Source organism: Spongiibacter pelagi, from assembly GCF_014705705.1.
GTDB lineage: Bacteria > Pseudomonadota > Gammaproteobacteria > Pseudomonadales > Spongiibacteraceae > Spongiibacter > Spongiibacter pelagi.
The window spans coordinates 460,198-517,469 of the sequence record NZ_JACXLD010000001.1; the positions used below are offsets into that span (position 1 = coordinate 460,198).

The 57,272-nt window shown below is 52.0% G+C and carries 55 protein-coding genes (2 of these 55 only partly in view); 36 read left to right on the top strand and 19 right to left on the bottom strand.

What is annotated here, in order from left to right; all coding sequences use genetic code 11:
* The 3 genes from IB286_RS02155 to IB286_RS02165 form a co-directional block, all read left to right on the top strand.
* Positions 1–1,163, top strand: partial view of a cytochrome P450 gene (locus tag IB286_RS02155; protein WP_190762010.1) — the 3' portion only. The gene continues 199 nt to the left of window position 1, outside the view; the window shows 1,163 of its 1,362 coding nt (coding positions 200–1,362); its start codon lies off the left edge, out of view; it ends in the stop codon at positions 1,161–1,163.
* A 166-nt stretch (positions 1,164–1,329) separates the two neighbouring features.
* Positions 1,330–2,352, top strand: coding sequence for an LLM class F420-dependent oxidoreductase (locus tag IB286_RS02160; protein WP_190762011.1), 1,023 nt, complete (start codon positions 1,330–1,332; stop codon positions 2,350–2,352).
* A gap of 197 nt (positions 2,353–2,549) precedes the next feature.
* Entirely contained in the window at positions 2,550–2,957 is a 408-nt protein-coding gene (locus tag IB286_RS02165) for a hypothetical protein (protein ID WP_190762012.1), read from the top strand.
* Positions 2,958–2,975: 18 nt separating this feature from the next.
* On the opposite strand, the gene IB286_RS02170 is transcribed toward IB286_RS02165, so the two are convergent.
* Together IB286_RS02170 and IB286_RS02175 are read right to left on the bottom strand one after the other, a co-directional pair.
* A complete protein-coding gene (locus IB286_RS02170; RefSeq protein ID WP_190762013.1) occupies positions 2,976–3,818 on the bottom strand; it encodes a 23S rRNA (adenine(2030)-N(6))-methyltransferase RlmJ in 843 nt (280 codons plus the stop codon).
* Between the two features lie 13 nt (positions 3,819–3,831).
* Complete coding sequence (locus IB286_RS02175) at positions 3,832–4,824, bottom strand: class 1 fructose-bisphosphatase (protein ID WP_190762014.1); 993 nt, start codon at positions 4,822–4,824, stop codon at positions 3,832–3,834.
* Between the two features lie 155 nt (positions 4,825–4,979).
* On the opposite strand from IB286_RS02175, the gene IB286_RS02180 reads away from it, so the two are divergent.
* The gene (locus IB286_RS02180; RefSeq protein WP_317889678.1) at positions 4,980–5,762 is read left to right on the top strand and encodes a dienelactone hydrolase family protein; all 783 of its coding nucleotides are present in this window, start codon (positions 4,980–4,982) and stop codon (positions 5,760–5,762) included.
* Between the two features lie 25 nt (positions 5,763–5,787).
* Positions 5,788–7,158: an ABC1 kinase family protein gene (locus tag IB286_RS02185; protein ID WP_190762015.1), complete on the top strand. Its 1,371-nt coding sequence runs from the start codon at positions 5,788–5,790 to the stop codon at positions 7,156–7,158.
* Here the strand turns inward: IB286_RS02185 and IB286_RS02190 are convergent.
* The 3 genes from IB286_RS02190 to IB286_RS02200 form a co-directional block, all read right to left on the bottom strand.
* Entirely contained in the window at positions 7,155–7,727 is a 573-nt protein-coding gene (locus IB286_RS02190; RefSeq protein WP_190762016.1) for a YceI family protein, read from the bottom strand. The genes IB286_RS02185 and IB286_RS02190 overlap by 4 nt on opposite strands.
* Before the next feature lie 84 nt (positions 7,728–7,811).
* Entirely contained in the window at positions 7,812–8,360 is a 549-nt protein-coding gene (locus IB286_RS02195; RefSeq protein ID WP_190762017.1) for a cytochrome b, read from the bottom strand.
* A 110-nt stretch (positions 8,361–8,470) separates the two neighbouring features.
* Entirely contained in the window at positions 8,471–9,343 is an 873-nt protein-coding gene (locus IB286_RS02200; RefSeq protein ID WP_190762018.1) for an LLM class flavin-dependent oxidoreductase, read from the bottom strand.
* Between the two features lie 109 nt (positions 9,344–9,452).
* Between IB286_RS02200 and IB286_RS02205 the strand changes: the two genes are divergently transcribed.
* Positions 9,453–10,421 carry a zinc transporter ZntB gene (locus tag IB286_RS02205; protein ID WP_190762019.1) on the top strand — a complete coding sequence of 323 codons (969 nt, stop codon included), beginning with the start codon at positions 9,453–9,455 and terminating at the stop codon, positions 10,419–10,421.
* Between the two features lie 60 nt (positions 10,422–10,481).
* Here IB286_RS02205 and metF read toward each other — a convergent pair whose 3' ends face one another.
* The 4 genes from metF to IB286_RS02225 are packed head-to-tail and all read right to left on the bottom strand — an operon-like array spanning position 10,482 to position 15,005.
* Positions 10,482–11,318: a methylenetetrahydrofolate reductase [NAD(P)H] gene (gene metF / locus IB286_RS02210; RefSeq protein WP_190762020.1), complete on the bottom strand. Its 837-nt coding sequence runs from the start codon at positions 11,316–11,318 to the stop codon at positions 10,482–10,484.
* A gap of 24 nt (positions 11,319–11,342) precedes the next feature.
* Positions 11,343–12,734, bottom strand: coding sequence for an adenosylhomocysteinase (gene ahcY, locus IB286_RS02215; protein WP_190762021.1), 1,392 nt, complete (start codon positions 12,732–12,734; stop codon positions 11,343–11,345).
* A gap of 28 nt (positions 12,735–12,762) precedes the next feature.
* A complete protein-coding gene (gene metK / locus IB286_RS02220; RefSeq protein WP_190762022.1) occupies positions 12,763–13,971 on the bottom strand; it encodes a methionine adenosyltransferase in 1,209 nt (402 codons plus the stop codon).
* 50 nt (positions 13,972–14,021) lie between these two features.
* A complete protein-coding gene (locus tag IB286_RS02225; protein ID WP_190762023.1) occupies positions 14,022–15,005 on the bottom strand; it encodes an ArsR/SmtB family transcription factor in 984 nt (327 codons plus the stop codon).
* Between the two features lie 196 nt (positions 15,006–15,201).
* On the opposite strand from IB286_RS02225, the gene tkt reads away from it, so the two are divergent.
* The 7 genes from tkt to IB286_RS02260 all read left to right on the top strand — a co-directional run bounded on the left by tkt (position 15,202) and on the right by IB286_RS02260 (position 22,491).
* Complete coding sequence (tkt, locus tag IB286_RS02230) at positions 15,202–17,199, top strand: transketolase (protein WP_190762024.1); 1,998 nt, start codon at positions 15,202–15,204, stop codon at positions 17,197–17,199.
* 18 nt (positions 17,200–17,217) lie between these two features.
* A complete protein-coding gene (locus tag IB286_RS02235; RefSeq protein WP_190762025.1) occupies positions 17,218–18,225 on the top strand; it encodes a type I glyceraldehyde-3-phosphate dehydrogenase in 1,008 nt (335 codons plus the stop codon).
* 44 nt (positions 18,226–18,269) lie between these two features.
* Positions 18,270–19,436, top strand: coding sequence for a phosphoglycerate kinase (locus IB286_RS02240; RefSeq protein ID WP_190762026.1), 1,167 nt, complete (start codon positions 18,270–18,272; stop codon positions 19,434–19,436).
* A gap of 47 nt (positions 19,437–19,483) precedes the next feature.
* Positions 19,484–20,548, top strand: a complete 1,065-nt coding sequence (gene fba, locus IB286_RS02245) for a class II fructose-bisphosphate aldolase (RefSeq protein WP_190762027.1) — start codon at positions 19,484–19,486, stop codon at positions 20,546–20,548.
* A gap of 64 nt (positions 20,549–20,612) precedes the next feature.
* The gene (locus IB286_RS02250) at positions 20,613–21,560 is read left to right on the top strand and encodes an alpha/beta hydrolase (protein ID WP_190762028.1); all 948 of its coding nucleotides are present in this window, start codon (positions 20,613–20,615) and stop codon (positions 21,558–21,560) included.
* A gap of 108 nt (positions 21,561–21,668) precedes the next feature.
* Positions 21,669–22,007 (top strand): P-II family nitrogen regulator, encoded by a 339-nt coding sequence (glnK, locus tag IB286_RS02255; protein ID WP_190762029.1) that lies wholly within the window; start codon positions 21,669–21,671, stop codon positions 22,005–22,007.
* A 277-nt stretch (positions 22,008–22,284) separates the two neighbouring features.
* Positions 22,285–22,491: a hypothetical protein gene (locus tag IB286_RS02260; RefSeq protein WP_190762030.1), complete on the top strand. Its 207-nt coding sequence runs from the start codon at positions 22,285–22,287 to the stop codon at positions 22,489–22,491.
* A gap of 27 nt (positions 22,492–22,518) precedes the next feature.
* Here the strand turns inward: IB286_RS02260 and IB286_RS02265 are convergent, their stop codons facing one another.
* A complete protein-coding gene (locus tag IB286_RS02265; RefSeq protein ID WP_190762031.1) occupies positions 22,519–23,217 on the bottom strand; it encodes an HAD family hydrolase in 699 nt (232 codons plus the stop codon).
* A 10-nt stretch (positions 23,218–23,227) separates the two neighbouring features.
* Positions 23,228–24,124 carry a tyrosine recombinase XerC gene (gene xerC / locus IB286_RS02270; protein WP_190762032.1) on the bottom strand — a complete coding sequence of 299 codons (897 nt, stop codon included), beginning with the start codon at positions 24,122–24,124 and terminating at the stop codon, positions 23,228–23,230.
* Between the two features lie 167 nt (positions 24,125–24,291).
* Here xerC and IB286_RS02275 point away from each other — a divergent pair, with 167 nt between their 5' ends.
* Complete coding sequence (locus IB286_RS02275; RefSeq protein ID WP_190762033.1) at positions 24,292–25,473, top strand: alpha/beta hydrolase family protein; 1,182 nt, start codon at positions 24,292–24,294, stop codon at positions 25,471–25,473.
* Between the two features lie 47 nt (positions 25,474–25,520).
* Here the strand turns inward: IB286_RS02275 and IB286_RS02280 are convergent, their stop codons facing one another.
* The 3 genes from IB286_RS02280 to argH all read right to left on the bottom strand — a co-directional run bounded on the left by IB286_RS02280 (position 25,521) and on the right by argH (position 31,344).
* Entirely contained in the window at positions 25,521–28,628 is a 3,108-nt protein-coding gene (locus IB286_RS02280; protein ID WP_190762034.1) for an efflux RND transporter permease subunit, read from the bottom strand.
* Between the two features lie 3 nt (positions 28,629–28,631).
* Positions 28,632–29,684 carry an efflux RND transporter periplasmic adaptor subunit gene (locus IB286_RS02285; RefSeq protein ID WP_190762035.1) on the bottom strand — a complete coding sequence of 351 codons (1,053 nt, stop codon included), beginning with the start codon at positions 29,682–29,684 and terminating at the stop codon, positions 28,632–28,634.
* A gap of 262 nt (positions 29,685–29,946) precedes the next feature.
* Positions 29,947–31,344, bottom strand: a complete 1,398-nt coding sequence (gene argH / locus IB286_RS02290; RefSeq protein WP_190762036.1) for an argininosuccinate lyase — start codon at positions 31,342–31,344, stop codon at positions 29,947–29,949.
* Positions 31,345–31,527: 183 nt separating this feature from the next.
* Here argH and IB286_RS02295 point away from each other — a divergent pair, with 183 nt between their 5' ends.
* The 7 genes from IB286_RS02295 (at position 31,528) to IB286_RS02325 (ending at position 39,443) form a co-directional block, all read left to right on the top strand.
* Entirely contained in the window at positions 31,528–33,168 is a 1,641-nt protein-coding gene (locus IB286_RS02295; RefSeq protein ID WP_190762037.1) for a hypothetical protein, read from the top strand.
* A 102-nt stretch (positions 33,169–33,270) separates the two neighbouring features.
* Positions 33,271–34,230 (top strand): hydroxymethylbilane synthase, encoded by a 960-nt coding sequence (gene hemC, locus IB286_RS02300; RefSeq protein ID WP_190762038.1) that lies wholly within the window; start codon positions 33,271–33,273, stop codon positions 34,228–34,230.
* Positions 34,208–34,999, top strand: a complete 792-nt coding sequence (locus tag IB286_RS02305) for a uroporphyrinogen-III synthase (protein WP_190762039.1) — start codon at positions 34,208–34,210, stop codon at positions 34,997–34,999. The genes hemC and IB286_RS02305 overlap by 23 nt, the downstream gene beginning before the upstream one ends.
* 45 nt (positions 35,000–35,044) lie before the next feature.
* Positions 35,045–36,250: a uroporphyrinogen-III C-methyltransferase gene (locus IB286_RS02310; RefSeq protein ID WP_190762040.1), complete on the top strand. Its 1,206-nt coding sequence runs from the start codon at positions 35,045–35,047 to the stop codon at positions 36,248–36,250.
* Entirely contained in the window at positions 36,247–37,452 is a 1,206-nt protein-coding gene (locus tag IB286_RS02315; protein WP_190762041.1) for a heme biosynthesis HemY N-terminal domain-containing protein, read from the top strand. Before IB286_RS02310 ends, IB286_RS02315 begins: the two co-directional genes overlap by 4 nt.
* Before the next feature lie 59 nt (positions 37,453–37,511).
* The gene (locus tag IB286_RS02320) at positions 37,512–38,858 is read left to right on the top strand and encodes a UDP-glucose dehydrogenase family protein (RefSeq protein ID WP_190762042.1); all 1,347 of its coding nucleotides are present in this window, start codon (positions 37,512–37,514) and stop codon (positions 38,856–38,858) included.
* A gap of 198 nt (positions 38,859–39,056) precedes the next feature.
* Positions 39,057–39,443, top strand: a complete 387-nt coding sequence (locus IB286_RS02325) for a hypothetical protein (RefSeq protein ID WP_190762043.1) — start codon at positions 39,057–39,059, stop codon at positions 39,441–39,443.
* Positions 39,444–39,517: 74 nt separating this feature from the next.
* Here IB286_RS02325 and rsmD read toward each other — a convergent pair whose 3' ends face one another.
* Complete coding sequence (gene rsmD, locus IB286_RS02330) at positions 39,518–40,141, bottom strand: 16S rRNA (guanine(966)-N(2))-methyltransferase RsmD (RefSeq protein ID WP_190762044.1); 624 nt, start codon at positions 40,139–40,141, stop codon at positions 39,518–39,520.
* Positions 40,142–40,235: 94 nt separating this feature from the next.
* Between rsmD and ftsY the strand changes: the two genes are divergently transcribed.
* The 11 genes from ftsY to IB286_RS02385 all read left to right on the top strand — a co-directional run bounded on the left by ftsY (position 40,236) and on the right by IB286_RS02385 (position 50,348).
* Positions 40,236–41,345: a signal recognition particle-docking protein FtsY gene (ftsY, locus tag IB286_RS02335; protein WP_190762045.1), complete on the top strand. Its 1,110-nt coding sequence runs from the start codon at positions 40,236–40,238 to the stop codon at positions 41,343–41,345.
* 3 nt (positions 41,346–41,348) lie between these two features.
* Positions 41,349–42,029: a cell division ATP-binding protein FtsE gene (gene ftsE, locus IB286_RS02340; RefSeq protein ID WP_190762046.1), complete on the top strand. Its 681-nt coding sequence runs from the start codon at positions 41,349–41,351 to the stop codon at positions 42,027–42,029.
* A gap of 15 nt (positions 42,030–42,044) precedes the next feature.
* Positions 42,045–43,082, top strand: a complete 1,038-nt coding sequence (ftsX, locus tag IB286_RS02345) for a permease-like cell division protein FtsX (protein ID WP_190762047.1) — start codon at positions 42,045–42,047, stop codon at positions 43,080–43,082.
* Between the two features lie 134 nt (positions 43,083–43,216).
* A complete protein-coding gene (gene rpoH, locus IB286_RS02350) occupies positions 43,217–44,068 on the top strand; it encodes an RNA polymerase sigma factor RpoH (RefSeq protein ID WP_190762048.1) in 852 nt (283 codons plus the stop codon).
* 124 nt (positions 44,069–44,192) lie between these two features.
* The gene (locus tag IB286_RS02355) at positions 44,193–44,567 is read left to right on the top strand and encodes a DUF423 domain-containing protein (protein WP_190762049.1); all 375 of its coding nucleotides are present in this window, start codon (positions 44,193–44,195) and stop codon (positions 44,565–44,567) included.
* A gap of 15 nt (positions 44,568–44,582) precedes the next feature.
* Positions 44,583–45,287 (top strand): tRNA (guanosine(46)-N7)-methyltransferase TrmB, encoded by a 705-nt coding sequence (gene trmB / locus IB286_RS02360; protein WP_190762050.1) that lies wholly within the window; start codon positions 44,583–44,585, stop codon positions 45,285–45,287.
* Between the two features lie 131 nt (positions 45,288–45,418).
* Positions 45,419–45,679, top strand: coding sequence for a hypothetical protein (locus tag IB286_RS02365; protein WP_190762051.1), 261 nt, complete (start codon positions 45,419–45,421; stop codon positions 45,677–45,679).
* Between the two features lie 168 nt (positions 45,680–45,847).
* Positions 45,848–46,450 (top strand): hypothetical protein, encoded by a 603-nt coding sequence (locus IB286_RS02370; protein WP_190762052.1) that lies wholly within the window; start codon positions 45,848–45,850, stop codon positions 46,448–46,450.
* A gap of 288 nt (positions 46,451–46,738) precedes the next feature.
* The gene (locus IB286_RS02375; RefSeq protein WP_190762053.1) at positions 46,739–47,407 is read left to right on the top strand and encodes a YjbF family lipoprotein; all 669 of its coding nucleotides are present in this window, start codon (positions 46,739–46,741) and stop codon (positions 47,405–47,407) included.
* Positions 47,408–47,409: 2 nt separating this feature from the next.
* Positions 47,410–48,195 (top strand): capsule biosynthesis GfcC family protein, encoded by a 786-nt coding sequence (locus IB286_RS02380; protein ID WP_190762055.1) that lies wholly within the window; start codon positions 47,410–47,412, stop codon positions 48,193–48,195.
* Positions 48,192–50,348 carry a YjbH domain-containing protein gene (locus IB286_RS02385; RefSeq protein ID WP_190762057.1) on the top strand — a complete coding sequence of 719 codons (2,157 nt, stop codon included), beginning with the start codon at positions 48,192–48,194 and terminating at the stop codon, positions 50,346–50,348. The genes IB286_RS02380 and IB286_RS02385 overlap by 4 nt, the downstream gene beginning before the upstream one ends.
* 41 nt (positions 50,349–50,389) lie before the next feature.
* On the opposite strand, the gene purK is transcribed toward IB286_RS02385, so the two are convergent.
* The 3 genes from purK to IB286_RS02400 form a co-directional block, all read right to left on the bottom strand.
* A complete protein-coding gene (gene purK / locus IB286_RS02390) occupies positions 50,390–51,466 on the bottom strand; it encodes a 5-(carboxyamino)imidazole ribonucleotide synthase (RefSeq protein ID WP_190762060.1) in 1,077 nt (358 codons plus the stop codon).
* Positions 51,466–51,957 carry a 5-(carboxyamino)imidazole ribonucleotide mutase gene (purE, locus tag IB286_RS02395; RefSeq protein ID WP_190762062.1) on the bottom strand — a complete coding sequence of 164 codons (492 nt, stop codon included), beginning with the start codon at positions 51,955–51,957 and terminating at the stop codon, positions 51,466–51,468. Before purE ends, purK begins: the two co-directional genes overlap by 1 nt.
* Before the next feature lie 85 nt (positions 51,958–52,042).
* Positions 52,043–53,230, bottom strand: coding sequence for a class I SAM-dependent rRNA methyltransferase (locus IB286_RS02400; RefSeq protein ID WP_190762064.1), 1,188 nt, complete (start codon positions 53,228–53,230; stop codon positions 52,043–52,045).
* Between the two features lie 75 nt (positions 53,231–53,305).
* Between IB286_RS02400 and IB286_RS02405 the strand changes: the two genes are divergently transcribed.
* On the top strand, positions 53,306–53,776 hold the full coding sequence (locus IB286_RS02405) for a YaiI/YqxD family protein (RefSeq protein WP_190762066.1): 471 nt from the start codon (positions 53,306–53,308) through the stop codon (positions 53,774–53,776).
* Here IB286_RS02405 and IB286_RS02410 read toward each other — a convergent pair.
* Positions 53,773–54,909, bottom strand: coding sequence for a MarR family winged helix-turn-helix transcriptional regulator (locus IB286_RS02410; protein ID WP_190762068.1), 1,137 nt, complete (start codon positions 54,907–54,909; stop codon positions 53,773–53,775). The two genes, IB286_RS02405 and IB286_RS02410, sit on opposite strands and share 4 nt — an antisense overlap.
* Positions 54,910–55,060: 151 nt before the next feature.
* Between IB286_RS02410 and IB286_RS02415 the strand changes: the two genes are divergently transcribed.
* The 3 genes from IB286_RS02415 to IB286_RS02425 form a co-directional block, all read left to right on the top strand.
* Positions 55,061–56,263: a cytochrome P450 gene (locus tag IB286_RS02415; protein WP_190762069.1), complete on the top strand. Its 1,203-nt coding sequence runs from the start codon at positions 55,061–55,063 to the stop codon at positions 56,261–56,263.
* 12 nt (positions 56,264–56,275) lie between these two features.
* On the top strand, positions 56,276–57,160 hold the full coding sequence (locus IB286_RS02420; RefSeq protein ID WP_190762070.1) for an NAD(P)-dependent oxidoreductase: 885 nt from the start codon (positions 56,276–56,278) through the stop codon (positions 57,158–57,160).
* Positions 57,161–57,221: 61 nt separating this feature from the next.
* A protein-coding gene (locus tag IB286_RS02425; protein WP_190762071.1) for an aldehyde dehydrogenase family protein crosses the window boundary here: on the top strand, positions 57,222–57,272 show its beginning. It continues 1,419 nt past the right edge of the window; only the first 51 of its 1,470 coding nucleotides appear in the window; it begins with the start codon at positions 57,222–57,224; its stop codon lies off the right edge, out of view.

Genomic DNA, 57,272 nt, shown 5'->3' on the forward strand with positions numbered 1-57,272 from the left:
TGATTGGCCCCGACCTGTTCCAGCAGGTTTATCTCGATAAAGACAAAAACTTTTCTGCGGAAATGGGCTATCGCGGCTCACTGGGTCGTTACTACCGTGGCGCGTTGTTGTTGCGCGATCACGAAGAGCACAAATTCCAGCGCCGGATGATGCAGTCGGCGTTTAAAAACGATGCCATGAAGGGCTATATCGACACCATGGGGCCGATGATTGGCGAGGCGGTGGAGTCTTGGGGCGATACGCCAAATATGAAATTTTTCCCGGCTATCAAGCAAAACTTGCTGGATGTGGCAGGTAAGATTTTTGTCGGCCTCGACCCCGATAATGCCGAAGCCGATAAAATGAATCAGGCCTTTACCGATGTTGCCAACGGCATGATGGGCATTATCACCGCCGAAATTCCCGGCACCAAACACTACAAGGCTAAGAAACAAGAACGCTATCTGAAAGGCTTTTATCGCAGCCTGATCGAAGAGCGCCGCAAAGGTGATGGCAAAGATACCTTCACCTATTTTGTAAAAGAAAAAACCGAAGACGGCGAATACTTCTCGGATGAAGATATCGAATCAGCAATGAGCTTTTTGCTGTTCGCTGCGCACGACACCACTACCAGTGCGCTTAGCCATCTGATGTATTACCTCGGTCAGGATCTGGAAACCCAGCAGCGCCTGCGCGATGAAGTGATGGCGATCGACAAGGAATTTTTGGAATACGAAGACCTCGACAAAATGCCGCTGGCGGAAATCGCAGTGAAAGAAGCGCTGCGACTGCACCCCTCGGTTATGATGATGCAGCGCCGCACCATTAATGAGTGCGAGTTGGGCGGTTACCGCATTCCCGCAGATACGATTCTGTTTATGACGCCGATGCATACCCAGCGTATGGCGGAATACTGGGATAATCCTGAAAAGTTCGACATTGATCGCTGGCTGGAGCCGCGCATGGAGCATAAGCGCCATAGCTTTAGCTTTGTTGGTTTTGGTGGCGGTGCCCACAAATGCATCGGTATGCACTTCGCGTTGATGCAGGTGAAAAATTTCCTGCATCAATTCCTGCGCCGCTATGAGGTGAAGCTGGCCGATCACGCCAAGCCAGATATGCAGACCGTGCCGCTGCCCAAGCCTTCTGACGATTTGCCAATTGTGCTGCGAAAAATTGCCTGATTAAAGCAGGCGCCCAATCTCACGAAGCCGGGTTTATCCCGGCTTTTTTGTGCGAGTAATAAGTGGTTTATAAATGCCAGTGTGCTGAGCAGTTATGCCATAGGTTGTTTTGCGCGGGCTTTCTATACTCGAATCATTCTTACCCAATTTATTTGAGAGAAACGCAATGAAGCTGGGATTACATCTGGGCTATTGGCAAAAACAGCCTACTGACCGTTTTATCGAGCTGGCAAAAACCGCAGAAGCGCTGGGCTACGATTCGGTGTTCACCGCCGAGGCTTACGGCTCGGATTGTTTTACGCCTCTTGCAGCTATTGCTACCCACACCAGCAAGATTCGCTTGTGTACAGGGGTGATGCAAATTTCTGCTCGCACACCGGTTTGCGCGGCAATGTCGGCGTTAACCTTGGACCATCTTTCCAATGGCCGTCTCTGTTTGGGAGTGGGCGTATCAGGCCCGCAGGTAGTTGAAGGCTGGTATGGTCAGCAGTTCAAACGCCCGCTGGAGCGTACCCGAGAATGGCTGGATATTTTTCAAATGACCTTGGCGCGTGAACAGGGCGTGGAATACCAAGGCAACCAATATCGCCTGCCTTATGATGGCCCCAATAGTTTGCATTTAGGTAAGCCGTTAAAGAGCATTACCCATCCGCTTCGCAAAAAAATTCCGGTATTTCTCGGTGCGGAAGGCCCTAAAAATATCGCCTTGGCGGCGGAGCGGTTTGATGGCTGGATGCCGATTTTTGTCTCGCCTTACCGCATGGATATTTTCAAAGACAGCTTGGCGAATAAGCCGGAGGGCTTTGAAATTAATGCCATGGTTAACACTGTTGTCTCCGATAATCTGGAGGAGGCGATGTTTCCCGGCAAGATGACCATGGCGCTGTATCTCGGTGGCATGGGCGCCAAAGACGATAACTTCCATAAGAACCTGATGGATCGCATGGGCTTTGGCGACGAGGCTCAGAAAGTGCAGGATCTTTGGTACGCCAATAAGCATGAGGAAGCCATTAAGGCGGTGCCAGATGCCTTGGTGGATGAAATTTCTCTGCTTGGCTCACGCGATCGCATCCGTGAGCGCCTGCAGGATTGGAAGAAATCCGAGGTCACCACGCTGATGATTGGGCATCGAGATAATTTTGATCTTTCGGTAGAAACCCTCGAAGTGGTTGCCGAAGCGCTGCTATAAGTCTTTGCTCAATTCTGGTGCGGCAATAATCGCTCGCACCAGAACGGGGCCGGTTTTGTCGAGCTGGCCTCTCTCTTTCCCCTCTCTGGCTATAGATAGCTGGCGCAGTTATTGCTCTGTTTCTTTGGCGCTTGCCACAGGACGTTCTTGCGCAACGAAATTTTTCCTATCTGTGTTGTCGACGTCCGAGGGCTTTAATGACGTACTCTCCGGAAATGGTCATGCTGATCCAGCAGTTGCGTTCGCGAATTCGCGCTGAGTTCGGCGTAAAAATCCGCCTCGTTGATCCCGAATTGCTCTCGACCTTGGGTGAAATGGGCAAGAAAAGTCGCGATCAATACACCCGCAAAACGGTTGCAGAATTGTTATCGATGGCGGGCAGTGATTTCTCACTGGAGAGCAAGGCGGAGCCGCAGAAAAAGAAAGAAAAGGATCATGCGGCGATTACCGAAATGACTTATCGCGGCCAGAAGGTTTATCGCGATGCCAATGCTACTCGCGAGCCGGTGGCCCAATCAGAATCACTCACCCTTGATCCCGCGGAGGAGGGGGCGGCCCCCAAAAAGACCAAGCAGATGTACCGCGGGCAAGTGGTGTATAAATAGCGGTGTCGCCAGTTCAACTCAAGGCTGGCGATATTCCAATAGTGATTTGCCAACCGGTTTTCCAAGCAGGCTTTCTAATTGTTTTAATGCTGGCGGCAATTGCTTGCTCAGTTTCCACGGCGGATTAATCACAAACATACCGCTGCCATACATGCCGTGCTGTCCCTCGGGCGACATAACTTCCAGCTCGGCGCGCAAATAATATTCCGGCGATAGTGCCATCAGCCCTTTTACCAGTGCCTTGTGATCTGCTTTTGGCAGCAAGGGATACCAGACCGCGAATATGCCGTGGGGGAAGCGATCAAGCGCATCGCTAACGGCATCTACCACGGTTTGGTAATCGCTTTTGTCTTCGTAGGGCGGGTCGATCAAAATCAGTCCGCGCTGGGATTTGGGCGGCTGAATGGCGCGCAGGCCGGCAAAGCCATCGGCATGGGCCAGCTTGGCATCTCGATAACTTAATTTGTAAAGCGCATCGGCGTCGGCAGAATGTAGTTCAAAAAACGCCGCGCGATCAGTTTTGCGCTTCATTTGTAGCGCAATCAGAGGCGAGCCGGGGTAGCAGTGGGTCAGGCTTTTACCGAAGCGAACGCAGCAGTCATCAACCGTATTCAGATACAGCCGCAACTCCGCGCAGAGGTTTTTGCTGGCGTGGCGCAGGCTGTCTATGCCGCCGATAAATTCAGCATTTTTCTGGGCAAAATCATTGTCCAGATCATACAGGCCGGCACCGGCATGGGTGTCGACATAAAGAAAGGGCTCTTCATGTCTTAGCAAGTGATCAAGGCTGAGCACTTGCACCAGATGTTTGAGCACGTCGGCGTGATTGCCCGCGTGAAAACCATGACGATAACTCAGCATTTAGTCACACCTTTTAGGCGTTGCCGTGATATTCCACACAGCGTAGCACTTCATTTTTCGCGCCGAGAATCACCGGCACCCGCTGGTGAATATGCTCGGGTTGAATGTCGAGAATCTTGCCGGCGGCGGTCCATACTTCACCGCCCGCTTGTTCCACCAAGAAGCCCATGGGGTTGGCTTCATACATCAAACGCAGTTTACCCGCTTGATCGGGTTTGCGTGAATCCCACGGATAGGTGAACAAGCCGCCGCGACACAAAATGCGGTGTACATCGGCAACCATGGCGGCCACCCAGCGCATATTAAAGTCTTTGCCTCTTGGGCCTTCGGCGCCTTCGAGCAGCTCGGCAATATAGCGTTGCATGGCCGGATGCCAGAAGCGCTGGTTGGACATATTAATGGCGAATTCTTTGGCGTCTTCAGGAATAGTTACGGCGTTATTGGTCAGCAGGTAATCGCCATTGCTGGGGTCTAGGGTAAACATCACTACGCCATTACCAACACTTAGGGCCAGCATGGTCGACGGGCCGTAAAGCACATAACCGGCGGCAACTTGCTGGCGGCCGGGCTGTAAAAAATCCTGTTCGGTAGCGGCGTGTTCACCACGGCTTTCAAGGATCGAAAAGATGGTGCCAACCATGCTGTTAATGTCGATATTTGAGGAGCCGTCGAGGGGGTCAAAGGTGACTAGATATTGGCCATCGGTTTGGCAGGCGACAATTTCTGGCTCCTCTTCGGAGGCCAAGCCGCGAACGCTTGGATTTTTGCCCAGACTGTCTTTGATTAGATCGTTGGCAATCACATCGAGTTTTTTCTGGTCTTCACCCTGAACATTTTCCGCTCCCGCGGCACCCAATACACCGGCAAGCGCGCCTTTGGTGAGGGCGTGATGAATACTGTGGCAGGCCTCGGTGAGACTAAATAGGACAGATTGCAGTTGTTCGCTGGCTTGCTGTTGCTGCAGATAGTCTTTGAGGGAAAGGGTGGTGCCGACAGCTTGGCTCATTGTGGAATTCCATTGGTCAAATTCAGTCGGTAATTATGCCATTGCCAGCCGGGATTCGACAGGGGCAATCCCGTTGCTGAGCGCTTTGAGTGATTGAAGCGCGGCGAAGGCTGGGTTAGCTTAGGCCGATCAAAAAACACTAGACGGGGATTATCGTGAAACGCTTATTGGCTTTGTGTGTAGGTTTAATTATGGGGGCATCAGTGCAAGCAGAGGTTTTAGAGCAAACACTAAGCCTGCCGGACAATTTAGGTACGGCGGTTCTCTACCGGGCAGCGGCAAGCGATGAACTCAAGCCCGCCGTGATTGTGGTGCATGAGTGGTGGGGGCTGAATGATTACGCCAAATCCCGTGCGCGAATGCTGGCTGAAGCGGGTTATACCGCACTGGCGCTGAATATGTATGACGAGGGCGAAGTGTCTGATCACCCTGAAAACGCCAAACTGTTTATGCAAAAAGCACTGGCAAACCCTAAGCAAATGAATGCGCGAGTTGATACCGCGATGCTGGTTCTGCGTCAGCAACGTGGCGTAAACAATAATGCGATTTATGCTATTGGGTACTGTTTTGGTGGCGCAGTAGTACTGCAGCAGGCGCGTCGCGGTGTGAATTTGGCGGGCGTGGCCAGTTTTCACGGCAGCCTCGGTACCGAGACTCCCGCTCAGAAAGGCGTGATCAAAGCCAAGGTGCTGGTCGCCAATGGCGCGGCTGATCCCTTTGTGCCCGCCGAGCAAGTGACAGGTCTGGTGCAGGAGATGGCAGCGGCCGAGGTGGATTTACAGTTAATGAATTTTGCCAATGTAACCCACGGCTTTAGCAATCCGGGCGCGACCGCCAAAGGCCAGAAATACAATATGCCACTGGCTTATGATGCGGCGGCGGATAAGGCGAGCTGGCAAGCACTGCTAGATATGTTGGGGCGTGAGCAGGCCAATTAAGCGGTATGAGTAAAAAATAAGCGGCATGAGTAAAAAAGACGAGGGCCTGTCGAGGCTGAAAACCGGCGGGTTCTCGCGGCGTTTGGAGTTATCAAAACTCGGATTGAAATTCGGCAGCCGCGCCATAGGCCAAAAGCTGCGCGAACAATTCAGTGATAATGACGAGGCTCATCAGCAGCGCCGTCAGCAAAACATCGACTGGCTGATTGCCGAGCTTGGCAAGCTAAAAGGCAGCGTGGTGAAGATCGGCCAGGTGATGGCCACCTATGGTGACTTTGTGTTGCCGCCAGAGGTGGCTGATGCGCTTCATCGGCTTGAAGACGATACGCCGCCTATGGCGTGGTCGGTGATTCAAAAACAATTGCACTGCGAGTTAGGCGCTGAGCGTTTAGCAGAATTGGATATTGATCCGACTCCGCTGGCGGCGGCCTCATTGGGGCAGGTGCATCGCGCCACCTTGAAAAAAACCGGCGCAGAACTGTGCATTAAAGTGCAGTATCCGGGAGTGGATACCACCATTGATGCTGATTTTGGCGCGGTGCTGACCCTGCTTAAACTCTCTCGCTTATTGGAATCAACCCGCAATATAGATGCGTGGTTTGAGGATGTGCGTGAGCTGCTCCACAAAGAAGTGGATTACGAGCAAGAGCGGCGCGATATGGATTTTGTCGCGCAAAAATTGGCGGCGGATTCCCGCTATATTGTTCCTCAAAGTTATCCTGAATATTGCACTCGCCGAATTCTCACTATGAGTTATGAGGCGAGCGAGGCGGTAGCCAGTGATGCGGTACAAGCGCTTTCGCAATCGCGGCGCAATGCGCTAGGTCGCAGCATACTTGGGGTGTTTTTAAATGAGGTGTTTTGCTGGAAGCGCCTGCAAACCGACCCCAACTTTGGCAACTTTCGGGTAAGAGTTGACCCCCAAGGTGAGCAGGATCAATTGCTATTGCTGGATTTTGGCGCCATGCGAATGCTGTCTGAGCCTTTCGCCACAGAATTCGGCGAGATGTTACTGGCAGCTTATCGCAAAGATCGCATAGTGTTTCTTGAGCGCGCGATCAGCTTGGAATTTATGAAATCGCACTTTCCCGATAGTGTGCTGCAAAATTTTGCCGATATTGGAATGGATATCGCGGAGCCGTTGCGCGGTGTGGATGACTCGGTGCCGAGCAGCGCCACAAATTCAGATGGGGTCTATCATTGGCGCCAAAGTAATTTACCCAAGCGCATTGCCAAACAGGCAATGGCGGCGTCGCTCAGTTTGTACTTTGCGCTGCCGCCCAAGGACTTTCTCTATGTCATGCGAAAACTTCTGGGTGTGTATGCCTTGATCGCCCAGCTCGACGCCCAGTTTGACGGCGAGCCGGTGCTCAAGGCGGTGTGTCAGTTGGATTAGTTGCGAATCCCTTCAATATCCAAGGTCATCTCAACCACTTCTGAGGCGGGGCCGAGGTTCATTGGAATGCCGAAATCCTTCAGCTTGAATTCAGTGGTGCCGGTAAACCCTGCGCGATAACCACCCCAGTAATCTTTGCCTTCGCCGACTTTATCGACATCAATGACCAGCTCTTTGGTAACGCCGCGCAGAGTCAGATCACCGGTCAGGGTCATGCTGCCATCGGCGGCGACGGTGACTTTCTTGCTGGTAAATGTCGCCGTTGGGAATTTCTCAACAAACAGGAAATCTTCCCGGCGCAGGTGCTTATCGCGCTCGGCGTGGTTGCTGTCTACGCTGCGGGTGTCGATATTAACCTGAACCTTTGAGGCTTCAGGCTTGCTGGGGTCGTAAGAAAAGCTGCCATCAAAGGTGTTAAAGCGACCGTATAGCCAGCTATAACCCAAGTGCTTAATTTTGAATTGGATAAAGGCGTGGGCATCTTTTGTGTCGATGGTGTAATCGGCGGCGTGCAGCGGGCTATTTAGGCCCAGCATTGCCAACAACAGAGTGGGAAGAACGCGTTTCATGGGTATCGCTCCTAGTGAGTTAACAGAGTTGTAAAACAGAGTGTTAAAACAGGGTGTTAAAACAGGGTACTGATTTGCTGGGCTTTATTCGCCGCCCAGCATTTTCTTCAGCGTATTATCGCGGTCGAGAAAGTGGTGTTTTAGTGCGGCCAGTGCGTGCAGCCCTGCTACAGCCACAATTGCCCAAGCCAAAATTTCATGAATTTCGCCGGCGATATCTTCTTGCTCAGGCAACCCAGAAATAAGCGCGGGCACCTCGAACCAATTAAATACAGAAATACTGCGGCCATCGGCGGTGGAGATCAGGTAGCCGGCAATCATCGTTGTGAGCATCAGGCCGTAAAGTAGCCAATGAACGAGATGGGAGCTGCTTTTTTCCCAAGGTTTCAGGCTGGGAGCATCGGCGGGGCGCGCATTAGCCAGTCGCCAAAAGAAGCGAAACACCAGCAGCGCCAGCAAAATCAGGCCGATGCTTTTATGAATAAATGGGCCTTGCTTGTACCACGGGTCGTAGTAGCTGAGGCCGCTCATCCACAGGCCGAGGCCGAATAGGCCAATAATGCCCAGCGCCATAAGCCAGTGAATGGCGATGCTGATTGCACCGTAACGGCGAGTTGAATTTTGCAGTTGCATGGCGGCATCCATCTAAAAGTTAAGCCTAGTATAGATAGGATGCGTTGATTAAAAAGCGCAATTTGCACACTTAATTGATCAGAAAAACTGATCTATTTTTGGAGTTGTTATTATCCAAGCAAGGCTGCCAAGCGCTCAACCTCGGCAATCTCGGCGGTGGCGGGCACTAATTGAATTTCATCGCAGCCGACCTCGGTCATGGCGGCAATGCCGTCGCGAATGGCATCGGCATCGTGCATGCTCATGCCCTTGGCGATTTTGCTAGCCTCGCCATCGCCAAACACTTTTAGGTAATCAAAAACATACTGGTAGAGATGTTCCTGTGCGTTATTCGCAAGGGAGTACCAAAATCCGCCCATAAAATAGGGCGTGCTACTGCGCCCGGCGTCTAGCCATGCCTGATTGGCGTTATCTTTGAAATAGCGTGTTAAATCGGCGTTGCCATCCATCGCAAAGCTATACAGGCCGTCGGCCCATTTGGCGACGCGGGCAATACTTTTGGGGCCCATTGATCCAGCGAGAATAGGTGGCCCGCCAGCTTGTACTGGCATGGGGCCGAGTACGCCAATGCCGTCAAAATCTTCGCCCTGCCAGACCCGTTTCATAATCGCGATTTGATCATCCATTTTTTGAAAGCGGCCCTTCATGCTTGCGCCCAAGGCTCGGTAGTCTTGTTCTCTACCGCCAACGCCTACACAGAGAGTAACCCGGCCGTCTGAGAGAATATCCAGTGTGGCGACTTCCTTGGCGGCTTGCATGGCACTGTGCATGGGCAGTACATAGAGCGAAGGAATAATACGAACGCGTTCGGTACAGGCGGCAGCAAAGGCCAGAATATTGCGCATTTCCAGCGTGTTGCCGGTTACGCGTTCACCGCAGGACAGGCTGTGAAAAGGGCCTTGGTCGATGGCGCGACACCAATCTTGAAAGGTTTTGCGGTTGAGCCCCGCTTTCATATAGGGCAAGCAGATTCCGATTTTCATTTTATTGTACGGTTTTGTTTGATTTGAGTGGGTCGCTGATTTATACCGGGAAACAAAGGAAATAGCCTCACCAGATTGGGTGAGGGCAATTTATAGGGCGAATATGGGTATGAAAGATTTTGTGGTTTACAGCTATTTATTAGATGGCAATGGCGGGGCGGCGACCTTGGATGAGGCGGGTTTGAAAAGCTGGACTCCCGAACAAGGTGTGCTTTGGCTGCACCTTAATTACGACAAACCCGACGTTGCGGAATTCCTCGAGCAGGAATGTGGTTTGGATGAAATTACTGTGGCGGCACTGACCGCTGGCGAAACTCGTCCTCGCGCAACTGCTCATGCGGGCGGTGTGTTGATGGCGCTGCGTGGCGTGAATATGAATCCGAATGCCGACCCGGAAGATATGGTGTCGATCCGTTTGTTCGCAACGCCTCAGCGTATTATTAGCACCCGTAAACGCCGCCTGCTTTCGGTTGATGATCTGGTCAATGGCTTGCAACAAAATGCAGGGCCGGCCAGCTCGGCGGAATTTATTTCGCTGCTTTGCGATCGACTGGTGCGGCGCATGTCGGGCTTGGTTATGGATTTGGAGGAGCATCTCGACACCTTGGAAGAGTCGTTGATGAATCTGCCACGCAACAAGTTGCGCAGTGAATTGAGCGATGTGCGTCGCCAATGTATTTCCCTGCGCCGTTATTTGGCGCCCCAGCGCGAGGCCTTGAGTTGGTTTGTGTCTGAGCGCCTAGCTTGGTTTGGCGATATAGAGCGGGCGCAGGTGAGGGAGACGGGCGATCAGTTAGCGCAGAAGATTGAAACGCTGGACAGCATTCGTGATCGTGCGGGCGTGGCGCAAGAAGAATTGGTTAACCAGATTTCGGAAGAGTCCAATAATCGCATGTATTTATTGTCGATTGTGTCAGCGATATTTTTGCCCTTGGGTTTTGCCACTGGCGTATTGGGCGTGAATGTTGGCGGAATTCCCGGTGCCGATAATGCCGATGCTTTCGCTATCTTTGTGCTGGGCATGGCGGTGATTGCCGGGGCGATGTTGGCGTGGTTTCGCTATAAGAAGTGGGTTTGATTTCTTAGAACAAAATCCCCGGCACTGGGCCGGGGATGGCAGCGATTTTGGTTTGCTAGATCAAGCGGAAAAACTCGATTGCAGTCTTTGTAGCAAGGTTTTAACGGGCTCGACCTGGTTCATCGTATAAAAATGAATGCCGGGCGCGCCGCCTTCCATCAATACGTGGCAAAGTTCGTTCACCACCTCTAAACCAAATTTGGCAATGCTGTCGGTGTCGTCGCCATAGGCTTCAAGTTTCTGTGCCAGCCAGCGCGGAATGTCGGCTCCGCAATTGCGTGAGAAGCGCGCCAAATTTGTATAGTTAGTGATGGGCATAATGCCGGGATAAATCGGTTTGTCGATGCCGATTTTTTCGCAGGCATCCAGAAAGTAAAAATAGCTATCTGGATTAAAGAAATACTGGGTGATGGCGCTATTGGCGCCGGCATCCAATTTTTCCTTTAGAAAGCGCACATCGGCATCGTAGCTGGGCGCATCTGGGTGAATCTCCGGATAAGCCGCGACTTCGATTTCGAAATGATCGCCGGTGTGCTTGCGAATAAACTCTACCAACTCGCGGGCATAAACCAAACGAGTGGCACCCATGCCGGAAGGCAGGTCGCCGCGCAGGGCAACAATGCGATCTACGCCGTTGGCTTTGTAGTCCTCAATTAATTCCAGCACCGTGGCTTCATCATCGCCACCAAAGGACAGGTGAGGGGCGACAGACAGGCCAGCCTGTTTGGTTTCCAGCACAATGCCACGGGTGTTATTGCGGGTTGAGCCGCCAGCGCCGTAAGTCACCGAGAAAAATTCCGGTGACAATTCGGCCAGTTCGGCTCGGGTTTGAGAGAGCTTTTCCCGGCCGGCATCGGTCTTGGGCGGGAAAAACTCAAAGCTGTAACGCTTGCTCATACTAATGCCTTTTAAAATCGCGCCTTAATATTTGTAGCTTTCTGGCTTGTAAGGGCCTTCGACTTTCACGCCAATGTATTTGGCCTGATCCGCAGACAGCTTAGTGATTACGCCACCAAAGCCGGCAACCATGTGCGCCGCAACTTCTTCGTCCAATTTCTTGGGCAGAACTTCTACGGTAATCGCATTGGCTTTGAAATCGTCATCGAGATCAGCAAAGCGGCGCTCGTAAAGATACATCTGAGCCAGTACTTGGTTGGCAAACGAGCCATCCATAATGCGGCTGGGATGGCCGGTAGCATTGCCGAGGTTGACCAGTCGGCCTTCTGACAGCAGGATCAAGTGGTCGTTTTCGGCCTTGTTGCGGTAGACCAAATGCACTTGGGGTTTTACTTCTTCCCACTGCCAGTTTTTGCGCATAAAGGCGGTGTCGATTTCATTGTCGAAGTGACCGATATTGCAGACCACACAGCCGTTTTTCAGGGCTTTCAACATATTGGCGTCGCACACGTTAACGTTGCCGGTGGTAGTAACCAACAGGTCGGTGTTGCCCAGCAGAGTGGTGTTAATACCGTCTTCGCTGCCGGTGTTAATGCCATCGTTGTACGGTGAAACTACTTCAAAACCGTCCATGCAGGCTTGCATGGCACAGATGGGATCAATTTCGGTGACCTTAACAATCATACCTTCCTGACGCAGCGACTGAGCGGAGCCTTTGCCCACATCGCCGTAGCCAATCACCAGTGCTTTTTTGCCAGACAGCAGGTGGTCGGTGCCGCGTTTAATCGCATCGTTCAGGCTGTGGCGGCAGCCGTATTTGTTGTCGTTTTTAGACTTGGTCACCGAGTCGTTTACGTTGATGGCGGGTACCTTCAGCTCGCCATTGGCCAGCATTTCTTGCAGGCGATGAACGCCCGTGGTGGTTTCTTCAGTAATGCCGTGCACGTTTTCCAAAACCTGTGGGTATTTGTCGTGCAGGATGGCAGTCAGATCGCCGCCATCGTCCAGCACCATATTGGCATCCCAAGGTTGACCGTCTTTCAGAATGGTCTGCTCGATACACCACTCGTACTCTTCTTCGGTTTCACCCTTCCACGCAAACACGGGAACACCGGCAGCGGCAACGGCGGCAGCAGCGTGATCCTGAGTTGAGAAAATATTGCAGGATGACCAGCGTACTTCTGCGCCCAATGCCACCAGCGTTTCAATAAGAACGCCAGTTTGAATGGTCATGTGAATGCAGCCCAGAATCTTGGCGCCGGCCAAGGGCTTTTCGGCGCTGTATTTTTCACGCAAAGCCATCAGGGCAGGCATTTCACCTTCGGCAATGCTCAGTTCTTTACGGCCCCAAGCGGCGAGGTTGATGTCCGCTACTTTAAAGTCGTTGGCGATGTTGTTTGCTGTCGCGGTGCTCATAATCTTATCTCCGTCGTTTTGCCGTGATTTACAGTGCGGCTTTCAGTGCTTCGGCTTTGTCAGTTTTTTCCCAGCTAAATGCGGTTGCAGTTTCGCTGCGCTCTTGGCCACCTTCTTTGAAGGTGTAAGTGTGTTCGAAAGGATCGCGACCAAAGTGACCGTAGGCTGCGGTAGGTTGGTAAACCGGGTGAGCCAGATCCAGCATTTTGGTAATGCCGTAGGGGCGCAGGTCGAAAACTTCGCGCACAGCGGCAATCAGTTTGTCGTCGCTCACTTTGCCGGTGCCAAATGTGTTGATCGAAATCGAGGTGGGCTCAGCCACGCCAATGGCGTAGCTCACTTGAATCTCGCAGCGGTCAGCTAGGCCGGCAGCAACAATGTTTTTCGCAACATAACGGCCAGCGTATGCCGCACTGCGGTCTACTTTAGATGGGTCTTTACCGGAGAAGGCGCCGCCGCCGTGACGCGCCATGCCGCCGTAAGTGTCTACGATGATCTTACGGCCAGTTAAGCCGCAGTCGCCCACGGGGCCGCCAATGACGAAATTGCCGGTGGGGTTGATGTGGTATTTGGTGCCGGCGTGCAGTAATTCAGCGGGTAGTACTTGCTTGATAATTTCTTCGCGCACCGCTTCTTGCAGCTCAGCCAGTGCAATATCTGGGCTGTGCTGGGTAGACAGTACGACCGCATCGACGGCAACGGGAACGCCGTTTTCGTAGCGCAGGGTAACCTGGCTTTTTGCATCGGGACGCAACCAAGGCAGGGTGCCGTTTTTGCGCAACTGTGCCTGACGCTCTACCAGACGGTGGGAGAAAAACAGCGGGGCGGGCATCAGTTGTGGCGTTTCGTTGGTGGCGTAACCAAACATCAGGCCTTGGTCGCCGGCGCCTTGATCTTCGGGCTTGGCGCGATCAACACCTTGGTTGATATCGATCGACTGTTTGCCGATGGCGTTCAGTACGGCACAGCTCGCGCCGTCAAAGCCAACGTCAGAGCTGTTGTAGCCGATGCCGGTAATTACGTCGCGGATAATGTCTTCCAGATCGACATAGCAGGAAGTGGTGACTTCACCGGCGACAATGGCCATACCGGTTTTAACCATGGTTTCTACCGCTACGCGGGCATATTTGTCGCGGGCCAGAATGGCATCCAGTACCGCATCGGAAATTTGGTCCGCCATTTTGTCGGGGTGGCCTTCCGATACTGACTCGGAGGTAAACAGGCTGTAATCAGACATTTCTTCTTTCCTCAAACAGTGGCGCTATGGGCCACACGTTAGTCCAAAAATTATTCGGGCTTTTTAAACTGCCGAACTTGTACGCGAAATCCGTTCAATTGGGCCAAATAAACTGACGGCCCGTTTTCCAGCGAGCAGGCCGCGGCCCACTCGGTTAATTCATCGGGATCAATGCCCAGCCACTGATCGCCACAAGCCTCTCTGGCCCAGTTCTGGTCGTGGGGGCACAGCTCGGTGATACAGAACAGGCCTCCGGGACGCAGCATTTTGCTGACATCCACAAAAATATCGGCGGGCGAGGGCAGGTGGTGTAGCACCATATTGGCTACCACGCAGTCCGCCTTGGCTTGATGCAATGCTTCGCTGCGGCTGTCGCCCAGCAAAAATTCGATATTGCTCAAGCCTTCCTCAGCTCCGTGTTGCTGTGCCTTGTTAAGCATTTCGGCACTGTTATCCAGCGCGATAACCCGTTGGTAGCGGCGGGAGAGTTCCCCCAAAAAAGTCCCGTCGCCGGGGCCAATCTCAATGGCAAGTTCGCCGCCCTTGGGTTGGCTATTGGCTAACAACTCCGCGCCGCTGTGGCCGTAAACAGCAAAGCCAACCATCAGCTCTTGTTGCTCGCCAAATTGACTGGCGTGGTCGGCAAAAAACAAACGAGAGCGTTCGTGGCGCTCGTCTACCACCTGTTGCCAGCGCTGCTGTTGCTGCTCGTCGAGCTGTAGTTGTTCAGCGGCGGCCAGCAAATTGTGTTGCAGCTCGGCCAGCTCTGGCGCTTCGGGTTGGTAGCGGCGGCGGTAAAACAGGCTATTGCCTTCCCGGCGCTTGGTTATCAAACCGCCCTGACTCAAAATTTTCAGGTGATGACTCATGCCCGATTGGCGGCAATCCAGAATCTGGCAAAGCTCCTGCACGCTGAACGCATCTCGACTGAGTACCCGCAGAATTTGCAGGCGCAAAGGGTCGGCCGCCGCCTTGCAAAGTTGCAGAAGGCGATTGTCCAGGGGTGCGTCGTTCAGAGCCAGTTCTGCAATCATGAGGCGGGAGTGTAGCAGTATGCGCAATCTATATCAAAATATTTTGATATAGATCATCGAAAATGGCGCGATGGTTGAGAAATGGCCTTTTTCACACCGCTAATTACCCTCTAGGGTTTGCCCCTTGAGGCCGGGTAGGGGAAAATACGCGCCCTTTCTTTTCATTTATTTGTCGACATTAGCCTGGAGCCTTCTGATGCCCTCACGCAGTGATTTTGCCAATGCGATTCGTGCCCTGAGTATGGATGCTGTTCAAAAAGCCAAATCGGGTCACCCCGGTGCGCCCATGGGCATGGCGGATATTGCCGAAGTGCTGTGGCGGGATTATCTGCAACACAATCCCGAGAACCCTTCTTGGGCCAACCGCGACCGCTTTGTACTGTCGAATGGTCACGGCTCTATGCTGATTTACTCTCTGCTGCACCTGAGTGGCTACGATCTGAGTATTGAAGATCTGCAGAACTTCCGCCAGTTGCACAGCAAAACGCCAGGCCACCCCGAATACGGTTATACCCCCGGTATTGAAACCACCACCGGCCCGCTGGGGCAGGGCATTGCCAATGCGGTAGGTATGGCGACCGCAGAAAAAATTCTGGCGGCCCAGTTCAACTGTGATGGCCACGAGATTGTTGACCACTACACTTATGTGTTCCTTGGTGACGGTTGCATGATGGAAGGCATCTCCCACGAAGTGTGTTCGCTGGCGGGCACGCTGGGTCTGGGTAAGTTGATTGCCTTCTACGATGACAACGGCATCTCGATTGACGGTGAAGTGGAAGGCTGGTTTAACGACGATACCCCCAAGCGCTTTGAAGCCTACGGCTGGCAGGTAATTCCGGCGGTAGATGGCCACGACAGTGCGGCAATTGCCAAAGCGATTGAAGCGGGTCGCGCCGAGCGCAATAAGCCGACTTTAATCTGCTGCAAAACCGTGATTGGTAAAGGCTCACCAAATAAGCAAGGTAAAGAAGAGTGCCACGGCGCCCCGCTGGGTGATGATGAAATTGCCCTGACCCGCGAAGCGCTGGGTTGGAACTACGGCCCCTTTGAAATTCCAGAAGATATCTATGAAGCGTGGAGCGCGCGCGAGTCTGGAGCGGTGCTGGAGGAGACTTGGAATGAAAAATTTGCGGCCTATGCGGAAGCCTATCCCGAACTGGCGGCGGAATTTAAGCGCCGTGTAACTGGCGAGCTGCCAGCGGATTTTGCCCAGCGCGCGCAGGCCTTTATTGAGCAATGCCAAGCTGAGGGCAAAGTTGTTGCCAGCCGTAAAGCCTCGCAGCTGTGTCTGGATGCCTTCGGTGAAATGCTGCCAGAATTGCTGGGTGGTTCCGCCGACTTGGCCGGTTCTAACCTGACTATTCACAAAGGCTCTAAAGGTGTGAGCGCCGGTGAAGCCAAGGGCAACTACATTTATTACGGTGTGCGCGAATTCGGCATGTCGGCAATGATGAACGGTATTGCCCTGCACGGCGGTTTCATCAATTACGGTGCGACCTTCCTGGTATTTATGGAATACGCGCGTAATGCAGTGCGTATGGCAGCGCTGATGGGTCAGCGCAGCATTTTTGTTTACACCCACGACTCCATTGGCCTGGGCGAAGACGGCCCGACTCACCAGCCTATCGAGCAAATCGCGTCACTGCGCGGTACGCCCAATATGTCCTTGTGGCGCCCCTGCGATATGGTGGAATCGGCGGTGGCATGGCGCGCGGCAATCGAACGTGCCGATGGCCCATCGGCCTTGATCTTTACTCGCCAAAACCTGCCTCACCAACAGCGCGATGCGCAGCAACTCGCCGCAGTTGCCAAGGGCGGTTATGTGCTGAGTGATTGCGACGGCGAGCCTGAAGCCATCATTATCGCTACCGGTTCTGAGGTGCAATTGGCGATGGAAGCGCAGCAGAAACTGGCTGGCGCGGGTCGCAAAGTGCGTGTGGTTTCTATGCCCAGCACGGATGTCTTCGAATCGCAGGATGGCGATTACCGCGAATCGGTATTGCCCAGCACCGTGCTGGCTCGCGTAGCCGTTGAAGCGGCGCACAAAGACTACTGGTACAAGTATGTTGGTTTGGATGGTCGCATTGTGGGTATGGATAGCTTCGGCGAATCTGCACCGGCAGCGGCGCTGTTCGAACACTTTGGTATTACTGTCGATGCAGTAGTTGAAGCGGTTGAGGATTGTGTCAGCTAATTACTGACGGTTTTTTCTATGCTGCGACTGGCAATAAACGGGTACGGACGAATTGGGCGCTGCGTGTTACGCGCGCTCTACGAGTCCGGCTATCGTCAGCAAATGCAGATTGTGGCGATTAACGAGCCCGCAGACCTCGATACTATTGTTCACCTCACTCGCTACGACTCAACGCACGGCCGCTTTGTTGGCAAGGTGAGTAAGGGCGGTGCCAGCCTGATTGTGAATGAGGATGAGATCGCGGTATCGCACTGCGAAAATGTGCGCGATCTGGATTGGGGCCGACATAATATTGATGTGTTGCTGGAATGCAGCGGCACCCAAGACGGCTATCCCGAACTTGAAGTGCATCTCGAGCAGGGCGCTCGACGAGTACTGCTTTCCCAGCCCGGCGAGGCGCGTATTCCCACCATTGTTTATGGCCTCAATCACGACAGTCTGGATAGCGAGACGCGGATTTACTCCAACGCCTCTTGTACCACCAATGGTATTGCGCCGGTGATAGATGTGTTGCACCGCGCCTTTGGCGTGCGGCACGGCATGATTACCACACTCCATTCCGCAATGAACGACCAGCCGGTACTGGACGCCTACCATCACACCGACCTGCGCAAAACTCGCGCGGCGGGCATGTCGATGATTCCGGTGGATACCGGTTTGGCGGCGGGAATTGGCCGTATTTTGCCGGATCTGGATGGCCGCTTTGCCGCCCGTGCGGTGCGCATTCCCACTAATAATGTCTCCGCGCTGGAATTGTCGGTGGTGCTGGATGCGATCGTCAGCCGCGAAGACGTTAACAACGCGCTGCGCATGGCGGCCAATAGCCGCTTAAAAGAAGTGCTGGCCGTGAGCGATGAGCCGCTAGCCTCTTGTGACTATAACCACGACCCGCGTTCGGCCATTGTCGATATGGCGCAAACTCGCGCGGTAGGTGAGTTGGTCAGCATATTGACCTGGTTTGATAATGAATGGGGCTACGCTAACCGCATGTTGGATGTGGTGGCGCATTGGTTGCTTCATGCCTGATTACGAAATTGAAAATTAAAGAAAACTGACGATAGGAACTACACATGAACGTGTTGAAAATGAGTGATCTGGCGCTGGCGGGCAAGCGGGTTTTGATCCGTGAAGACCTCAACGTGCCGGTCAAAGACGGCAAAGTTACTTCGGATGCGCGCATCCGCGCGGCACTGCCAACCATTAAATTAGCCATGGAGCAGGGCGCCAAGGTTATCCTGATGTCCCACCTCGGTCGCCCCACTGAAGGTGAGTACGATAAAGCGTTCTCAATGCAGCCGGTTGCCGATCACCTTGGCGAATTGTTGGGTTGTCGTGTACCTGTGATTGAAGAGTGGCGTTTGGGCGTTGAGCTGAATGACGGCGAAGTTGCCCTGCTGGAAAACGTGCGCTTCAATCCCGGCGAGAAAAAAGACGAAGAATCTCTGGCACGCGCTTACGCCGGTTTGTGTGAGGTGTTTGTAATGGACGCCTTCGGCACGGCTCACCGCGCTCAGGCTTCTACCCACGGTGTTGCCAAATTTGCGCCGGTTGCCTGTGCCGGCCCACTGCTGGCTGCCGAGCTGGAGAATCTGGAAAAAGCACTGGCTAATCCCGCTCGCCCGATGGTGGCGATTGTGGGTGGCTCCAAAGTCTCGACCAAGTTGACCGTGCTGGAAACCCTGTCAGATAAAGTAGACCAACTGATTGTCGGCGGCGGTATCGCCAATACCTTCCTTGCGGCGGCGGGCCATAATGTCGGTAAATCTCTGTGCGAAGACGATTTGATTCCGCAGGCCAAGGCACTGATGGAAAAATGCGATATTCCACTGCCTACTGATGTCGTTACCGGCAAAAAGTTTGATGAAAATGAGCCAGCGACTTTGCGCCCAGTGGAAAACGTGGGCGATGACGATATGATCTTCGATATCGGCCCAGTTAGCGCAGCGTGTTTGGCAGAGATTCTGCGTCAGGCCGGCACTATTATTTGGAACGGCCCAGTTGGCGTTTTTGAGTTTGATCAGTTTGGTGATGGCACCGAAGAAATTGCCAAGGCGATTGCGGAATCACCGGCATTTTCAATTGCGGGTGGCGGCGACACCTTGGCCGCCGTAGATAAATACGGCATCGCCGAGCAGGTGTCGTACATCTCTACCGGCGGCGGCGCTTTCTTGGAATATGTAGAAGGCAAGGTTCTGCCCGCAGTTGCGGTATTGGAAGAGCGGGCAGCACAAGGCTGAACCTGTTTTACGCAAATTTTATAAATTTGAATTAAGGGAAAACGACTATGGCACTTATCAGCATGCGTCAAATGCTGGATCACGCGGCAGAATTTGGTTACGGCGTGCCAGCCTTCAATGTGAACAATCTGGAGCAGACCCGCGCCATTATGGAAGCGGCTCGCGAAACCCAAAGCCCGGTGATCATGCAGGCCTCGGCCGGTGCGCGTAAGTACGCCGGTGCGCCGTTCCTGCGTCACCTGATTTTGGCGGCGATTGAAGAATTCCCCGAGATCCCTGTGGTAATGCACCAGGATCACGGCACTAGCCCGGCGGTATGTCAGCGTTCTATTCAACTGGGTTTCAGCTCCGTAATGATGGACGGCTCACTGCGTGAAGACGGCAAAACCCCATCTGATTACGACTACAACGTGAATGTTACTCGCCAAGTTGTGGATATGGCCCATGCCTGTGGCGTATCGGTAGAAGGTGAGCTGGGTTGTTTGGGCTCACTGGAAACCGGACAAGCCGGTGAAGAAGACGGCGTTGGCGCCGAGGGCACACTGTCTCACGATCAACTGCTGACCGATCCCGAAGAAGCGGCAGACTTTGTCGCCAAGACCGGTGTTGATGCGCTGGCAATTGCCTGTGGAACTAGCCACGGTGCCTACAAATTCACTCGCCCACCTACAGGCGATATTCTGGCGATTGATCGCATTAAAGACATCCACAGCCGTATTCCTAACACCCACCTCGTTATGCACGGCAGCTCCAGCGTGCCGCAGGAATGGTTGGCAATCATCAATGAGTTCGGCGGCGAAATCCCCGAGACTTACGGTGTACCGGTTGAGCAAATTGTGGAAGGCATCAAACACGGTGTGCGCAAGGTGAATATCGACACTGACCTGCGTTTGGCCTCTACCGGTGCTGTGCGCCGCTTTATGGCTAAAAACCCCAGCGAGTTTGACCCGCGCAAATACCTGAAAGAAACCATTACCGCCATGAAAGAGATTTGTGTGGCGCGTTATGAAGCGTTTGGCTGTGCGGGACAGGCGCAAAAAATCAAGCCGCTGAGCCTCGAAGCCATGTTTGTGGATTACGAAGCGGGCAAATTGAACGCTAAAGTAAAATAAGCGTTTTGAAGAGGCTCAATAGAGCCTCTTTTTTTATTCCTATAAATTCAATAAGAAGATCAATATGCCTTGGCGTGAACTTCAGCCACCGCCGGATTTGCCGGCCCTAAGTTTAGAAAGCTCGGTGACCATATCGCCATGGGTGGGCGAATATTTGCGTTATTACGGCCTCGATTTTGAAAAAGACTTTGCCGGCCTGCGGCACTATCTGGGATATTTTGACAGTGTCGGTGAAAGAATTGCCTGTCAGGTTTTTAAATTGCCCGATGCCCACTGCACGGCTTTTGTTTACCACGGTTATTACGACCATGTCGGCCTGTTTAATAATGTAATTGAATACTGCCTGCGGCATGGCTTGTCGGTAGTGGCGTATGACTTGCCGGGTCACGGTTTATCATCAGGGCCGCGCGCATCCATCGACGATTTTTTGAAATATCGCCAAGTATTGCGGGATGCTTTTAAGGCAGTGGACGTATTTGAATTGCCTGCGCAAAAAATTGCCTTGGCGCAAAGTACCGGCTGCGCCGTTTTGAATTCCCATGTTTTGGATGGCGGCGAGCAGGACTTTGAAAAGCTGGTATTAATGGGCCCGCTGGTGCGGCCAACAAGCTGGTGGTGGGGTAGCCCCGCGCACCGGGTGTTGAAACATTTTATTAAAGCCTTGCCGAGAAAATTTGCGCCGAATTCTTCCGATAATGACTTTTTGGAATTTTTGCGTGAGCGAGATCCTTTGCAATTTCGTGGCTTGCCGCTGGCGTGGGTTGGCGCCCTAAAAAAATGGCTGCCGTGGTTTCGCGCCCTGCCCAGCTCCAATGCGCGGGTGCTAATTGTGCAGGGCGATGCCGACGACACCGTGGATTGGCGCTATAACGTACCCTTGCTACAGGGCAAGTATCCCAAGGCCAAATTGGTGATGTTGCCCGGTGGACACCACCACCTTGTTAAAGAAAGCCTAGCTCAGCGGGCCAAGCTGTGGCAGGCCTGCGACGATTTTCTATTTAAATTGCACTAAAAGCGCGGGCAATGTCGCGGACAGCGGCTTGCCAAGCTTGATTGGCTGGGCTAACTTAGCCCGTTGGATCGTTTTAAAAATATCGAATAAAAGGAGTCACTACGAGTCATGAAACTGGTAAGTGCTGTAATCAAACCATTCAAATTGGATGATGTGCGTGCCGCTCTCTCGGAAGTGGGTGTGCAAGGGGTGACCGTATCAGAAGTTAAAGGGTTTGGTCGTCAAAAGGGCCATACCGAGTTGTATCGCGGCGCTGAATACGTTGTCGATTTTCTGCCTAAGGTGAAACTGGAAATTGCGGTCAGTGATGATCAGCTAGATTCAGTGATCGATGCGGTAACGCGTGCCGCTGCCACCGGCAAAATTGGCGATGGCAAAATTTTTGTGACGCCGCTTGAGCAGGTTATTCGTATTCGTACTGGTGAGACCGGCGAAGAGGCAATTTAAGCTCCTCAATGAATGACGGCGTTTGATTAGAAAGCGCATTCTAAATTAGGGCCTCTGGCCCTATTTTTTTGCCTGTGGGTTTCTACTTAAGTACTTGTCTCTGTGCTTCCACGCAAAAATCACCAGTGAGCTAGGTGCTAATCAGTGTTGATATTTTGTTTTGGAAATTAGGCGATTTTGGTAATAACAAATTAGCCTAAAAACCCATCTTGCAAGGCGCATTGTCTAGGCATATAAAGCCCGTGAAAGCTGTTTTTGTTTCCGGTAGGAGGTTGAAATGGGTTCACGTACACGACACGGCGATCAGAATAGAAAAGGCAAAATGCTAACACCAACCACACCCGCTGCGGGTCAAACCCAGCACGATCGTATGCGCGATCAGTTGGCTAGTGATGTGGAGGCGTTTTTGTCTAAGGGCGGACAGATTCAACATCTGGAACCGCATATGCGGGGCTCGATGACCGACAACGATCTGGATTATTGATTTTAAGCGCGTTCTAATTTTTGGTATTTAGAGTCGCGCGATTAATTCAGGTGCATCTCGCCAGTCAGTCATAATGGCATCTGCATCGGGGTGAATGTCGCGATTGTTTTCTAGCAACTGGGCTTGAATTGTTCGAATGCCCAGTTGCCTTGCTCCCTCTATGTCATCCAGCGGGTGATCGCCAATATGCAAGACATCCTCGCTATTACAGTTCGCTAGCTTCAGGGCTTCTTCAAATAGGCGCGGCGAAGGCTTGCTTAGGCCAAATTGCTCCGCTCGCAAACTGTGCCTAACATACTGGCTTAATGGCATTTTGTCTAAATGCGCATTGCCGTTGGTAATACTAATTATCAGATATTTCTGACTTAGCTCGGTAAGCACTTGGCTAACATAGGGAAACAGCGTTACCCGCTGGCGGGCCTGCCAAAAAGTGTGAAACACCTGCTCGGCAATCTGTTCTGCTTCGGTGGCGTAGCCGTGTTCTGCTAGTAGTGCCAGCAAACTTTGCTTACGCCAATCGCTTATATAGTGCTCTAGCTCCGGGTGGGCTTTTAAATATTCCAGCCGCTGCGCCCTGATTTCATGTTGCCCAAGTTTGCTGGTTAGCTTCGGTGCATGTTTTTCCAATTCGGCATAAAAAATTCGGTCTGCTCGTAGTAACACGGCTTGGGCTGGCCATAGGGTGTCATCAAGATCGACAGTAATCAGTTTAATTGGAGAGGGCATGTTACTTGCCTTATTTTGGCTTTCGCTGCGCGCGTGGATGAGCGTTATCGTAAACCTTGGCAAGGTGCTGATAATCGAGATGGGTATAAATTTGTGTAGTGGAAAGATTGGCGTGGCCAAGCAGTTCTTGCACGGCGCGCAAATCACCACTGGATTCCAGCATATGACTGGCAAAGGAGTGACGCAGTTTGTGTGGGTAGAGATTGTCGGGTACGCCTGCTTGTGTGGCGCGTTGCTTAATCCGCAATTCAATGGAGCGATGACTCAAGCGCTCACCGCGATTATTCAGAAATACGGCCTCGTCGCAGGGCGATTGGTTTAACCGTTCAGCCAGCCATTGCTTAAGTGCGTTTAGGGCCATGCCGCCCACGGGAACATTGCGGGTTTTACGGCCTTTACCGGTGACCGTTACTAGCCCTTCCTTTAGGTCGATATCATCAAGGTTTAGTGAGGCCAGTTCAGCTAGGCGCAGGCCAGAGGAATAAAACAATTCCATAATCGCCCGGTCACGTTTGTCGATGGGGGCATCGCCTTTAAATTCCATTAGCTGTTGTACGCGGTCGACATCTAAGCTGCTGGGTAATTTGCGGCCGCGCTTGGGCGCAGAAATGCCGGCAGCAGGATTGGCTTTTACGCCATAGAAGCGAATTTGGTAGTTATAAAAACTGCGCAGAGCGGAAAGCTGACGCTGAATTGAACTGGCCGCTAAACCTTGGCGGCGTAAGTAGCCGACATAGTTGCGGATATCGCCGCTGGCGGCTTTGTTGATTTCGCTGATGCCTTGTTGCTCGCAAAAATTTAAAAAACGGCTGAGGTCACGCCGGTAATTCGAGAGGGTGTGGCCAGACAAACGCTTGGCAGAGCCAAGGTAGTCGAGAAAGGCATCGAGTTGTGTGCTTGCATTCATTTGACTAGGTTAGGGCTTGAGGCAATCGGCGACAAGGGGCGTGAACCTTTAAAAAATTTAATTGGATAGTTTTATGAGTCGCGCCCAGCGATGTGATAGAAAGTGATGTGATAAGAAGTGATTCATAATTCACGCTCATGATCAAAAACAATAATGGAGCTGTGCTGATGAAGCCCCAGCCGCAAGTTAAACAACAGCCACCTTGGTGGGTATCCCTGCCCGAGGATTTTTATTGTCAGTCTGATGGCACCGAGCTAGACAGTGAATACCCCTTGCAGGTGTATGGCACGGCGGTGGTAGACAAAGTAGTTCGCACGGCACTGGCAACCATGTTCGCTGCAGCGGCACTGCCTCGGTTTCGCAACAGCGCCAATATTGATCGAGATCGTCTGGCCATGGAGTTTTATTCCAAGCTGGCGAATGACCGTGATGTCGACAAGGTATTTGTTAAGCCGCCGGAAGTCGAGGTTAAAGCCGTGCAGCCGCCGGCAATGTCGTATAAACCCCGTGGAATTCCGGCGTTTAATCTCAGTTTTAAATCGCCTTACGAGCCGCTCTATACGCCCATTGCGGATGATTTTTTAAGCAATCGCCGCAATCTTACCGCCCATGCCCAGTACTGGACCCATCCCGATGGCCCGCGCCCTACGTTGATTTTTGTACACGGGGTAGTGGGAAGTTGGTATGCCTTTAATGCGCCGTTTTTTAATTTGCGTGAGTTCTATAATCAGGGTTACGACATTTTGTTGTATATCCAGCCTTTTCACGGGCCGCGCAAGGAAAAAACGCATCCCTTTAACGGCTACGGTTTATTTGGCAGTGGTTTTGCGCAAATGAATGAAGCCATGTTGCAGGCGATTATGGAGTTGCGGGTGCTGGTGGATTATCTGCTCAAGCGCGGCTCGCCCTGCGTGGGGATTTCTGGCCTGAGTCTGGGCGGTTATTTGAGTTCATTGATGGCGGTGGTGGAATCGCGCTTGGCGTTCTGTATTCCGAATTCGCCCTTGGTTGCGCCGGTGGATACCATGCGCAGTTGGTGGCCTTCTGGCGAGCTGATTAACTGGATGGCCAAACACACTGAGATGGATGCCTTGGAGCTGCGCAAAGGTCTAGCTATACACAGCCCCTTGAGCTATCAACCAAAGCTCGATCCTGAAAAAGTCATGATTATCGGCGGCGCGGGCGATCGCTTTACGCCGCCGCGTTTTGTTCGCTTGCTACACGATCACTGGCCGGGCAGTCATCTGCACTGGTTCCCCGGCAACCATATTGTGCATCTGGGGCAGGAGGAATATCTCCGGTTGATGAAGCAGTTTATGGACAGTCACTGCCAGCACAGTTTGAGCTGATTTTTGCGCCACCTGCCGGTGGCGCACTTGTTTTAGGGGATCTTTTTCTAAGCCTCTTGGTCAGGCTGACTGGCCAGTTCTTTATCCAATCGGTGGGTAACATCCAGCGGTGAGCCGGTATGTTTTGCCAGTAGGCGATAGGCCATTGGAATGACAAACAGCGTAAAGAGTGTGGCGGCGCTAACCCCAAAGAAAATCACTACGCCGATAACGTAGCGCGATTCACTGCCGGCTCCGAAGGAAAGTAATAATGGCACTGCGCCCATAATGGTGGTGATGGCGGTCATAAGAATGGGGCGTAAGCGCAGTTGGGCGGCGCGGGTAATGGCCTCTTCAAAGTCGACGCCTTGATCGCGTAATTGGTTGGTAAATTCCACCATCAGAATACCGTTCTTAGCGGCTAGCCCGACCAGCATAATTAAGGCGATTTGGCTGAAAATATTCAGGCTTTGTCCGCAAATATATAAACCGAATAGCGCGCCGGCGATGGCCAGCGGCACGGTTAGCAGAATGACCAGCGGGTGAATAAAACTTTCAAATTGGGCGGCCAATACCAAAAATACAATCAGCAGTGCCATGGCAAAAGTGAAGTAAATCGAGCTGCCGGTTTCTTTGTATTTAAGGGATTGACCCTTGTAATCAATGGTTGCCTGCGGCGCAATCTCACGGGTGATATTCTCAAGATAGTCCAAGGCCTCACCTTGGGAATAGCCCTCGGCTAGGTTGGCGCTAATGGTGATGGCGCGCACCTTATTGTAGCGACTGAGTACCGAGGCATCTCCGCGCTCGCTAAATCTGACCAAGTTGCTCAGCGGAATCAGCGCCTGTGTGGTGTCTGAGCGCACATAGATATTGGCCAAATCTGTGGGCGCGCTGTGCGCTTCCCGCTCGCCTTCGAGAATGACGTCGTATTCCTCGCCATCGAACATAAACGTGGTGACCCGGCGAGAGCCGAGTAAGGTTTGCAGGCTGCGATTAATTTCCTGATTGGAAACGCCGAGGTCGGCGGCGCGGTTGCGGTCTACATTGACGATAAACTGGGGCTGGGTTTCTTTGTAGTCGTCGTTTACGCGGAGCAGGCCGGGATTGTTACGGGCCTCGCTCATAATTTGGTCGCGCCACTTGGCGAGCTGAATGTAACTGCCGCCGCCAATGACAAACTCTATTGGCTGACTAAAACCACCGCCCAAGGATTGCGGTTGAATGGGAATTACGGTCATGCCGGTAAAGTCTTTCAGGCGGTTGCGGATGTCGGCAATAATTGCATCGCTGCTGCGCCGTTGATTCCAGTCTTCTAAAACCAGAATCGAAGTGCCCATATTGTAAGCGTCGCCGCCGGCCCAGCTATTGGGGCTGCGAATCAAAAAGCGTTTGAATTCGCCCTGCTCAGCCAGTGGCATCAGGCGTTGTTCAAACTCCATCAAGTGATCAACGGTGTAGTCGAAGGACGCACCCTCCGGGCCGCGCAGCATCACAATAATGACGCCCCGGTCTTCCTTTGGCGCAAATTCACCGGGAATTTGTTGGAACAACATCACGCTGGCAATAATCGCCAGCAGTAGCGCGCTGCCGGACAGCAGCGGTTTTTTCATACTGCCGTCCAGCAATGTGCGATAACGGTTTTCTAATTTATTCAGTAGGCGTTCGACAAAATCTGCCAGTCCACTGTGCAGGCTTTGCTGGCTTAAAAGTTTTGAGCAAATCATTGGCGAAAGGGTCAGCGCCACAAGGCTGGAAAACAGCACGGCGACTGACATGGCCACCGCAAATTCGCCGAATAAGCGACCGAGGTCACCTTCGATAAAGGTGATGGGCACAAACACCGCCACCAATACCAAGGTGGTGGCGATAACCGCAAAGCCTACCTGCCGGCTGCCCCGATAGGCGGCGACTAATGGTGATTCGCCTTGTTGCAGACGGCGGTGAATATTTTCCAGCACCACAATGCTGTCATCCACCACTAGACCAATGGCGAGCACCAAAGCGAGTAAGGTGAGCAGGTTGAGTGTGTAGCCGAGGGCGTATAACACGGTGAACGTGGCAATCAGCGAGACCGGCACGGTGAGTGCGGGAACCAACATGGCGCGGAAATCACCGAGGAATAAAAAGATCACCAGCACGACCAGCGCCGCAGAAATAAACAGCGTGGAATAAACTTCCTTTATTGCGCTGTCGATAAAAACGGTGGTGTCGTAGCTCGGGTGAAGCTCGGTGCCGCTTGGCAGGCTGGGCCGCAACAGCTCTGCTTCGCGGCGCACACCTTCGCCCACGCTTAAGGTGTTGGCGACACTTTGCTTGATAATGCCGATGCCTACCTGAGGGACGCCGTTACCGCGAAATAGCGCGCGGGATTCGCTGGCACCAAATTCGATGCGGGCAATATCGCCAAGGCGCAGCAGATAGCCGTTATTTTCGCGGCGGATCACCAGTTGTTCAAAATCATCGACGCTGTGATATTGGCGTGGCAGTTTAACGATAAAGTCTCGGTTGCGAGATTTTAGATTCCCCGCGGGGAGCTCAAGGTTTTCACGGGTAAGGGCATTTTGTACATCGGTGGTTGTGATTTTGTGTGCGGCCATTGCCTGTCGGTCAAGCCAAATACGCATGGCGTAATCCGAGGCGCCACTGACCAAAACTCGAGCCACGCCGTCGATAACAGAAAAGCGATCAACGACATAACGGTTGGCGTAGTCGGCCAGCTCCAACGGATTCAGTTCGGTAGAGGTGAGGTTGAGCCACATAATCACCCGCTCGTCGGAGTCGGTTTTTTGCACCTCTGGCGGGTCAGCTTCTTCTGGCAGATTGGCGCTGATACGCGCGACGCGGTCGCGAACATCATTGGCGGCGGCATCAATATCCCGCGACAGCTCAAACTCAATGCTAATGGCAGACACGCCATCACGGCTGGTAGAGGTAACGGTTTTTATGCCTTCGATTCCGGCAATACGATCTTCGATGAGCTGGGTGATTCTCGATTCCACAACTTCCGCCGAGGCGCCGGTGTAGGTGGTGGTAATAGAGACGATTGGCGGATCGATGTCCGGGTATTCGCGCAGTGGTAGGCGTTCAAATGAGAGCAAACCAAAGGCCAGCAGAAGCATGCTGATTACGGCGGCAAAAACCGGGCGTTTAACGGAAATATCAGACAGCAACATGGCTTAGCTTCCGCTTGCTTGGCTTAAAACGCTAACGGGCGCGCCGGGACGCAGCATTAAAAAGCCTTCCACAATCACGCGATCACCTGCGCTAATCCCCTTGCGAATTTCAACCAAGCCGTCATGACGACGACCGAGGCTAACCGTGCGTTGCTGGGCTTTTCCTTGTTCATCAACAAGCCAGACATAGCTGCGGTCTTGGTCGTTAAGCAAGGTTTGCTCTGGCAGGCTAAAGCCGGGATGTTCGGATTCTAAAATCTCGACCTTCATCAACATGCCGGGCTTGAGTTGCAAATCTGCGTTATTGACCAAGGCGCGCACGGTCAGGCTGCGGCTAACCGGATCGACCCGCGAATCAATGGCGCTGATTTTTCCAGCGATGGTTTCATCGCGGGAGGTACTGGTGGCGGTGATACTTTGCTCAAGTTGAACAGCGGGAATAGCTCGGCTGGGAAGTTGAAAGTCGAGCTGCAGAATATCGAGTTGGTCGAGGGTGGTAATGGTGGTGCCGGGGCTGAGTAAGGCGCCGGGGGATACCAGCCGCAGACCAATATGGCCGGAGAAGGGCGCGCGCAAAGTGCGTTCATCTATTTTGGCCTGCACTTCGGCAATGCGAGCTTTGGCTTGGTCGCGTTGGCTGAGCCGGCTGTCGTACTCAGTGCGGGCGGCGGCCTGTGTTTGCAGAAGTTTGCCGAGTCGATCGATTTCACGCTGATGTTCGGCTAGTTCCGCTTTTGCGGCCAGCAATTGGGCTTGTTCTTCTTCCTGCTCCAGGGTGGCGATTAAGTCGCCTTTCTTTACTTGCTGGCCATCTTGAAAATGCAGCGCGGTAATTTTCTCCGATACGCTAGAGGTGATGGTGGTAGCGTTCAATGCCTTGAGCGTGCCCAGTGCTTCCATGCTGGAAACGATTGGGGCTTCTTCCGCGGTGATGATTTTTACTGGCGTTGAGGGAATGGTTGCGGCCGAGGCATTGAGTTTTTGCTCACAGGCGGAGAGGCCAATAGTCAGTAGTGCGGTGGCGAGCAGGCGTTGGCTTGGCGATAAATTCAGCATCTGAGCATCAGTCTGTAAATGAAAATGAATATCATCTTCTCATAAGATGACGAGTTCTGGTACTGGCTTTTAGTCTTAAGAGTGGTCGATAAATGGCTTAGTTCGTCCTTCCAATCAGGCTGGCGGCGCTTTGTTGTATTGTTACGTTTAGGCAGACAACTGAGATGACAAAAAGTGCGCCTTAACAACGATGCTAAGGGAATAGCTTGGTATACGCGAGGAGTGAATACGGCGCGGAGGGTTCCGCGCCGGAGAGCCAGATTTAGCGATTGCTCAGTCTGACCTGCGCGCGTTCAGCCGCTGCGCGAACCTGCACAGGCGCGGTGCCGCCAATATGGTTGCGGGCATTTACCGAACCTTCAAGGGTGAGGACTTCAAACACATCGGCTTCAATAATGTCGCTAAAACCGCGCAATTCTTCCAAGGTCATTTCGGAGAGATCGCGACCTTCGGCAACGCCAAAGCCGACCGATTTGCCGACCACTTCGTGAGCGTCGCGGAAGGGCAGGCCTTTGCGAACCAGATAGTCAGCCAGATCGGTTGCGGTGGAGAAACCGCGCATTGCTGCCTCTCGAGTGACTTCAACGTTGACGGTGATGGCGGGCATCATATCGGCATAGGCTTTCAGACAATCTTTCAGAGTGTCTATCACATCGAACAGCGGTTCTTTGTCTTCCTGATTGTCTTTGTTGTAGGCCAGCGGTTGAGACTTCATCAAGGTGAGCAAGCTGAATAGGTGGCCATTAACCCGGCCAACTTTTCCGCGAATCAGCTCGGGAACATCGGGGTTTTTCTTCTGCGGCATGATGGACGAGCCGGTGCAGAAGCGGTCGGGCAGATTGATGAAGTTGAATTGGGCCGAGGTCCACAATACTAATTCTTCGCTAAAGCGTGACAGGTGGGTCATCAGCAAGGCGCCCGCAGCGGAAAACTCAATAGCAAAGTCGCGGTCGCTCACTGAATCCAATGAGTTTTCAGTGGGGCGGTCAAAACCGAGTAGGCTGGCGCTGTAGTGGCGGTCGATGGGGTAAGTTGTGCCGGCTAGTGCGGCGGCCCCCAGCGGACACTGATTCAGGCGCTGCAAGCAGTCTTGCAGGCGACCAAAATCGCGCTCCAGCATTTCATTCCAGGCCAGCATATGATGGCCGAAGCTCACCGGCTGAGCCGTTTGCAAATGGGTAAAACCGGGCATAATGGTATCGGCTTCGCGCTTGGCCAAATCAACCAAGCCCTGTTGCAGGCGGCTCAGTTCTTTAGTGATGCTGCCGATTTCGTCGCGCAGATACAGGCGAATATCGGTGGCAACTTGGTCATTGCGTGAGCGCCCGGTGTGCAGTTTTTTGCCGGTAATGCCGATTTTCTCGGTCAGCTTGGCTTCGATGTTCATATGTACATCTTCCAAGCTCACCGACCATTCGAATTCACCGCGTTCAATTTCGCCGCGAATTTCTTCCAAGCCCTGCTGGATTTGCGCCAGCTCTTCCGCACTTAATACGCCGACTTTTTCCAGCATAGCGGCATGGGCCAGCGAGCCATTGATATCGTGATGATACAAACGCTGATCGAAGCTAACCGAGGCAGTAAAGCGCTCAACAAACTGATCTGTGGCTTCAGTAAAGCGGCCACCCCAGGGCTTGATGCTTGGGTTTTTATCAGTCATGTGTGAATTCCTGTTGTTGAATTTGGGCGAGGCGGCCTAGCTTGCCGCCATAAGATGGGGACGAATTATATCAATATTGAAATGGTTCTGGCAGGTAACCTGCTTGTCATAGATGCAGTAGATACTCTCCGCCCTCGGAATTTCCGTTTAATTAACATCGCATGCTGAATAACGAGGTGCAGAATGAGCGAGGTTGGCGCACCCAGAGGGAAACTGGTTGAATTGCTTTGGCAGCTAAAGCTGGGTTACAGCAATCAAGACAACGGACGTTCTATTCATTTCAATACCCTGCTGAGAGATTCAGCGTATCGCCGAGACATTATTGAAGAGGCGGCGAGCAGTAGTAATGCCAAGCTTAGACAGCTTGGTCTCAGCTTGAAAATGCTTAATGTTGAAGGCGAATTGACGCCTTCTCGTCATTCCTCGTCTCATGCTGAAGAATTGAATCCAGATATTGCAGAAACTTTGCGCAATACCAAGCCAAAAATCAGCGCCCAAAGTGGCTCTAAAGAGAAAAAGCAAAGCCAGCTTCCGTTAATACTGGGCGGTGGGCTTGTGGTGGTGCTCGCTTTGGCTGCGTTGATGCTGTTGAGCCGCAGCACGAATGAAATCACGATTGCAGGCGCACTACAGGGAGAGCATGTTTGGACGGCCGATAAAACCTGGCTGTTAAGCGGTGTGGTTTATGTGGAGTCTGGGGCGAATCTCACTATTGAACCAGGCACGGTAATAAAAGGGGCTGAGGGTTCGGCCCTAGTGGTAACGCGTGATGCCAACTTAATGGCTCGGGGCAGTGCAACAAAGCCGATTGTGTTCACCAGTGCGCAACCGCAAGGTCAGCGCGAGGCGGGTGATTGGGGCGGCTTAGTCTTGCTTGGCAATGCGCCGGTAAATCAGCGGCAGGCGCAAATTGAAGGTGTGCCGATGTCGGATCGCCGTGGCAGCTTTGGTGGCACGGATGAAAAAAGTAGCTGTGGCGTGCTGATGTATACCCGCATCGAGTTTGCCGGCTACGAAGTCTATGCCAATAACGAACTCAATGGCCTGACCTTGGGTGGTTGTGGGCAGGGCACCATCGTGCGCAATGTGCAGGTGCATCGTTCGCTAGATGATGGCATTGAGGTTTTTGGCGGCAATGTTGATTTGCGGAATGTGTTAGTTACCGGCGCCGGTGACGATGCGCTGGATTGGGATATGGGCTGGCGCGGCAGAGCGCAATATATGTTGCTAGTGCAGTATCCCGGCTTAGGTGATAACGCAATTGAGGCAGATAATTTGGAAGCCAACCACAATGCCTCGCCAATTTCTGAACCCAAAATTTACAATGCCACTTTGCTTAGCTCCAGTAGTAACAATAAATACCAGCGTGCGATGACCTTGCGCAGAGGCACCGGTGGGCATTTCCACAATATGATTATCAGTGGCTTCTCTCGGGAGGCGATTGATGTGAAGGACGCGGCGACGGTGGAGCGGGTCGTGGATGGCAAGCTGAATTTTAGCCATGTCTTGATAAGCAATATTGGCCCTTCTGGTGCTGATTATTTCCCGCAGGAATTTGGCGATGCCAACGATGATGGCGGCTTTGACGAGGCGGCGAGTTTTGCTGGCGGTGTCGAGCTGGGCAGTAATCTCCAGTTAGCCTTTCGTGCAGATCAGCTTGCAACGCCAGACTTTTCGGTATCGCCTTCGTCGGCAGCTAGCCGCCGAGGCGATGCCGTTCCTCAGGAGGAGTTCTGGGATGAGGGCGCTGATTTTATCGGTGCAATTCGGCCCGGTGCCGGCGCGGCTTGGTTACAGGATTGGACTGCCTTTCCGCTGAATTGAAGTGTGCCGACGTCACGCCTCTTATATTTACTAAAAGCATAATGGTTTTGTCCGGTTCCGCGCTGACGTATGATTAGCGTTTTGCGCGAAACTGGATTGTTTATGTCTGTGTCTTCACCCCGGAATACCGTGCGTATCGCCACTCGGGAAAGCCTGTTGGCGCTGTGGCAGGCCGAATATATCAAGGCGGAGTTACAACGCCATCACCCCGGATTAAACGTTGAGCTGCTGGGAATGACTACCCGTGGCGATCAGTTGCTGGACTCACCACTATCAAAAATTGGCGGTAAAGCGCTGTTTGTTAAAGAGCTGGAAGTGGCTTTGCTGGACGGTAGTGCGGATATTGCGGTGCATTCGATGAAAGATGTGCCGATGGAGTTTCCAGAAGGTTTGGGCTTGGCGATTATCTGCGAGCGCGAAGACCCCCGCGATGCTTTTGTCAGTAATCAATTTCCAAGTTGGCAGGCGCTGCCGGAAGGCGCGCGCGTAGGTACATCGAGCCTGCGCCGCGAATGCCAGTTGCGGGCCCTGCGTCCCGATCTCCAGATTTCCAGCCTGCGCGGCAATGTTCAAACCCGCTTGCGCAAATTAGATGAGGGGCAGTTTGACGCTATTATCCTGGCTTCGGCGGGTTTGATACGTTTAAAACTGGAAGAGCGTATTGCCTCCTTTATCTCAGTAGAAGACAGTCTGCCGGCCTGCGGTCAGGGCGCGGTGGGTGTTGAAATTCGCAGCGATGATCAGTGGGTGGCCGAGTTGTTGGCACCGATTCATCACGCCAAAACGGCGGCCGAGGTAAGTGCCGAGCGAGCTATGAATAAGCATCTTAACGGCGGTTGTCAGGTGCCCATTGCCGGTTATGCGATTCCTTCCGAGCAAGATGGAAAACTGTGGCTGCGGGCTTTGGTCGGTAGCCCAGATGGCGCGCAAATGCTTCGTGCAGAGCATGTTGCTGATGTTGCTGATGCCGAGGCTTTAGGTGTGCGCGTAGCGGAAGATCTATTGGCTCAGGGCGCGGGCGCAATATTAGAGGCGGTGTATGGCGGCCAACAGCCTGGTTAATCGGCGAGTTTTGGTCACTCGGCCAGAGGGGCGAGCTGACGAATTGATGGCTGCCTTAACTGCTGAGGGTGCTTTTTGTCGGCATCTTCCTTTATTGGATATTGAGCCGCTAGAAGAGGGCGAAGAGGCGTTGTTGGAATGTCGACAGCGCATCGCCGACCTTGACCACTATCAATCTCTGATCTTTATTAGTGTTAATGCGGTTGAGCATGGGCTGCGTGAAATAGATCGCTTGTGGCCGCAGTGGCCCAAAGGGGTGACGGCTTTTGCGATTGGTGCGGCGACTCAAGCGGCGCTGTGTAAATCAGATTTTCCAGTGGCTGTCGGTTTGTCCCTTGCTGAGCCTGAAGCCGGTGCGGCAATGGATTCTGAAGCCTTGCTTGCTCGCACGGAGTTTCATCAGGTCGAGCATCAAAAGATGCTGATTTTTCGTGGGCTAGGCGGTCGTGAAAAGCTGGCGGATGAATTGCGGGCTCGCGGTGCGCGGGTGGACTATGCCCAGTGTTATCGCCGGCGGGAAAGTGCGGTAACTGCAAGTGAGTTGCACGCTGCCCTTGCCGAAAATCGAATCAATACGGTGTGCCTGAATAGTGGTGAAACGCTACTAGCCTTTTCTCAGCGCTTGGGAAATTCCTCGCTAAAAAACGGCCTGCAAATAGTGGTGCCCAGCGAGCGGGTGGCTGAGCTGGCAAGAAAGGAAGATTTTAAACATATTGTGGTTTCAGCCAATGCGGGTACGGCCGCCACGGTAAGTGCTCTACAAACGTAGCGCTTACAAGCCAATCTCTCCAAGAAATGACTGGATATAAAAACAATGAGCGATGAGAAACCGGATTCTTCTGTGCCTAATAATGGGGCAAATAGTGATGGGGAAAAGACCACGCCAGCAAACATTAAGGCGGAACCGAGGGTGGTAAGCGAACCGGTTGTGCAGGCAAAGCCAAAGGCGAAGCACAAAGAGAAGTCATCTAGCGGCGGCTTTGTAAAATTTCTATTGTTTATCTGCTTATTAATTGCACTTGCGGCGGCGGGTTTATCCGCGTGGCTGTACCGCGAATTGGTTTTTTTGCCGGCACAGGTCGCCATTGTCGAACAGAATCAAGATGCGGCGCGTGAACAGCAATATCAACAGCTCAGTGAGGGCTTGTTGAATCAGGGCGTAAAGCTCGATGGCGTTCAACAAATCATCAGCTCTCAACGTGAGTCGGTAGCGCAGCTGCGTCAAAACATGGATGAATCGCTCGCGGCATTGATTCGGCAGCAACAGGATATGGAAGCCTCGCTGGCGCAACTGAGCAGTGTTGATCGCAACGACTGGATGTTGGCGGAAGTTGAGTTTTTGCTGCGCTTGGCAACTCAGCGTGCGCAATTAAATCGCGATGCCCGTGCGGCGGCAAAATTGCTCAGTAGTGCAGATCAAATTTTGCTGGAGCTCGATGATCCGGCGTTACATTCGGTACGGGCCGCCCTTGCCGATGAAATTGCGGCCCTGCAAGCCGTGGCGCAGTTTGACGTTGAGGGCGTGTATCTTAAATTGCAAAGCCTGTCGGATTCCGCTGAAGCCTTGCGACTTTATCGCGCGCCTGAATTTATTGCTGAGGAATCTGCCGTCAACGATACGGATGCTGATTGGAAGGCCAATCTTCAAGCTGGGGTAAGTAAGGCTTGGCAGAAGCTGAATAGCTATATTCGTATTCGTCATCACGATGAAGACTTTAAACCCAATCTTGCGCCAGAGCAGGAGTGGGCATTGCGCGCCAGTCTGCGAATGATGCTCGAGCAGGCACAGTTAGCTTTGTTATCAGAGCGCCAAGCCGTGTTTGCGCAATCGCTCACTAAAGCCAGTGAGACGGTTGAACGTTTTTATTTGCTAGATGAGCGCCGCAATGCAGTGCTGGCAGAATTAACTGAACTTTCGGCCCTGAATGTCGAGCGCCGGTTGCCCGATGTAGGTGGTGCATTAACGACGTTTAAAGCCTATCAAAGTAGTCGGCGCTGGCAGCGTGAGGCGGGCCAATGAGAGTCTTTTTTATCGCTCTTATTGGGCTGGTCGTTGCGTTATTAATTAGCGCCGGTATGCAGCGCGATGCGGGTTATATTCTGATTGCATTTGGGCAAACCACGGTGGAAATGAGCCTGTGGATTGGCGCTGCGGTATTGCTGCTATTTATTGGTGTGCTGGTGCTGATCTTTATTGCTTTGCGGCGTACCGGACATCTCAAAGATAAATTGGGCAGTTTCCGCAGTGATCGTCGTCAGCGCAAAATTCAACAGCAGACTTTCAAAGGCTTGCTGGCTTATACCGAAGGCCGCTGGTCTAAAGCGCGCAGCTTACTTTCTGCCTCGGCGGAGCAGGCTGAACAGCCCTTTTTGCATCATGTTTTAGCGGCGCGAGCCAGCCAGCAATTAGCTGAACCCAAAACCTGTCGCCAGCATTTACTCCAGGCTGCTAAAGCTGGGAGCGGCGCCAAATTAGCGGCGGCCATTGTCGAGGCTGAACTGTTATTGAAATCGGGAAATGCCAAAGAAGCTCGCGCGGTTTTGGCCAATACCGGGGCGTTAACAACGCCGGCAGTGCAAACCTTAATGGTTGAGGTTTTGCGCGAATTACAAGACTGGTCGGCGCTGCGTGAATTGCTGGTGGAATTGCGCAAGGCAAAACTCATGAGCCCGGCAGCATTGGATCGAATTGAGCAAGATGCTATTCAGGGTGATCTTCATAAATTGATTTTAGCGGGCGATGGCGCTGCATTGCTGAGTTGGTGGGCCAGTTTGCCAACGCGCTGGCAGCAACTGCCGGAATTACTGGTTGATTATATTGCGGGTTTGTTGGCTCTCGATAGAAAAGACGAGGCTCGCCGCTGTGCCGAAGCGGGTTTGAAGAAACAATGGAATGTGGAGTTGTTGCGGCTTTTTGTACGGCTGGCGGAAGTCGATGCTAAGCAACCGCTGAAATTGGCCGAGTCTTGGTTGTCGAAGCATCCAAATGATGGAGAGCTATTATTGGGGCTGGGGCGACTCTGTTTGAAAAATCAACTTTGGGGCAAGGCGCGGGATTATTTTGAAGCGGCATTTCAAGTTGCGCCTACTGGAGAATCTGCGCTCGAATTGTCGCGTTTACTCAGTGCCTTGGGTGAAGATGATTTGTCTCGTCAATATGTTTTGCAGGCCTTGGCTCTACAGGGGCAGGGCTTGCCGGATCTACCGCAGCCAAAAAAATAATACTGTAATACGTGTGTTATATTCTCGGCGCCATTTTTAATTTAACGGATTAAGTAGTTATGAAAGTTACGGTTTTTGGCATCGGCTATGTGGGACTGGTTCAAGCGGCCGTTTTGTCGGGCGTGGGTCACAATGTGGTATGTGTTGATGTTAATGCTGACCGGGTTGAAAAATTAAAGCAGGGCATTATCCCTATTTATGAGCCGGGCTTGGAAAATTTGGTTAAAGCCAATGTTGAAGCTGGCCGCTTGCAGTTCACTACCGATGCCGCTTTGGGTGTTAATCATGGGCAGATTCAATTTATCGCCGTGGGTACCCCACCGGATGAAGACGGCTCTGCCGATCTTAAATATGTATTAGAAGTAGCGCGAACCGTTGCCCGTAATATGGCGGCGCCAAAAATCATTATTAATAAATCGACCGTACCGGTAGGAACCGCCGATAAGGTTAAGGCTGCGGTGGCTGAGGTGTTGGCCGAGCGTGGCGAGGCCATTGAATTTGATGTTGTCTCCAATCCGGAGTTTTTGAAGGAAGGGGCGGCGGTGGCAGATTGTCAGCGTCCAGATCGCATTATTATCGGCACCGATAGCGAAAAAGTAGAAGCGCGGATGCGCGAATTGTACGCGCCGTTTAACCGCAATCACGAGCGGATCATTGTGATGGATGTGCGCTCTGCGGAACTCACCAAATATGCCGCTAACTGTATGTTGGCGACCAAAATTAGCTTTATGAATGAAATGGCTAACTTGGCCGAGCGCTTGGGTGCGGATATTGAAAAAGTACGCCAAGGCATTGGTTCTGATCCGCGTATTGGTTATTCCTTTATTTATCCAGGCTGTGGCTATGGCGGCTCTTGTTTCCCTAAAGATGTTCAGGCGCTAGTGCGTACCGCAGAAAATAATGGCTATGTGCCAGAAATTCTGCGTTCAGTTGAGGCGGTGAATCACCGTCAAAAAACCAAATTGTTTGCCTTTTTAAATGATTATTTTGAAGGCCAATTAGCCGGTAAAAAAATTGCGTTGTGGGGGCTTTCATTTAAACCCAATACCGATGATATGCGTGATGCTTCGAGCCGGGTATTAATGGAGTCTTTGTGGCAAGCGGGCGCCAGTGTGCAGGCCTTTGATCCAGAAGCGATGAATGAAACTCAGCGCATTTATGGTAGCCGTGACGATTTGATGTTGATGGGCACCAAAGAAGCCGCCCTGCGTGGCGCAGATGCACTGGTGGTTTGCACTGAGTGGAATATCTTTAAAGCGCCAGACTTTGAATTAATTAAAGAGTCTTTGCAGTGCCCAGTGGTCATTGATGGTCGCAATCAGTATGAGCCGGAATTGGTTGAATCTTATGGTTTGGCTTATTACGGGATTGGTCGCGGGCGTAGTGTTAAATTACCGCAGGTTTAAAGAGTTCCTGATTAATTACTGCGTTTTCAGCCTTGCGCTGCACTCGCTACATTAATCAGAAGTTCTTCGATTCTTTAAACGCAAAAAATTAGGCATTTTTGCTGTTAATGGTTGTTTTTTGTTCGTTTATTTTTGCCTGTGCTAGAATGAATTATCATTTTTAAAAAATGATAGAAAACAACACCAAGGATATCTTGAATGAATATAGCAAAACTGCAAAAGCAGCTTGAAGCGGAGCATAAAGCTCTGGAACAAAAATCCAAATTTATTACTGAGCTTCAGGCTCTAATGAATAAATATGGTCAAAGCGAAGAAGCTTTGCTCGCTATTTTGAGCGAAACCAGCGCCGCAGCTCCTGCCAAGCGTGGTCGCAAGCCAGGCAGCAAGGTTGCCGCAAAAGCACCTGCCAAAGCGAAAAAAGCCGCAGCAGCGAAAGGCCGTAAAAAACAGGCTCCTCGTCCTTTGCGTAAATTCAAAAACACCAAAACCGGTGAGATTGCTGAGTCACGCGCCCCTCAGGTTGATAAAACCATCAAGGCTTGGGCAAAAGAGCTGAAAGTAGATTGGAGAACCCTCGAAGTTTAAGCGAGGGTTTTCTTTTAGCGAGTTTTAAGAAGTCTTTAATAAACGGCTTTAAAAAAATCTGGTACAAGGATGTACTAACACGTGATTCGCCACGTGCTGTACACCACTTCCCCGGTCGTTTTCTGTTTTTCTGCCGTCCAATTTTCTGGCAACGATATTTCTTCATTTTTGGCGTGCTCAAGATAAATAAGCCCGTCTTTATTTATTAGCGTATTAAGCACGCTTTTAATTTCGTCGATATGTTCTTTATTGAACGGCGGGTCGAGAAAAATAATATCGTAGTGTTTCTGGCTGTTTTCCAAATAGGTTTTAGCCGTTTGGCAAAACACTTGGCCATGTTCGGCGTTTAGTGTTGATAGGTGTTGCCTGATTTGTGCGGCGGCCTCGTGATTTAATTCTACAAAATCACAGCTAGCGGCACCGCGAGATAGGGCTTCTATGCCGAGTGCGCCTGAGCCAGCAAATAGATCTAAGCAGTGAGCGCCGGGAATTTCTGCCGCCAGCCAGTTAAAAAGTGTTTCTCTAATGCGGTCGCCGGTGGGGCGCAAACCTTCCGCGCTGGTGAATTGCAATTTACGGCTGCGCCACTGCCCGCCAATGATGCGAAGTTGGCTTGTGCCCCCAGTGTTTTTATCACTTTTGTTATTGCCCGCTTGCTTGATGTTTTTGGGGCGAGATCGTTGAGGGGCTTTGGGCATTGCAGTAGCGCTCGCTGATGGCTGTCAGGGGGTGGCAGAAGTGGTAGCATACGGTTTTGATTTCTCCTGTAAACCGACTTCTTTCTGATCCCGCATGACTGACCTAGACTCCGACGCTTTATTAACCGAAAAGAAAAGCTTTTTTTCTCGCTTCAAAGAGGCCTTTGTAGGCTCGGAAGAGGACTTGGCGGCGGCGGAAGGTTTTATCGCCGATGCGGAAATCGCGCCCTGGCAACACCTTGACCTTAGTCCGGAAGAGCAGGCCTCGCTACTGGTTCGGTTTCGTGACGGTCTGAGTAAAACCGGTGCTCAGATCGGCGAAGGGCTGGCCAATCTATTTCTGGGTCGCAAGGAGATAGACGATGAGCTACTTGAAGAGATCGAAACGCATCTATTGATGGCGGATGTAGGCGTTGAGGCGACCAGTCAGATTATTTCCGAATTAACACAGCGCCTGTCTCGCAATGAATTGGCGGATACGGAAGCCTTGTATATTGCTCTGCAGGAATCCCTGCGCAATTTGCTTGAGCCTGCTGAGCAGGAATTGGTTCTGCCGGAGAGCGACAAGCCCTATGTCATTCTTATGGTCGGTGTGAATGGTGTGGGTAAAACCACCACCATTGGTAAGCTGGCCAAGCAATTTCAGGCGGGTGGCCGTTCCGTTATGTTGGCGGCGGGTGATACTTTCCGCGCGGCTGCGGTGGAGCAGTTGCAGGTTTGGGGCGAGCGTAACGATGTGCCGGTGGTCGCTCAGCATACTGGCGCCGACAGTGCCTCGGTGCTTTACGATGCGCTGCAGGCGGCTCAGTCGCGCAAGGTTGATGTGCTGATCGCCGATACCGCAGGGCGTCTGCACAATAAAGACAACTTGATGGAAGAGCTTAAGAAGGTGGTTCGGGTATTGAAAAAACTCGATCCCGAGGCGCCCCATGAAGTGATGCTGGTGCTGGATGCGGGCACAGGGCAAAACGCGCTGACTCAAGCCAAGCATTTTCAAGACGCGGTGGGTGTTACCGGTCTTACTCTGACTAAATTGGATGGCACTGCCAAGGGTGGCATTGTGTTTGCCATTAGCAAGCAATTGGGTATTCCTATTCGTTTTATCGGTGTGGGAGAGGGCATTCTCGACCTGCGACCATTCCGTGCAGATGAGTTTGTCGGTGCATTGTTTGGCTGGCGCAGAACGGGGCCAAAAGCCGATTAAGCCATGATTATTTTCGATCAGGTCAGCAAATCTTACGAAGGCGGCCACCAGGCACTGCGGGAGTTGAGCTTTCATTTGCCCAAGGGTGAAATGCGCTTTTTGACAGGGCATTCCGGGGCTGGAAAAAGTACCCTGCTCAAGCTGATTATGATGATGGAGCGCCCGACCAGCGGCCAAGTGATTGTGAATGACCGCAATCTCGGTAAATTACCGGCGCGTCGGGTGCCGGAAGTGCGGCGTGATATCGGGGTGGTTTTTCAAAACCACCAATTACTTTTCGATCGCAGTGTGTTCGACAATGTTGCTCTGCCACTGATTATTGCCGGTTACGGGCATCGGGATGTGGGGCGGCGGGTTCGTGCGGCTTTGGACAAAGTCGGCCTGCTCGATAAAGAGCGCAAAAACCCGATGGCGCTCTCTGGTGGAGAGCAGCAGCGGGTGGGGATTGCTCGAGCCGTGGTGAATAAGCCGCCACTATTATTGGCAGATGAGCCTACCGGTAACCTCGACCCTGAGCTCTCGGCAGAAATTATGCACCTGTTTGAGCAATTCAATCAGGTTGGGGTAACGGTGCTGATCGCTACCCACGATATTTCCCTGATTGCCCGTATGCCTTATCGCCTGATTAGTTTGCGCGAAGGGCGTTTGATCTCAGCCGCAGGCGATAATTTGGGGGCGCGTTGATGGGAGTGCAAAACCATGTCAGCGCGTAAAAAAAACCGCCAAGGTGCGGAGCGTCGATTTAGTAAATTACAGGCGGGAACAACGGAGCGCCGCCGCCCGGCGGGGGCCAAGCAGCATCGCACTGATTTGCGCGACCGCTGGGAAAGTTATCGCAGTCACCACGGTCAAGTCGCTGCGGATGCGCTCAAGCGCCTATTTAAGCAGCCGCTTGCAACCCTGATGACCAGTTTGGTGCTGGCTATAGCCATGGCCCTGCCAATGGGGCTTTATGTCATGCTTAATAATATAGAAGCGGTGAGTCAGGGATGGGATGGTGCCGCCAGGCTATCGCTTTATTTAAAAAGCGATATCAATGATCGCGCCGCCCAGCAATTACAGTCGGAATTAAAGCGTCGAGCCGAGGTGCTAGAGGCGCGTTATATTTCGTCTGAGCAGGCTTTATTGGAATTCCGTGAGCAGTCGGGCTTGGGTGATGTGCTTGATCAGCTTGACCGAAACCCCTTGCCTGCCTTGATAGTGATTACTCCCAAACCGGCCTACTCAAGTCAGCAAAAGGTTGATGCGTTGCGGTTGGAGCTGGAAAAACTGCCGCAGGTGGATCAACTTCGCCTCGATATGGCCTGGTTGCAGAAATTGAATCAAATAACCGAGGTTAGCCGCCGTTTGGCTGGGGTATTGGCAGCGATGTTGGCCATGGGTGTGCTGCTTATTGTCGGCAATACCATCAAGCTGGCCATTGAAAGCCGCCGGGATGAAATTCTGGTGGTGAAGCTGGTTGGTGGCACCAATGCCTTTGTGCGGCGGCCCTTTTTGTATAGCGGCTTCTGGTTTGGCTTGATTGGCGCGGTATTGGCGTGGAGCCTGCTGCAGGCCTGCCTAATCTGGCTGAGTGGCCCGGTTGCCGGGCTTTCTGCACTCTATGGCAGTCAATTTGAGCTGCTGGGTTTGGGCTTTGGCAATAGCATTTTATTGATTTTGGCGGGTGCCGGATTGGGCTTGCTTGGTGCGTTATTGGTTGTGGGGCGTGAGCTGGCTGCGATTGAGCCCCGTTAGGCCTTTTAGATTCTCGTGTTGCCGTCGCCGGGTGGGAAATCTTAAATTTCGGTAAGGCTCTGGCCTTGAACTTTCGCCGTATAAGGCATCTAATAAGCAGTCATTTTTATTAGCCATTATCTAGGAGGATGTGCATGAGTACTCATCTCCAGCCTGTGCAACAGCTTGTTCCAGGTGGTGATCTCTCTGCATATATTCAAGCGGTCAGCAGTATTCCCATGCTCAGTGCAGAGCGGGAACGTGAGCTGGCCGAAGACCTGTTCTACCGGGATAACCTGGAAGCGGCCCGCGAGCTGGTAATGTCTCACCTGCGTTTTGTTGTGCACATTGCCAAAAGCTACAAAGGCTACGGTTTGGCTGAGGCCGATCTGGTTCAAGAAGGTAATGTGGGCTTGATGAAGGCGGTTAAACGCTTCGATCCGGCCAAAGGTGTGCGTCTGGTTTCTTTTGCGGTGCACTGGATCAAGGCCGAAATTCACGAATATGTGCTGCGCAACTGGCGCATTGTTAAAGTGGCCACCACCAAGGCTCAGCGCAAATTGTTCTTTAATCTGCGCGGTGCCAAAAAGCAGTTGGCGTGGCTTAGCAATGACGAGGCTCACGCGGTTGCCAATGATCTGGGCGTGGATGTTGCCGAAGTGCGCCGCATGGAAGGCCGCTTAAGTTCCGTCGATTTGGCCTTTGATGCAGATAGCGATGACGATAGCGGCGCGCCATTGGCTCCCGTTCACTACCTTGAAGATCACAGCGCCGACCCTGCGCGTCTGCTCGAAGCCGATGATTGGGAAGCCGATAGCCACAGCCGTCTAAGTTATGCGCTAGACGAATTGGATGAGCGCAGTCGCGATATTCTGCAAAGCCGCTGGCTGGCGGATGATAAGGCGACACTGCACGACTTGGCCGCCCGCTACAGTGTGTCGGCAGAGCGGATTCGCCAACTTGAGCAGGCGGCAATGAAAAAGCTGCGAGCCTCAATGGAAGCTTAAGGCGATCGTTACAGATACAAAGCCCCGCACTGCGGGGCTTTTTTGTTTGTGTTGGCATTAGGCGAGCTGGAAATAAATGCGCTGGCCATTAAAATAGCGGCCACATTATTTTGAGAAAATGATCATGCCGCAATTCGCGATTCCGCTGGCTGCTATCTTTGGTTTTCTAGCCGTTGCCTTAGGGGCGTTTGGCGCCCACGGCCTCAAATCCCAGCTGACTCCCGCCATGCTTGAGGTCTATCAAACCGGTGTGCAATATCATTTTTTCCACGCTCTAGCGCTGTTGCTGCTTGGTGTATTACTGCGCCAAGGCATGAATCATTCCGGCCTCACCGCAGCAGCGTGGCTGTTTAGTATCGGTATCGTGATTTTCAGCGGCAGCCTCTATGCCTTGGCCATTACTGAAATCAAAATTCTGGGTGCGATTACCCCCATTGGCGGATTACTGTTCCTGGCGGGCTGGCTTTGTCTGGCTTACGGCAGCTGGAAAGCGGCTTAAGAAAAAGAGATTTTCATGAGTGATGTAATGGATTCACGGCCCATGCGCCGTATTCGCAGTTTTGTATTGCGCACTGGCCGAATGACCGAGGGGCAGAAGCGCGCTTACGACCTGCACTGGCCCAGCAAAGGCCTAGAACTGAAAAATGGCCCGATCTCCATGACCGAGGTTTTTGGTCGCGATGCCCCGGTGGTGTTGGAAATTGGTTTCGGCATGGGCGATTCTCTGGCGACGATGGCGGCTGCCGCGCCGGAAATGGACTTTATCGGCATTGAAGTGCACAGCCCCGGCGTTGGTCGCTTGATGCACCTCATTGATGAGGCTGGGCTGGAAAATCTGCGCGCCTACTGCTGCGATGCGGTGGAAGTGCTGGAGCAATGTATTGCTGATGGGGCATTGCAGCGGGTGCAAATCTACTTTCCCGACCCTTGGCATAAAAAGAAGCATCACAAGCGCCGCCTTGTGCAGCCGGCATTTGTCGAACTGCTTCGCCGCAAGCTGCGGCCGGGCGGCGTGACCCACCTAGCGACAGATTGGGAAAACTACGCCGAGCATATGATGGATGTTATGACGGCGGCGCCCGGATTTGTGAACCAGTTCGGTGAAGGCGCTTTTGCCCCACGTCCGGACTACCGCCCGTTTACCAAGTTTGAAAAACGGGGTGAGCGGCTTGGGCATGGGGTCTGGGACTTATTGTTTGAGAGAGTCGAGTCTTTGTGAGCTTTTTGGAGCACGGAAAACTAATTTCACCAAAGACTTACATTTGCAATCTATTTTAACTACTATGAACGGTGAGGGTTAGGCCAACCCTCTGGATGTTTAATTTGATATCAAACGAAAAGGATTACGACATGAAAAAAATGGTAATTGCCACACTGCTGGCGATGGGTATGGTCACGCACGCTTTTGCTGATGATAAAACTGAGAAGTATGTAAAAGATTATAAAGCTGCTGGTAATGCTGCTGGTATGGAGCGGGTGGATACGCTTGCTAAAGGCGCATTGACCGAGGCTCAATATTCTGCGTTTGCGATTGCAGTGGGGATTGGTGTTGCATCTGCCTCTAATGGTGACAAGCAAAGTGGCACTGGGACCACGACAGGAACACGTTGATTTTTGTGATTTTGCAACTAGGTTCCCTAGTACTTTAATTGTAAATCTAAGTGCTTTGGGGATGCGATATCTGAACTGATATCCTCCAAAGCATGTTTGTCATTTTTTCTCGAGGTATTCGAGAGATTCGTTTCAACCTTAGCCTTATCAATTTGCATGAGAAATAAAATGAAAAAGAATTTGCAACTGGTTTTGATGGTAATGGGATTATGCGTCCCTCTGTTTGGTAATACTCAGGCTCAGGCGCAAGGTTCTGCAAGTGTTAGTCCATACGAGTCTAGAGCTTCAGCTTCTCTTTTAAATCAAAAAATAGCCGAAAAAGAGCAACCAAGAGTAGAGAAAAAAGCTAAAAAATACGAGAAAAAAGCTAAAAAATACGAGAAAAAAGCTAAAAAATACGAGAAAAGAGCTAAAGAATTAGAAAAAAATTCACCGAATGAAGCCGCTCAACATTATAGGAGCGCGGATTCCTATTACAGAAAAGCTGCTAAAATGGCTAAGCGAGCTGGCAATTTAAGCTTGGCTGACAAGTATATGGCTAAAGCTAAAAAGGCGAGGAAAAAGTATCGCGAATTGAATGGCAGGTTTAACTTTAATATGGATTCCGTGGAAGAAGGCGGGGCTGCTGGAGTTGATAATGCGAGCAAAAAATCTACTGGGGCTTCATTAAAGAAAAAAATCGCGGGTAGCTCAGCCGTAGCCGCAGGGGTTGCTGTAGGGTTGAATAAAAATGATAAGGCTGGGGCTGGAACAACTACTGGAACAAGGTAGTCTCTAAGTTTCTTGGTTATAAGCCGCCTCGTGCGGCTTTTTTTATGGTACGGACAATTGAAGCCTTAGTTAATCATTATTGAGATTAATTAAAGTTGTACTATTGGTTTCCAGCATTCTTAGCGAATATTACTTTAAAAAAACAATTATTGTCTTTAAAAAGTTATGTTGTAACTTAGGCAATCTCTTTGAACACATGTTAGAAGATTACGGTTTCAACTGAATTATTTGTGCCGTGGTTTCTTTGTGAGTTGTGGATGCTTTTAACTTGAACGGGGGCGAACATTTTTGCGTTGGTTATTTGTAATTTTATTGCTCACACTTGAAGGTTGTGCGCAAAACAGTAATGACCTGCTTGCAACTTTTGAAGAGGCTTTTATTGACTCACAAGACACGCTAATAACAAAAGATCAGGTTATTGCTATTCCTTTCTCAAGTATCAAATCTCAATACGGAGAGGGAGGTGAGGCGTTACTTGTGCTTGGGCTGGCAGAGAGGAGTCATTATTCGAAAAGCCCTACATTGAAGTGGGTTTCTGCTGGTAAAGAAATGATAAACACTCTGTCGGGGCGGGTCGTAAAAACTGTGGGAATTTACTTCGGTAATTTGTTATCGCTTTCCTCAGAAAAACCAGACCCGCTTAGTCTGGGCTTGCAATTGGATAGTACGCCCAAAGAGTGGCGTTATTACCTTAGCTGGGAGCCTGGCTACCATCGCCATTATCAGGCCCATTCCCGTTTTTCGTCCCTCGGTTTGGAGCAGGTTAATTTATTGTGGGGAGCAGAAACGTTGCTGGTGATCGTCGAGCAAGTAGAGATCCCTCAACTGAATGTGAGTTATCAGAATCGCTATTGGTTGGATCCGGCCACGGGAAAAGTCAAACTTAGTGAGCAATACCCTTACCCCGGCGCGCCAAGGATTCGTCTTGAAGTCGCTAGACCTTTTGGCGGAGTGTAATCATGCGATTTCGGGCGCTATTTGTTTTTATTGCGAGCTTGATTATCCTTCCTTCTGCTTTTGCGCAGACGACTCAAGTTGAGTATCGCTTTATTGGGGCCGGTCTTTCGGCCTCGGCTAAAAATAAGGCGAGTTTGAGTTTTGTCGAATCGCCTCGCTTGGATCAGTTAGTTTTACAGGGCTTGGCTGCATTAAACCTTACTCAGGATCAAGTGGATTGGTTGAGTAGTCGCATGTATAACCGCGATGCAGAATTCACTCTGAAAGAGCAAGTGGTGGCTGGCTTGGCCAAGCGAGCTGAGCATGCCTGCGGTAATACGCAGCGAAATGGAATTGCCTTAAACAGCACCCTCCGGCGTACCTCATTTGCGCAACGTCTCTATGCGCCACTCGACCCGGATATTACCCGCTTAGATATTGAGAAGAATTCGAAAATACATGGGCGCGTATTGGTGACGTTTGCGTCCAATCAGTCGCCTAGCCCGATTGAAATTTTTGGCAATGTTGAACACCCCGGGCGCTATCCTTGGCGCAGCCGCGTTAGCGCGCGCGATTATTTAAAAAACTCCGGAAATTTGGCTATCGCCGGTCAGCGAGTGGTGGTGATTCAGCCCGATGGTGTGCAGCAAGCTCATTCTTTGGGGCGGTTTCAGGGCGATTTCCAAGATATTGCACCGGGGGCCCTGATTTATGTGCCCTTTGACTTTTGCGATACCTTCACGGCATTAAGTGATAGGGCTGATCTAGACCAGATGATTATGAATTTGTTGGGAAGTCGCTTGCCATGAGAACCGTATTTTACTGTGGCGGCTTACTTCTATGTGGTTTGTTGAGTTTTTCCTTAAACACTGCCGCAGATGAATTTAGCTACCCGGCGCTGAAATATTCTCAATCGGATTTTGGTGGGGTTGGCTTATTGCAAATGCCAAGTGCCCGAATGATGGATGATGGGGAGTTCAGTGTTGGTATTACCAATAATGAAGACTATTTAAACTACACCGTTTCCTTGCAGCTGTTTCCTTGGTTTGAAACTACCATCCGCTATACCCAAGTCCACGATTTGAAATACAGCAGTGATCCAAGCTTCAGTGGCAATAATTCTTACACAGATAAATCCATCGACGGAAAATTTAGGCTGCTTAATGAAACCCGTTGGTTGCCCCAAGTCTCACTTGGTTTCAGGGATATTGGTGGTACCGGGCTGTTTGATGGAGAGTATTTAGTTGGTAGCAAGCAGTTTGGCCCTCTCGATTTAAGTCTGGGTTTGGGGTGGGGTTATCTCGGTAATCGAAATAACTTAGGTGATACTAGAGCGACACCGGATTGTGGTCGTGATTCGACTTACGGTGGTCAGGGTGGGCAGATTGACTCTGGTCGCATGTTTAGTGGTTGTAAGGCTATTTTTGGCGGGCTGGAATATCAAACTCCTTTTAGAGCGCTGGTTTTCAAGCTGGAATATGACGGTAATGACTATCGCAGTGATTTTCCGGTGCGAAGTGGTGCCAGCCCGATGGAGGTCGACTCCAATTGGAATTTTGGTGCGGTGTACAATCTGAGTAATTCGACCCGATTGCGGGTTGGGTATGAGCGCGGGAATACCGTTTCACTGGGATTTACTATGGCCACCAATCTGGCCCAGTTGCGGCCCAATTGGCGGGATGAAAAAAAGCCTGACTACAAGCCTGCAGAACCGCGGGCTGAATTGACGCCGGAGGAATGGCAGGCTCTGGCGATGAATCTGGATAAAAACGCCGGCTATGCGGATGCCAGTATTTATCGTGAAGAGCAGTCGATTATTATTGAAGCTCGTCAGCGAAAATACAGAGATCGTAAAGAGGCGGAAGAGCGTGCGGCCTTGTTACTGCAAAATAGCGGTATTGATGTAGATAGCTACAGGATTATTGAAACAAGTAACGGACAGCCATTAACCGAAACTGTAGTTGATCCAGTTGCATTTGGGCGGTTTGCTGATCGGGATTACTACGGCGCTGACTTGGACGATGCCCGTGTGGTGATGAATCCACAGCCTGTTGCCGGGAAGCTCAAGGCGAAAATGAACGACCCGTTTTACTTTGGTCTTTCACCCAAACTAGAGCAATCTGTAGGTGGCTCTGAAACCTTTTATTTCTATGCGATTGGTGTGCGTGCTGCGACCAGCTATCGATTCAGTAAGCATTTTCTTGCTTCAGCGGGTCTTGATGCCAATATTCTGGATAACTACGACAAGTTCAAATATACCAATTCCCCGGATGGTACAGATCTGAAACGGGTTCGCACTTTGATTCGGCAGTATACGGAGCCGGTGGCAAGGCTGAATAATTTGCAGTTAACTTACTTGGATCATTTTGGTGATAGTTTCTACTCGCAAGTGTATGCGGGTTATCTGGAAACTATGTTCGCTGGGGCTGGATTTGAATTGCTTTACCGGCCATTGGCTAAAACTTGGGCTTTTGGGGTGGATGCGAACTATGTGAAGCAACGCAATCCCGATAGTGTTCTTGGTCTGTTTAGTGAGGAAGTTCAGCCTGACGGCAGGGTGCAAACCGGGGGCTTTACCGGACATGCGACACTGTATTGGCGGCCTGAGATTCTGCCGATGCTCGATGGTACCTTGCTAGAAATCAGTGCTGGGCAGTTCTTGACAGAGGACAAAGGTGTCTTAGTGGACTTCTCGAGGCAATTTGACAGTGGGGTGATTGTGGGGGCTTTTGCTAGTAAAACCGATTTGTCAGCGGAAGAGTTTGGCGAGGGTAGTTTTACCAAGGGCTTTTATATCTCTATTCCATTTGATGTGATGACAGTTAAGCCCAGTACTGGACGAGCTACCATCGGATGGCAGCCTCTGACTCGGGATGGGGGGCAGAAACTTGGTCGGAAATATTCATTGTATGGGATGACCGATGCCCGTTCGCCTTGGTATACCCGAGCAATTCAGGACTAGAGCGGTTTTATACCGCCTTAGTCCTTCTCTAGAGCTTCAGCTCAATCCGCTTTGCGCAGTTCTTTCTGCACCCAATCCAGTGCCGTTTGATAATGTTCGGGCAGGTAAGCTGCCAGCTCAGTCAGTGCGGCTTGTACCGCTGCTTTTTGTGGGTGGTTCACATTGATATGGCCGACCTTGCGGCCCTTGCGAACTTCCTTGCCATACCAGTAGGTGCGGGCGCAGGGAATTTCCAGCCAGTGGCGATCGCGCTCAATGCCAATAATATTAATCATCACGCTTTGGCCGCGAACTTCCGGGGCTTTAATGGGTAAGCCGCTCACAGCGCGCAGGTGCATTTCAAACTGGTTTACGCAGGCGCCGGCTTGGGTCCAGTGGCCGCTATTGTGAACGCGCGGGGCCAGTTCGTTTACCATGAGCTGGTCGCCAACGCGGAAGCATTCCATGGCCATTACGCCGACATAATTGCTGGCGTCCATGATTTTGCTCAGCATGGCTTCGGCTTGTGCTTGCAAGTGGCTTACCCGATTTACCGGCGCGACGGAGGCCATCAAAATGCCGTCACTGTGCAGGTTTAGCGTGAGGGGGTAAAACACGGTTTTACCGCTGCTGTCTCGTGCGCCGACCAGCGAGAGTTCTTCTTCAAAGGGGATTTTTTGCTCAGCAATCGCATGGCCTAGCCAATCGCTGGGCACTTCGTCGCCTTGATCTTGATACAACCAGAACTGGCCTTTGCCGTCGTAGCCACCAGTGCGGCGTTTCAGTAAAACGTCTTCGCCGAGCTCGGTATGTAGCTGTTCTGCGCTACTGCTTTCCTGTACTTCTCGCCAAGGCGCGGTCGCAATCTCCAGCTCATCCAGCATTTGCTTTTGATAAAGCCGGTCGGCAATGCGGCCAAAAATACCCGCGTTCATAAAGCTGGGCTGCTGGCTGAGAAATTCGGTCATCGGCGTGACCGGCCACTGTTCGCGCTCAACCGTGACCACATCGCCGTCTTTAATTTCAGGCAGTTCGGTGGCTTCAGGTTCGAGGGGAACCACTCTCAGGGCGAGAGGGTAGGCGGCTTGTTGCAGCATGGCGCCGAGTTGGCCGGCGCCGAGTACCCAGACAGTTTGCATTAGCTCTCTCGAGGGTCAGGATTTTCAAGAACGGTGTCGGTTTGGTTTTTGCGGAACGTTTCCAGTCGCTCGGCCAGTGCGGCATCGCTATTGGCCAGAATCTGGCAGGCGAGCAGGCCTGCATTAAACGCGCCGGCGGTGCCAATCGCTAATGTGCCTACCGCAATGCCTTTAGGCATTTGCACAATAGAAAGCAGGCTGTCCATGCCGTTTAGGGCGCGGCTTTGTACTGGCACGCCCAATACGGGCAGGCGGGTTTTGGCGGCCACCATGCCGGGCAAGTGCGCAGCGCCACCGGCACCGGCAATGATTACTTCGTAGCCCGCATCTACAGCGGACTCGGCGAAGCTCATCAGTTTGTCTGGAGTGCGGTGGGCGGAAACCACTTCTACGTGGCAGTCTACGCCCAGATCGGCCATGATTTCAGTGGCCGGACGCATGGTGTCCCAGTCGCTTTTTGAGCCCATAATCAGGGCGACTTTTGCTGTCATTCCTGCGCTCTCGTCGCGTGAAAACCGGCCATTATATAGAAAAAATCCAGCTTTGCATGTTTCTTGAGCAATGATCGTTAATGGCTTAGCGATACACCCGGCTCAACACCGCTTTCAAGTAGCGCGTTTCAGGAATGGCGGGGTGTACCGGGTGATCCGGCCCCTGCATACCCTCGGCCAAAATCTGGGCGCGGCGGTCAATATGACGGGAGCTGGCGCGGATAATATCCAGTAATTCTTCCCGTGGCATATGCATCGAACAAGAGGCGGAAATCAGGTAGCCGTGATCGCCAAGCAAGCGCATCGCCAATTCATTGATGCGGCGATAAGCGAGTATGCCTTCCTTCTGATCTTTTTTACGCTTAATAAACGCCGGTGGATCGACAATAATCACATCGAATTGCTGGCCCTCTTCTTTTAATTGCTTGAGCGCAGCGAAGGCGTCCCCTTCCAGCGTATTAAAAATATCGGCCTTGCCATTCAGTGCGGCGTTTTCATGGGCCTTGTCTAGCGCTAGCCCAGAGGCGTCGCAGCACCATACTTCTGAGGCGCCAAAGGCGGCGGCTTGAACGCCAAAACTGCCGACATAGCTGAATACATCCAAAACTTTCTTGCCTGGTGCCAATTCACGCAGCCAAGCGCGATTGGGGCGCTGGTCATAGAACCAGCCGGTTTTTTGGCCGCTTTTTAAGGGGGCGATAAAACGCACGCCATTTTCGATTAGCTCGACATCTTCTGGGCAGTTGCCAAAGGCTTCGACCACTTCTTCTGGCAGGCCTTCCAATTTGCGTACCGAGGCATCATTACGCAGCAAAATGGATTCGGGTTGCAGCAGTTCTACCAGTGTTTCGATAATGATATTGCGCATGGCATCCATGCCGGCGGTATTTAGCTGGACGGAAAGATGAGGGCCAAAACGATCCACAATCAGGCCGGGCAGAAAATCGCTATCGCCATACACCATGCGGTAACACGGCTCGGAAAATAATTGTTCGCGCAACGCCAGCGCAGATTGAATACGCTGTTTAAGGCGGGCCTTGCCAAATACCTTGTCGGCGGAGTCCAGCATACGCGCGCAGATCAGCGAGTGGGGATTTACATAAGCCACGCCAAGCGATTTGCCTTGAGCGCTCTCCACCCGAACCTGTTGGCCCGGCTCAAAATTTGCCAGCGGTGAAATGTTTTTATCGACTTCGTTGCTGTAAATCCACAAGTGCCCACCGCGCAGGCGGCGTTCTTCATTTTTAGCGAGTCGGAGAGTGGCTAAGTCCATCAATTTACCTGCGCGTGGAGGGAGTAAGCTGTGTATTATCCGCGTAAACCAAGGTATTAAAAAGGCATTGCTAGCATGAAAATCTGGGTAGATGCGGACGCCTGTCCGGTTGCGGCGCGAGATATTTTGTATCGCGCTGCGCGGCGAACGGGTCTGGAGCTGATTATGGTGGCCAACCGAGCGGTGCCGGTGCCGCCGGATGCCAATATTCGCTCGCTACAGGTTTCGCAAGGTTTTGATGTGGCGGATAACTTTATTGTCGAAAACAGCGAAGCGAATGATCTGGTCATCAGCAGCGATATTCCCCTCGCGGCTGAATTGATTGCCAAGGGAGCGGCAGTGGTGAGCTTTCGTGGTGAGCGCTACACCGCTGACAATATCAAAGGCCGGCTCAATATTCGGGATTTTATGGAAACTATGCGCGCTTCCGGTGTGCAAAGTGGGGGGCAGAGTGCCTATGGTCAGCGTGAGAAGCAGGAGTTTGCCAATCAGCTGGATCGTTACCTAGCGCAGGCCGTGGCTGCAAAAGGACGGCGGAGCACTTAAGTTCGCAGTTTGCACAGTAGGCTGTAGAGTTTTTGGGCATCGGATTTCCCTAGCCGCTGTTCAATCATGTTTCGCGCTTCCGCGTATTTCCCCTCGACGGCTTGGGCAGATAGCTGCGCAGCAAAATACGTTAGTAGTCGCTGTTGCGATACGGTCTGATTTTCAGATGCGGGGCCGCCGCCGTGTTCTATCTTTGAAGGCGCAACAAGTTGCTGGCTTAATTTGAGTAGTTGCTTTTCCCATCGTGTGAATGCGGCCTTGCCAATAATGCGGCGAAGTTCATCCTCCAAGGTGTTCATCGCCGAGACCGAAGCCACAATGAGCGCTTGCCCTTCTTTAGTAAAAAACAATCGTTTGCTGCGCCGGTCATCCGTCGAAGTGCGTCTCTCAATATATCCCCGCTGTTTCAGCTCACCGGCTATGCGAGAAATAGCCTGAAGCGAAACGCCGTTGTATTCAGCCATCTGCTGCATGGGTGTGCCGTCGTTGTCGATCAATACCAGTACCTGTGCATAGGAAAGCTGCAAATTCAGATAGCCTTGCTGGGCCAGAATTTCGGTCAGCCTGCGGTGAAAATGACGGTTGAGCATGCCAAACATCATGCTGGGGATATTCAGCGCCGGATGGTTCTCGTTATTGGCAGAAGGCAGGTGATAGTGCACCGCCAGTTTGCGCAGCGACATGGTGAAGTCTGCCATGGGCTTGTCACCCAGAATGTCGGAAAGCATCCGGTTAATCGTCATTAACTCCTCGCCTGCGGCGGCAATCATCGTCTGGCCCTTGGCGCTGAGATGTATCTGCTTAGCGCGGCCATCGTGCGGGTCGGGACGCTCCTCAATATAAGCCGCCTTTTTAATGGGCTTGAGTGCCTGCAGACAGAGTTGTTTGCTGATGCCGAGCTGTGCCGCAAGATCGGTCAACCGCAGCGCTCCCTGCGACAGCAGAGTCAGCGGTGCGCTGTAACTCATGGCGAGATTCTCGTAACCCTGCCGTACCAGTGTGTTCATGCTTAGCTTTTCAACATAGGCGGTCATTTCGCCCAAATGGCGAAGGGGATTGTTGCGGTATCGCTGCCACGACTGATCTAGCTGATTCAGGGTGTTGGTGTTACTGGGGGCGGGTTTGATGGGCAAGAGTATCGTCCAAATATGGTAAATATATATTTATTAAATAATATACATATATTTACCATATTGAAAATATTATGTTAGTTTTAATCTACCGCAGGCGCCCTCTATGGTGCGCTGGGCAAAGATAAAAATAAAAGCAGTCCTGAGGTGAAAGATGAATCAACCGGCCAAGGTACAGCCGAATAGCTACAGCCCGTACTCTCACGAAGTGCACCACGACCCCTACCCTTGGTACAAAAGTCTGCGTGAGCAAGACCCAGTGCACTACAACGAGGAGCACGGCTTTTGGTTGTTTAGTAAATGGGAGGATTGCCAGAATGCCTTCCGCGATTTTAAAACTTACAGCAGCTCCAAGGGGGTTGCGCTGGAAGCGGATCAGTCGGCGAATGACGGCTATCCCATGTTTATTTTTATGGATCCGCCGGATCACACTCGCATTCGCAAGCTGCTTTCTGGGTTGATGGTGCCGCAACGTATCAAGCGCCTGGAGGATTACACTCGCGAGAAAGCGGCCAGCCTGTTAGATCCATTGTTAGCCAAAGGCGAGATGGATGTGATTAAAGATTTCAGTGCCATTTTACCGATGGATGTGATCTCAACGTTGATTCATGTGCCGCTGGAAGATCAGGACACGGTTCGCCACTGGGCGGATGATCTGATCTACCGTGAAGACGGCCAGTTCGAACTGAGCGAGCGCAATATCAACGCGTATCTTAGTCTGGCTAGTTATTTTGATGCCCATGCCAAGCGCATGTCTGAGCGTCCCTTTGATCCCGATGATATGTATAGCTGCGTTCTGCAGGCCAAGAAAGAAGGGAAGATGACTCATGAGGATGTCATTGGTTTTGGCATTTTGCTCGCCATTGCCGGTAACGAAACCACGACTAAGCTGATCGGTAATATGGCCTACCGCCTCTGGGAAAATCCCGTGCAGCGTCAACGCTTGTTGGATCACCCAGACCGAATCGCCGATGGCGTGGAGGAAACCCTGCGCTTCGATGGTTCCAGTCAGATGATTGGTCGCACCCTGATGCGTGATGTTGAAGTGCGCGGTCGCAAACTCAGAGAGGGTGACCGGGTTGGCTTGTGCATTATTTCAGCAAGTCGAGACGAAGAGCGCTACGACAATGCCGATGTTTACGATGTCTTCCGAGGCGCCCGCGACCATATGGCCTTTGGTATGGGGGTGCATTCCTGCTTGGGAGCGGCCTTGGCAAGGCTCGAGGTACGGGTCTGTTTTGAGGAGCTGCTAAAGCGCATTCCCCACTACGAGCTCGATCTGTCTCGTTCAACGCGCGCCCATAACCCGAATGTGCGCGGCTTCAGTTCTCTACCCATGAGTTTTAACCCGGTTTAAAAGGAGTCGATGATGATCGAATGTGGCTTTATCGGGCTCGGTAATATCGGCAAGCCCATGGCAAAAAACCTCGCCCGAAAGGCAGTGCAAAGTAAGCTCAGCTTGCGAGTTTACGATGTAATGCCCGCGCCGATGGCCGAGCTGGAAGCGCTTGGGGCGAAGCCAGTAGATAGCCCGGAGGAGATCGCTCGGCACTGTGAGCTGGTGGGTATCTGCGTGCGTCACGATCAGGATGTGGAAGACTTGCTCTATGGCAGCGGAGCGAGTGCTGGAATTTTTGAACTTGCACCCAAAGGTGCGGTTTATGCCATTCACAGTACGGTGAATCGCGACAATATGCGCCGCTGGGGGCGCGAGGCTGCCGAGCGTGGCCTGCATGTGGTGGATGCGCCGATTACCGGTGGCGAAGCCAAGGCCGAGGCTGGTGATTTGTGCATCATGCTTGGCGCCGATGAGGTGCTAAGTGAACGCCTGCAGCCGATGCTGGCATGTATGAGTACTAGCGTGGTGGCCGCCGGAGCAGTGGGGGATGGCACGGTACTGAAGCTGGCTAACAATCTGATGAATTACATCGCCTTTGTCGCGGCCAGCGAGGGTATGGGGCTGGTGAAAAACGCCGGCGTGAATCCTGAGAAATTGCTGGAGGTGGTTGAGGCGAACGGCGTGATGGGGCCGCTGGCCCGGCAGTTTGTTACCGGACGCGATGGCATGCATGCCGCCTGCTCAGTCGAGGATATGGAGGCAATATTTGGCCCCTTTGCCAATCTGGCGGAAAAAGATCTGGACCATGCTTTGGCGCTGGCTGGGCAGCTCAAGCTGAACCTGCCTTGTGGCAAAACCGCGCGGGATGGGATTCGCCAGACTTTTTTGCATCCCATCGTGCCCGCCAATCAATAAGTCCATGCTTCCTTAATATCAGTGACTCCCAAATAAAAAAGACTAAAGGCTGATAACAATAATGACCGACCTGAAAACTGATTTAGCCCGTTTATATATCAACGGCCAACTT

Coding starts and splice junctions, on each gene's coding strand:
- IB286_RS02165 (WP_190762012.1), top strand. CDS start 2,550: ATGACGTACTCTCCGGAAATGGTCATGCTGATCCAGCAGTTGCGTTCG.
- trmB (WP_190762050.1), top strand. CDS start 44,583: ATGAGTGATGTAATGGATTCACGGCCCATGCGCCGTATTCGCAGTTTT.
- IB286_RS02310 (WP_190762040.1), top strand. CDS start 35,045: ATGAGCGATGAGAAACCGGATTCTTCTGTGCCTAATAATGGGGCAAAT.
- IB286_RS02185 (WP_190762015.1), top strand. CDS start 5,788: ATGAGTAAAAAAGACGAGGGCCTGTCGAGGCTGAAAACCGGCGGGTTC.
- IB286_RS02170 (WP_190762013.1), bottom strand. CDS start 3,818: ATGCTGAGTTATCGTCATGGTTTTCACGCGGGCAATCACGCCGACGTG.
- ftsX (WP_190762047.1), top strand. CDS start 42,045: ATGTCAGCGCGTAAAAAAAACCGCCAAGGTGCGGAGCGTCGATTTAGT.
- glnK (WP_190762029.1), top strand. CDS start 21,669: ATGAAACTGGTAAGTGCTGTAATCAAACCATTCAAATTGGATGATGTG.
- IB286_RS02175 (WP_190762014.1), bottom strand. CDS start 4,824: ATGAGCCAAGCTGTCGGCACCACCCTTTCCCTCAAAGACTATCTGCAG.
- tkt (WP_190762024.1), top strand. CDS start 15,202: ATGCCCTCACGCAGTGATTTTGCCAATGCGATTCGTGCCCTGAGTATG.
- IB286_RS02370 (WP_190762052.1), top strand. CDS start 45,848: ATGAAAAAGAATTTGCAACTGGTTTTGATGGTAATGGGATTATGCGTC.
- IB286_RS02195 (WP_190762017.1), bottom strand. CDS start 8,360: ATGCAACTGCAAAATTCAACTCGCCGTTACGGTGCAATCAGCATCGCC.
- IB286_RS02240 (WP_190762026.1), top strand. CDS start 18,270: ATGAACGTGTTGAAAATGAGTGATCTGGCGCTGGCGGGCAAGCGGGTT.
- IB286_RS02265 (WP_190762031.1), bottom strand. CDS start 23,217: ATGCCCTCTCCAATTAAACTGATTACTGTCGATCTTGATGACACCCTA.
- IB286_RS02380 (WP_190762055.1), top strand. CDS start 47,410: ATGCGATTTCGGGCGCTATTTGTTTTTATTGCGAGCTTGATTATCCTT.
- ahcY (WP_190762021.1), bottom strand. CDS start 12,734: ATGAGCACCGCGACAGCAAACAACATCGCCAACGACTTTAAAGTAGCG.
- hemC (WP_190762038.1), top strand. CDS start 33,271: ATGTCTGTGTCTTCACCCCGGAATACCGTGCGTATCGCCACTCGGGAA.
- IB286_RS02280 (WP_190762034.1), bottom strand. CDS start 28,628: ATGTTGCTGTCTGATATTTCCGTTAAACGCCCGGTTTTTGCCGCCGTA.
- IB286_RS02385 (WP_190762057.1), top strand. CDS start 48,192: ATGAGAACCGTATTTTACTGTGGCGGCTTACTTCTATGTGGTTTGTTG.
- IB286_RS02295 (WP_190762037.1), top strand. CDS start 31,528: ATGAGCGAGGTTGGCGCACCCAGAGGGAAACTGGTTGAATTGCTTTGG.
- IB286_RS02200 (WP_190762018.1), bottom strand. CDS start 9,343: ATGAAAATCGGAATCTGCTTGCCCTATATGAAAGCGGGGCTCAACCGC.
- IB286_RS02420 (WP_190762070.1), top strand. CDS start 56,276: ATGATCGAATGTGGCTTTATCGGGCTCGGTAATATCGGCAAGCCCATG.
- IB286_RS02160 (WP_190762011.1), top strand. CDS start 1,330: ATGAAGCTGGGATTACATCTGGGCTATTGGCAAAAACAGCCTACTGAC.
- IB286_RS02260 (WP_190762030.1), top strand. CDS start 22,285: ATGGGTTCACGTACACGACACGGCGATCAGAATAGAAAAGGCAAAATG.
- IB286_RS02405 (WP_190762066.1), top strand. CDS start 53,306: ATGAAAATCTGGGTAGATGCGGACGCCTGTCCGGTTGCGGCGCGAGAT.
- IB286_RS02305 (WP_190762039.1), top strand. CDS start 34,208: ATGGCGGCCAACAGCCTGGTTAATCGGCGAGTTTTGGTCACTCGGCCA.
- purK (WP_190762060.1), bottom strand. CDS start 51,466: ATGCAAACTGTCTGGGTACTCGGCGCCGGCCAACTCGGCGCCATGCTG.
- purE (WP_190762062.1), bottom strand. CDS start 51,957: ATGACAGCAAAAGTCGCCCTGATTATGGGCTCAAAAAGCGACTGGGAC.
- xerC (WP_190762032.1), bottom strand. CDS start 24,124: ATGAATGCAAGCACACAACTCGATGCCTTTCTCGACTACCTTGGCTCT.
- rpoH (WP_190762048.1), top strand. CDS start 43,217: ATGAGTACTCATCTCCAGCCTGTGCAACAGCTTGTTCCAGGTGGTGAT.
- IB286_RS02365 (WP_190762051.1), top strand. CDS start 45,419: ATGAAAAAAATGGTAATTGCCACACTGCTGGCGATGGGTATGGTCACG.
- IB286_RS02315 (WP_190762041.1), top strand. CDS start 36,247: ATGAGAGTCTTTTTTATCGCTCTTATTGGGCTGGTCGTTGCGTTATTA.
- IB286_RS02205 (WP_190762019.1), top strand. CDS start 9,453: ATGAAAGATTTTGTGGTTTACAGCTATTTATTAGATGGCAATGGCGGG.
- IB286_RS02285 (WP_190762035.1), bottom strand. CDS start 29,684: ATGCTGAATTTATCGCCAAGCCAACGCCTGCTCGCCACCGCACTACTG.
- IB286_RS02190 (WP_190762016.1), bottom strand. CDS start 7,727: ATGAAACGCGTTCTTCCCACTCTGTTGTTGGCAATGCTGGGCCTAAAT.
- metK (WP_190762022.1), bottom strand. CDS start 13,971: ATGTCTGATTACAGCCTGTTTACCTCCGAGTCAGTATCGGAAGGCCAC.
- ftsE (WP_190762046.1), top strand. CDS start 41,349: ATGATTATTTTCGATCAGGTCAGCAAATCTTACGAAGGCGGCCACCAG.
- fba (WP_190762027.1), top strand. CDS start 19,484: ATGGCACTTATCAGCATGCGTCAAATGCTGGATCACGCGGCAGAATTT.
- IB286_RS02415 (WP_190762069.1), top strand. CDS start 55,061: ATGAATCAACCGGCCAAGGTACAGCCGAATAGCTACAGCCCGTACTCT.
- IB286_RS02355 (WP_190762049.1), top strand. CDS start 44,193: ATGCCGCAATTCGCGATTCCGCTGGCTGCTATCTTTGGTTTTCTAGCC.
- rsmD (WP_190762044.1), bottom strand. CDS start 40,141: ATGCCCAAAGCCCCTCAACGATCTCGCCCCAAAAACATCAAGCAAGCG.
- ftsY (WP_190762045.1), top strand. CDS start 40,236: ATGACTGACCTAGACTCCGACGCTTTATTAACCGAAAAGAAAAGCTTT.
- IB286_RS02325 (WP_190762043.1), top strand. CDS start 39,057: ATGAATATAGCAAAACTGCAAAAGCAGCTTGAAGCGGAGCATAAAGCT.
- argH (WP_190762036.1), bottom strand. CDS start 31,344: ATGACTGATAAAAACCCAAGCATCAAGCCCTGGGGTGGCCGCTTTACT.
- IB286_RS02400 (WP_190762064.1), bottom strand. CDS start 53,230: ATGGACTTAGCCACTCTCCGACTCGCTAAAAATGAAGAACGCCGCCTG.
- IB286_RS02225 (WP_190762023.1), bottom strand. CDS start 15,005: ATGATTGCAGAACTGGCTCTGAACGACGCACCCCTGGACAATCGCCTT.
- IB286_RS02275 (WP_190762033.1), top strand. CDS start 24,292: ATGAAGCCCCAGCCGCAAGTTAAACAACAGCCACCTTGGTGGGTATCC.
- IB286_RS02235 (WP_190762025.1), top strand. CDS start 17,218: ATGCTGCGACTGGCAATAAACGGGTACGGACGAATTGGGCGCTGCGTG.
- IB286_RS02250 (WP_190762028.1), top strand. CDS start 20,613: ATGCCTTGGCGTGAACTTCAGCCACCGCCGGATTTGCCGGCCCTAAGT.
- IB286_RS02320 (WP_190762042.1), top strand. CDS start 37,512: ATGAAAGTTACGGTTTTTGGCATCGGCTATGTGGGACTGGTTCAAGCG.
- metF (WP_190762020.1), bottom strand. CDS start 11,318: ATGAGCAAGCGTTACAGCTTTGAGTTTTTCCCGCCCAAGACCGATGCC.